The sequence below is a fragment of the Paenibacillus sp. J22P90 genome, from assembly GCF_059692195.1.
The window spans coordinates 57,672-115,342 of record NZ_JCAUAY010000010.1 but is presented as its reverse complement, the minus strand read 5'-3'; the positions used below and the strand labels follow the sequence as shown (position 1 = coordinate 115,342).

Annotated in this window: 42 protein-coding genes and 1 riboswitch (1 of these 43 only partly in view); of the genes, 8 read left to right on the top strand and 34 right to left on the bottom strand. The window is 45.2% G+C overall.

Annotated features, from left to right (window positions below; genetic code table 11):
• A protein-coding gene (locus AC58UX_RS26995; RefSeq protein WP_497258504.1) for an ABC transporter substrate-binding protein crosses the window boundary here: on the bottom strand, window positions 1-989 show its 5' portion. 949 nt of this gene lie to the left of the window's left edge; only the first 989 of its 1,938 coding nucleotides appear in the window; the start codon lies at window positions 987-989; its stop codon lies off the left edge, out of view.
• Between the two features lie 692 nt (window positions 990-1,681).
• On the opposite strand from AC58UX_RS26995, the gene AC58UX_RS26990 reads away from it, so the two are divergent.
• A complete protein-coding gene (locus AC58UX_RS26990; protein WP_497258502.1) occupies window positions 1,682-2,275 on the top strand; it encodes a TetR/AcrR family transcriptional regulator in 594 nt (197 codons plus the stop codon).
• 23 nt (window positions 2,276-2,298) lie between these two features.
• On the opposite strand, the gene AC58UX_RS26985 is transcribed toward AC58UX_RS26990, so the two are convergent.
• From AC58UX_RS26985 to AC58UX_RS26975, 3 genes are all read right to left on the bottom strand, one after another.
• On the bottom strand, window positions 2,299-3,312 hold the full coding sequence (locus AC58UX_RS26985; RefSeq protein WP_497258500.1) for a DJ-1/PfpI family protein: 1,014 nt from the start codon (window positions 3,310-3,312) through the stop codon (window positions 2,299-2,301).
• A 10-nt stretch (window positions 3,313-3,322) separates the two neighbouring features.
• Entirely contained in the window at window positions 3,323-3,973 is a 651-nt protein-coding gene (locus tag AC58UX_RS26980) for a DUF2306 domain-containing protein (protein ID WP_497258498.1), read from the bottom strand.
• Between the two features lie 168 nt (window positions 3,974-4,141).
• The gene (locus tag AC58UX_RS26975; protein ID WP_497258496.1) at window positions 4,142-4,435 is read right to left on the bottom strand and encodes an RNA polymerase alpha subunit C-terminal domain-containing protein; all 294 of its coding nucleotides are present in this window, start codon (window positions 4,433-4,435) and stop codon (window positions 4,142-4,144) included.
• 210 nt (window positions 4,436-4,645) lie between these two features.
• Here AC58UX_RS26975 and AC58UX_RS26970 point away from each other — a divergent pair, with 210 nt between their 5' ends.
• On the top strand, window positions 4,646-4,930 hold the full coding sequence (locus tag AC58UX_RS26970) for a hypothetical protein (RefSeq protein WP_497258494.1): 285 nt from the start codon (window positions 4,646-4,648) through the stop codon (window positions 4,928-4,930).
• 145 nt (window positions 4,931-5,075) lie between these two features.
• Here the strand turns inward: AC58UX_RS26970 and AC58UX_RS26965 are convergent, their stop codons facing one another.
• The 10 genes from AC58UX_RS26965 to AC58UX_RS26920 form a co-directional block, all read right to left on the bottom strand.
• The gene (locus AC58UX_RS26965) at window positions 5,076-5,255 is read right to left on the bottom strand and encodes a Spo0E family sporulation regulatory protein-aspartic acid phosphatase (protein ID WP_497258492.1); all 180 of its coding nucleotides are present in this window, start codon (window positions 5,253-5,255) and stop codon (window positions 5,076-5,078) included.
• 165 nt (window positions 5,256-5,420) lie between these two features.
• Window positions 5,421-8,363, bottom strand: a complete 2,943-nt coding sequence (locus AC58UX_RS26960) for a family 78 glycoside hydrolase catalytic domain (protein ID WP_497258490.1) — start codon at window positions 8,361-8,363, stop codon at window positions 5,421-5,423.
• Window positions 8,364-8,407: 44 nt separating this feature from the next.
• On the bottom strand, window positions 8,408-9,223 hold the full coding sequence (locus AC58UX_RS26955) for a nucleotidyltransferase domain-containing protein (RefSeq protein ID WP_497258488.1): 816 nt from the start codon (window positions 9,221-9,223) through the stop codon (window positions 8,408-8,410).
• 155 nt (window positions 9,224-9,378) lie between these two features.
• A complete protein-coding gene (locus AC58UX_RS26950) occupies window positions 9,379-11,850 on the bottom strand; it encodes a family 43 glycosylhydrolase (RefSeq protein ID WP_497258486.1) in 2,472 nt (823 codons plus the stop codon).
• A 178-nt stretch (window positions 11,851-12,028) separates the two neighbouring features.
• Entirely contained in the window at window positions 12,029-13,570 is a 1,542-nt protein-coding gene (locus AC58UX_RS26945; protein ID WP_497258484.1) for a response regulator transcription factor, read from the bottom strand.
• A 15-nt stretch (window positions 13,571-13,585) separates the two neighbouring features.
• Window positions 13,586-15,319 (bottom strand): sensor histidine kinase, encoded by a 1,734-nt coding sequence (locus AC58UX_RS26940; RefSeq protein ID WP_497258482.1) that lies wholly within the window; start codon window positions 15,317-15,319, stop codon window positions 13,586-13,588.
• Between the two features lie 119 nt (window positions 15,320-15,438).
• A complete protein-coding gene (locus AC58UX_RS26935) occupies window positions 15,439-17,148 on the bottom strand; it encodes an extracellular solute-binding protein (protein ID WP_497258480.1) in 1,710 nt (569 codons plus the stop codon).
• A gap of 84 nt (window positions 17,149-17,232) precedes the next feature.
• Window positions 17,233-18,105, bottom strand: coding sequence for a carbohydrate ABC transporter permease (locus tag AC58UX_RS26930; RefSeq protein ID WP_497258478.1), 873 nt, complete (start codon window positions 18,103-18,105; stop codon window positions 17,233-17,235).
• A gap of 18 nt (window positions 18,106-18,123) precedes the next feature.
• Complete coding sequence (locus tag AC58UX_RS26925; protein ID WP_497258476.1) at window positions 18,124-19,101, bottom strand: ABC transporter permease; 978 nt, start codon at window positions 19,099-19,101, stop codon at window positions 18,124-18,126.
• A 240-nt stretch (window positions 19,102-19,341) separates the two neighbouring features.
• Entirely contained in the window at window positions 19,342-20,109 is a 768-nt protein-coding gene (locus AC58UX_RS26920; protein WP_497258474.1) for a phytanoyl-CoA dioxygenase family protein, read from the bottom strand.
• Between the two features lie 26 nt (window positions 20,110-20,135).
• On the opposite strand from AC58UX_RS26920, the gene AC58UX_RS26915 reads away from it, so the two are divergent.
• Complete coding sequence (locus AC58UX_RS26915; protein ID WP_497258472.1) at window positions 20,136-21,110, top strand: helix-turn-helix domain-containing protein; 975 nt, start codon at window positions 20,136-20,138, stop codon at window positions 21,108-21,110.
• A 76-nt stretch (window positions 21,111-21,186) separates the two neighbouring features.
• On the opposite strand, the gene AC58UX_RS26910 is transcribed toward AC58UX_RS26915, so the two are convergent.
• The 8 genes from AC58UX_RS26910 to AC58UX_RS26875 all read right to left on the bottom strand — a co-directional run bounded on the left by AC58UX_RS26910 (window position 21,187) and on the right by AC58UX_RS26875 (window position 31,732).
• Window positions 21,187-22,155 carry an AraC family transcriptional regulator gene (locus AC58UX_RS26910; protein WP_497258470.1) on the bottom strand — a complete coding sequence of 323 codons (969 nt, stop codon included), beginning with the start codon at window positions 22,153-22,155 and terminating at the stop codon, window positions 21,187-21,189.
• Window positions 22,156-22,188: 33 nt separating this feature from the next.
• On the bottom strand, window positions 22,189-23,352 hold the full coding sequence (locus tag AC58UX_RS26905; protein ID WP_497258468.1) for a glycosyltransferase WbsX family protein: 1,164 nt from the start codon (window positions 23,350-23,352) through the stop codon (window positions 22,189-22,191).
• A 44-nt stretch (window positions 23,353-23,396) separates the two neighbouring features.
• On the bottom strand, window positions 23,397-24,236 hold the full coding sequence (locus tag AC58UX_RS26900) for a carbohydrate ABC transporter permease (RefSeq protein WP_497258466.1): 840 nt from the start codon (window positions 24,234-24,236) through the stop codon (window positions 23,397-23,399).
• A complete protein-coding gene (locus tag AC58UX_RS26895) occupies window positions 24,233-25,111 on the bottom strand; it encodes a carbohydrate ABC transporter permease (protein WP_497258464.1) in 879 nt (292 codons plus the stop codon). The genes AC58UX_RS26900 and AC58UX_RS26895 overlap by 4 nt, the downstream gene beginning before the upstream one ends.
• A gap of 77 nt (window positions 25,112-25,188) precedes the next feature.
• On the bottom strand, window positions 25,189-26,559 hold the full coding sequence (locus AC58UX_RS26890) for an ABC transporter substrate-binding protein (protein WP_497258462.1): 1,371 nt from the start codon (window positions 26,557-26,559) through the stop codon (window positions 25,189-25,191).
• Between the two features lie 257 nt (window positions 26,560-26,816).
• The gene (locus AC58UX_RS26885; RefSeq protein WP_497258460.1) at window positions 26,817-28,946 is read right to left on the bottom strand and encodes a pectate lyase family protein; all 2,130 of its coding nucleotides are present in this window, start codon (window positions 28,944-28,946) and stop codon (window positions 26,817-26,819) included.
• 391 nt (window positions 28,947-29,337) lie between these two features.
• Window positions 29,338-30,819, bottom strand: a complete 1,482-nt coding sequence (locus AC58UX_RS26880) for a glycoside hydrolase family 26 protein (RefSeq protein WP_497258458.1) — start codon at window positions 30,817-30,819, stop codon at window positions 29,338-29,340.
• A gap of 76 nt (window positions 30,820-30,895) precedes the next feature.
• Entirely contained in the window at window positions 30,896-31,732 is an 837-nt protein-coding gene (locus AC58UX_RS26875; RefSeq protein ID WP_497258456.1) for an AraC family transcriptional regulator, read from the bottom strand.
• 149 nt (window positions 31,733-31,881) lie between these two features.
• Between AC58UX_RS26875 and AC58UX_RS26870 the strand changes: the two genes are divergently transcribed.
• Window positions 31,882-33,009, top strand: coding sequence for a glycoside hydrolase family 88/105 protein (locus tag AC58UX_RS26870; protein ID WP_497258454.1), 1,128 nt, complete (start codon window positions 31,882-31,884; stop codon window positions 33,007-33,009).
• A 347-nt stretch (window positions 33,010-33,356) separates the two neighbouring features.
• Here the strand turns inward: AC58UX_RS26870 and AC58UX_RS26865 are convergent, their stop codons facing one another.
• The 3 genes from AC58UX_RS26865 to AC58UX_RS26855 all read right to left on the bottom strand — a co-directional run bounded on the left by AC58UX_RS26865 (window position 33,357) and on the right by AC58UX_RS26855 (window position 36,653).
• Window positions 33,357-34,208 (bottom strand): carbohydrate ABC transporter permease, encoded by an 852-nt coding sequence (locus tag AC58UX_RS26865; RefSeq protein WP_497258452.1) that lies wholly within the window; start codon window positions 34,206-34,208, stop codon window positions 33,357-33,359.
• 4 nt (window positions 34,209-34,212) lie between these two features.
• The gene (locus AC58UX_RS26860; RefSeq protein WP_497258450.1) at window positions 34,213-35,112 is read right to left on the bottom strand and encodes a carbohydrate ABC transporter permease; all 900 of its coding nucleotides are present in this window, start codon (window positions 35,110-35,112) and stop codon (window positions 34,213-34,215) included.
• A gap of 215 nt (window positions 35,113-35,327) precedes the next feature.
• Window positions 35,328-36,653, bottom strand: a complete 1,326-nt coding sequence (locus tag AC58UX_RS26855; RefSeq protein ID WP_497258448.1) for an ABC transporter substrate-binding protein — start codon at window positions 36,651-36,653, stop codon at window positions 35,328-35,330.
• A gap of 308 nt (window positions 36,654-36,961) precedes the next feature.
• Here AC58UX_RS26855 and AC58UX_RS26850 point away from each other — a divergent pair, with 308 nt between their 5' ends.
• A complete protein-coding gene (locus AC58UX_RS26850) occupies window positions 36,962-39,112 on the top strand; it encodes a 5'-nucleotidase C-terminal domain-containing protein (protein WP_497258446.1) in 2,151 nt (716 codons plus the stop codon).
• An 86-nt stretch (window positions 39,113-39,198) separates the two neighbouring features.
• Here AC58UX_RS26850 and AC58UX_RS26845 read toward each other — a convergent pair whose 3' ends face one another.
• From AC58UX_RS26845 to AC58UX_RS26830, 4 genes are all read right to left on the bottom strand, one after another.
• Complete coding sequence (locus AC58UX_RS26845) at window positions 39,199-39,993, bottom strand: DUF2705 family protein (RefSeq protein WP_497258444.1); 795 nt, start codon at window positions 39,991-39,993, stop codon at window positions 39,199-39,201.
• A gap of 26 nt (window positions 39,994-40,019) precedes the next feature.
• Window positions 40,020-40,817, bottom strand: coding sequence for an ABC transporter permease subunit (locus tag AC58UX_RS26840; RefSeq protein WP_497258442.1), 798 nt, complete (start codon window positions 40,815-40,817; stop codon window positions 40,020-40,022).
• Window positions 40,818-40,823: 6 nt separating this feature from the next.
• Window positions 40,824-41,708, bottom strand: coding sequence for an ABC transporter ATP-binding protein (locus tag AC58UX_RS26835; RefSeq protein WP_497258440.1), 885 nt, complete (start codon window positions 41,706-41,708; stop codon window positions 40,824-40,826).
• 117 nt (window positions 41,709-41,825) lie between these two features.
• Window positions 41,826-41,991: riboswitch (cyclic di-AMP (ydaO/yuaA leader) on the bottom strand.
• A 170-nt stretch (window positions 41,992-42,161) separates the two neighbouring features.
• Window positions 42,162-42,992 (bottom strand): AraC family transcriptional regulator, encoded by an 831-nt coding sequence (locus tag AC58UX_RS26830; RefSeq protein WP_497258438.1) that lies wholly within the window; start codon window positions 42,990-42,992, stop codon window positions 42,162-42,164.
• A gap of 142 nt (window positions 42,993-43,134) precedes the next feature.
• Here AC58UX_RS26830 and AC58UX_RS26825 point away from each other — a divergent pair, with 142 nt between their 5' ends.
• Entirely contained in the window at window positions 43,135-45,195 is a 2,061-nt protein-coding gene (locus AC58UX_RS26825) for a beta-galactosidase (protein WP_497258436.1), read from the top strand.
• A gap of 276 nt (window positions 45,196-45,471) precedes the next feature.
• Here the strand turns inward: AC58UX_RS26825 and AC58UX_RS26820 are convergent, their stop codons facing one another.
• From AC58UX_RS26820 to AC58UX_RS26805, 4 genes are all read right to left on the bottom strand, one after another.
• Window positions 45,472-48,225, bottom strand: coding sequence for an alpha-L-rhamnosidase (locus AC58UX_RS26820; protein WP_497258434.1), 2,754 nt, complete (start codon window positions 48,223-48,225; stop codon window positions 45,472-45,474).
• An 11-nt stretch (window positions 48,226-48,236) separates the two neighbouring features.
• On the bottom strand, window positions 48,237-49,058 hold the full coding sequence (locus AC58UX_RS26815) for a carbohydrate ABC transporter permease (protein ID WP_497258432.1): 822 nt from the start codon (window positions 49,056-49,058) through the stop codon (window positions 48,237-48,239).
• A 4-nt stretch (window positions 49,059-49,062) separates the two neighbouring features.
• Complete coding sequence (locus tag AC58UX_RS26810; RefSeq protein WP_497258430.1) at window positions 49,063-49,938, bottom strand: carbohydrate ABC transporter permease; 876 nt, start codon at window positions 49,936-49,938, stop codon at window positions 49,063-49,065.
• Window positions 49,939-50,006: 68 nt separating this feature from the next.
• Window positions 50,007-51,368, bottom strand: coding sequence for an ABC transporter substrate-binding protein (locus AC58UX_RS26805; RefSeq protein ID WP_497258428.1), 1,362 nt, complete (start codon window positions 51,366-51,368; stop codon window positions 50,007-50,009).
• Window positions 51,369-51,551: 183 nt separating this feature from the next.
• Here AC58UX_RS26805 and AC58UX_RS26800 point away from each other — a divergent pair, with 183 nt between their 5' ends.
• Together AC58UX_RS26800 and AC58UX_RS26795 are read left to right on the top strand one after the other, a co-directional pair.
• Window positions 51,552-53,366 (top strand): sensor histidine kinase, encoded by a 1,815-nt coding sequence (locus tag AC58UX_RS26800; RefSeq protein WP_497258426.1) that lies wholly within the window; start codon window positions 51,552-51,554, stop codon window positions 53,364-53,366.
• Window positions 53,367-53,373: 7 nt separating this feature from the next.
• Window positions 53,374-54,876 carry a response regulator gene (locus AC58UX_RS26795; RefSeq protein ID WP_497258424.1) on the top strand — a complete coding sequence of 501 codons (1,503 nt, stop codon included), beginning with the start codon at window positions 53,374-53,376 and terminating at the stop codon, window positions 54,874-54,876.
• A 273-nt stretch (window positions 54,877-55,149) separates the two neighbouring features.
• Here the strand turns inward: AC58UX_RS26795 and AC58UX_RS26790 are convergent, their stop codons facing one another.
• Window positions 55,150-57,588, bottom strand: coding sequence for a discoidin domain-containing protein (locus AC58UX_RS26790; protein WP_497258422.1), 2,439 nt, complete (start codon window positions 57,586-57,588; stop codon window positions 55,150-55,152).
• Window positions 57,589-57,671: the final 83 nt, after the last annotated feature.

The following is a 57,671-nucleotide window of genomic DNA, read 5'->3' as shown; positions in this document are numbered from 1 at the left end:
TCGCCAGCTAGCGCGCCTAGTACTCTTTGTGCCGGATCTTGTACTTTGGTCGCTACCAAGCGGTCCATATAAGGCAATTGATTTCCTGCGCTATCGACTTTCCAGTAGTACGGATTGCGCTCCATAATAAATTGATCACTGTTCGGGTCGTTTTTAGCTACCCAAGGTCTTAATGTAGGGATCTGAGGATTAATCCAATCGTAGTAACCTGTTGCTACCAAGAAAGATTTTACATCTGCAAAGCCCCATTGCTTCGCGATTTCAAGCGCCTTCGCGTCTCCTACAAACTCAGGCAAAATCGTTTTGTGGAAATGGGCTGGTGCGAAGAACCATTTGTTATCGATCGCTACACGCTCCAAGAATTGTACGCTTGGATACTTATGAGTAACTTTGAACGTATAATCATCAACCTTCGTTACTTTCGCTAAAGCTTTTTCTCCAGATACAGGATCAACGGAGTAATAAGCATCGTAAACTTTTTTACCGAAAGTCTCTTTCGTCAGCATGTGCTCCCAGTAGAAGAGAACATCATCCGCTGTGAAAGGCATACCATCCGACCACTTCATGCCTTTTCTCAAAAAGATCGTGAATTCCGTGGAGTCTTTATTCACTTCAAAGCCCTTCGCAACGTTAGGCTCAATCGTACTTCCATCTTTATTAAAACGGAAGAGAGACTCCTCTGTCGGTGCACCTACCGTCCAGCGATCATTCGGACCGCCCCAAGGCATTTTCCAGTCGCCGCCGTACTTTCCGATCTCATCCGTTACCTTTTCAACCATAATGTCGTCTTTCGCTGGTATCCGTTCAGCCACAGGCTTCAATGTTCCAGCTGTTACAAGTTTAGCTAACGCCGGGGCTTCTTTATATCCCTCTATCTTTACAGGTGCTGACGCAACTGGTGCAGTCTCTTTCACTGCTGAACTTGCTTTTGGACTTTCGCTCTCGCTCTCACATGCCACAAAAACAACTGCAAATATCATCATCATCATTGCTAAAAACAATCTGTTTTTTTGCAAGCCAATCCCCTCCATGGTTTTAAAGTAGATACGGGTACTTCAATAGGCCATAGTTCTTATGTGGAAATTGTTCGAGTTCACCTCCATGGTTAGTTAACTTTAAACCGGTTTAATAAACATAATTAAAGTGCCGATATCTATTTGGTTAAACCGTTTTAATAAAATTTAAATGACTTATTCCTTTGGGGGTTAAACCGATTTTATGAGAAAGTAGAACACGTCTTCTGATATTGTTAAACCGATTTAATAAAAGCGATTAAATGACCATGATTCGTTGCTGTTAAACCGTTTTAATAAAAACCTTAAACTCCCCTGCTTCTTTGAAGTTAGATCATAAAAACTCTTAATCCCCTGCTTCTTCGGGGTTAAACCGATTTAACTAACTTTTGTAAGCGCTTAATATATGCTATGAATGGTCCCCTCAGCATATGTATACTTTCGATCACCGTTTTTATTAAAGCGGTTTAATCTCGAAATATGTAAGCGCTTGCTAGGTAATATTTGTATCTTACATCTATTTTTGATGTATTGCAACCGTTTTTTTAGAATAGTGAGAAAATTCCGTTAAGCGCTTTACCTACTAGGGCATGGAGAGTAAGCAGGCGCGTCACGATGTGGTATAATTGAGTTAAAATGATCAGTTTAGCTAGAGAGGAATCAGTATCATGCGTAAAGGTGAACAAACGAAACTTCGCATCATTGAAATATCGGCTGTTCTTTTTAACGAAAAAGGGTACACAGGTACCACCATGCAAGATATTATGGACGCTACCGGCTTAACCAAAGGTGCGATTTACCGCAGCTTTGCCAGTAAAGATGAGATCGCGATTGAAGCTTTTCAATACGCTGGACAAGTGTTATGGCAGCATTTCTCTGCCGCGATCGAATCTCAGGACACTGCGATGGGCAAAATTTTGGCCATGTGCGATGTGTACCGCGACACCGTTCATAACCCTCCTATCTCAGGAGGATGCCCTTTCTTAAATACAGCGGTCGAAAGCGACCACTCCTTCCCCGTTCTGCGTGAACATGCGCTTGGCGCTTATACGCAAATGTTGGGCTTTATTCAAACCTTGCTGGCTCAAGGGGTGAGCGATGGAGAATTTCAATCGGAGATGGCGCTGGAATCTGTCGCCTCCTTTATCTTCTCGTCCATCGAAGGCGGCATTATGGCCAGTCGATTATCTCGAGACAACAGCCATGTCGCGTATGCCATGGAAAATATTAAACGGCTGCTCATGACCTATAAAGCTCATTAGCAGCCGTTTTTCTCCACGCGTTATCAGCTAACGCGTCTACCTGAAACCTTGGAAGCAGGCAGCATCCCCGCTTTGGCAGTTCCGATCATGACGTCACCCTGCACAGCTACCTCGAATTTCAAATTCAATCTCATCGGCTTCTTCACCTTCTGCGTCCACGATAAAGTGCCACCATCCAAAATGGGATTTAAAAATTCGACGACCTCATCACCTTGGGCAGCTGTGCCTTGGATGAGTCCATCCTTTTTGACGATGGTTAGCGTGACGGACATTTTGCCAATCGGGGTTGAGATCGCCGTTTGCCATGTGCCTGCGATAGCATTTTCAGAAGACGCTGCGACACTGGATGTCGGCATTTCTTCAGCAGGCTGCTCCGAGCTGGCTCCAAAGTTGATTGGCACAATGCCTTGCGACCGCCAAACCGTACCTCTTCGTTCATATTCGAATAGTTTCTCAACGGCAGAAGCGATTTGCGGCCCTACTTCACGCTCAACCAGGTACAACGCCACATCAAGTCCGGATGTCACACCTCCCCCGCTTACCAAGCGATGCCCATCTTCAACGACTCTTGCTGCAATCGGAATGGCACCTGTGGCGCCTAGCGCAGCCATCCCCAAATGATTCGTCACCACATAGCGTTCCTCCAACAATCCCCCCATGGCCAGCACCAACGAACCTCCACATACCGTCGCCACCGTGATATTCTCATTCTCAAGCGCTTGTTTCATCAAGGCTGTCAAATCCGACTCCATCGCTAATCTCAAAATGTTCGGAACCGCATCCTCCGAATCTCCCTCTGGTTTTCCTGAACCTCCAGGAACAAGGATGATACCTGATCGGCTTGGATCTAGGGCAGCGTGCGCTTCAATAGCAGGTCCGTTCATACCACTCGGGACCGATCGTTTCCCCTCCGCGGATACGAGCTCCACGGTTATGGCCCCACCCGCATACATGGACGCCGCAGCGAATACTTCATAAGGGGCTATGGCGTCCAAAAGATCAAAACCATCAAATAATACGACTTGAATATGCATCAAAATGCCTCCTTTAGATGATCGTACTAGGCTTTCTAAACACCGTTCGAATAACAAGCTCTGCAGCCAGCATGAGAACTAAGATCGATCCGTACACCGAAATCGTATAGCTGGTTATGTAGACAAGTCCGACCCCTTTATGGAGCAGCAAAGTTAAGGCATGAATCGTCAGATTCGTAAAAACAAAAGCATAGCTTCTCGTCATCCACTTGCGATGTTGATTCACTTGTTTCTTTCTGATCTTAACAATCGCGATGATCGTCATGACCACCCACACGATATTCATCAAGTTGAACCCCATGCTGCTAGCCTTCCCGCCGGTCGCATACGGGGCCATATAACCGGAAGTGATGTCAACGATGAGCACCGAAATCAAGTAAAAATAGCCATTCAGACGGTGGAACTTGCGGTGTTTCTTTATGATCGAAGATGAGAAATTAACAGCCCCCGAAATCATAGCGATACATGCGAAAATGATATGCACATTCATCACCTTCAGCCAGACTGCCGTATTTAACGCTCGTTTGAGTGCCGTTTTATGGCTCAGAAAATTGGATGCATCTGGATCATGAACAAAGTTGGCGTACAAAACGTACACAATGAATAATGCTGACACTGTCACCATTAGAAAATAAGCCTTTTTACCTGATTTACTTAGGTTCATCTTTTCACCCTTCCACATTAAAATAAAAAACCGAACCGTACGGTCTTTTTTATTATATATTAAAATCACTCATATCTTCTATTTAATTTGTTACAAAAATAAGGAATCCGACAACCTTTATAAATTAAACACAGCCCCCTGATGTTGGGGGCCGTGAGCAATACGAACTTAAATTTTGAATGACAACCCGTTCTCCTGCAAAGCAGCCCGAAGCTTGGGGAGTGAACCTGGTCCCATGCCGTGATATTGTAAAATCTCAGCTTCGCTGCAGTTCGATAGCTGTGATAACGTGACGATGCCGTGATGCTCCAAAGCGCGTCTGGCTGGCGCCGAGAGTGTTGATAGAAACCCGGATTCCGGCTTCAGCTCTTGTTCACACGTCGGACAGGTCGGGCAGTCGCTGCTTTTGTAGTACTTGTGTCCTTTGTTGCAAATTCTTAATGTTTTCTTGGTAATTGCCAATCGTCTACACTCCTTCCTCTATGTACACAATGATGGATTCATATTCCCTATTTTACCATAAAAAGACCTCTATCATCCTCTCTGAGCTAAGGGTAGTTTCTACTAATTTCTCTTGTAGTCATACGTGGAAAAGTATACACTTTTCTAAGGATAATCGTTTTCCTTAGTGCTGAAAACAACGCATTAAGAACATGGGGAGGCAACATAAGAATGGCATATACAGCCGAAATTGAAAGAGTAAAAAACTTGCTTCGCCATGCGAAACAAGTATCGGGCGACAGCAACCAAGCGAATGAAAGAATCAAGAGTCTGAGCAGCAGACTTGAGGCGCTTCAACAGCTTGCTGGGGAGAGTACCGTTCCAGCTAACGAGGCGGAAAACGAGAGCGCTTCTGAGGAAGTCAATGAGGAAGCCGCCACGGAAGCGAATGAAGAGGTCGCTGCAGCTGAGGAACAAGTTGAAGAACAACCTGCTTCGGAACAGCCCGAAGAGTAGCTAATAGGCTGGCCACTAGTAGATTCTTCTACTTCGGGTCAGCCTATTCGCATTGAACACATACCCCAAAAAAGCAAAAAAGCACGCTCACAATCTAAGCGCACCCCCTAATTCCTATTTTGTTGTAATGCGGCCAATCCTAAACTTAGCTAATCAGTTTCAGCCTCGCTTTTTTAATAATGAGCTTTTGGTACAGTAAAATATAACGATCTAACAATTGACTGACGGATACGACTTTATCATGTGTAAGACTACCATTAAGCAAAGCTTGATTAATCATCTCAAAGCGTAATGACTCAATTTTCTCTTGAAGAATTGATTCCATCGTATCCTTCTCCATTCACATGATTTTAGGTAAATTCTTTACCTTTAGTTATATTTTAACTGCAGTCTATTAGGAAATTATTAAAAATTTATTTGTAATAAAATTAATAGTTTTGCTGCACAAACAGCCAGCAAACCCAAAGGTTTGCTGGCTCATTCATGTACGCTACGAACTCGGAAGTTCTCTCACTCGACTGACCCTGATCGTGCAATCCGCTGGAACGCGAATATCAAGCTCGGTATGTTCAGGCGCTGTAACAACGAGCGAAGCAATCTGCCCATTCTCCGCTTTCCAAGCAACATCGATGCATCCGCCCTGCGGCAGCGGTACCGTTCCACTCGCCCAGCTTAAATCGCCGGTCATCGGTTCGATGATCACTTTTGCCCACCCTGGTGCAGCTGGGCGCACGCCTAGCACATAGGCCCCAAGGAAATATCCCGGAGCTGCGGACCAGGCATGACAATGACTACGAGTCAAATCATTCTCGTTTGCACGATTCATCGTCGTATGCCCGTACATTTCCCAGCACGTTGTCGCATCGTTATCGAGCATAAAGCCGAAATTATCACGCATGTCATCGAGCATCCATTGCACGTTGCCAGATTTCATTAATGTCTCGTAATAGAAGAAGGACATGAACGGACTGCCAATCGGTACGAACCCCTCCGGCGTAGCGGTCAAGTATTCACTCAGTCTTGCAGCTCGCTCTCCTGCTGCAACACCGACGAGCAGCGCCATCACTTGCGTCTGCATGCTAAAGATGTTCGAGCGTCGACCTCCCGGATGGATACAATCAAGATAGGCACCACGCTCCTCACTCCAGAGATGGCGGTTGATCGCTGTTTTCATTCGGGCAGCAACCTCCCTGCACGACGCACCTCGCTCTGACAAACCAGCGAACTCCGCCATGGACGCCGTTTCCTCCAGCGCTTTCACCAACATCACATTTTGATGTGTCACAATCCCATCATTCGGTTGATCCATCGGCGCCCAATCGAGCAGGTTCCAGCCTTTCATGTCCAATAAACCGTCAGCGTTAACGCGCTCCAGATAGGCTTCTAACGTCAGTAACATCTTCGGTAGCATATCGGCTGCGAAAGCTCGATTACCCGTATGCTCCGCATACTCCCGACAAGCCACAATCCAGAAGAACGTCCAGTTCGGAATGACACTCGTCCATGCGCTAGGAACCTGGTCGCCATATAATGGCGTCTGAAACTCAGATCCCGGGACTAAACGCAGGCATCTCTCTACAATCTCCGTCCCGCCAAACGTATAATAATTGACGAGCGCTTCGTTGCGGCTGTCCCCTACCCAGAAGGCCTGCTCATAAGACGGACAGTCGACAAACGTATCCTCCATACAGAGCTTCGTCGTATGCTTGGAAATATCCCAAATTTGATTCAGCTTATAGTCGGAGCTTCGGAAAGCACCGATCTCGGGAGCCGGATAGTTGCTTTGCACGACTCGAACATCACGGATCAGCACCGGCTTCTTCGCATCGCGGACGGTGACAATTAGATATCGGAACCCTCTGCGAATTGGGGATGCGTATCGTTGATTGCCTTCGCGCGTCACATAACGAAGCGTATTATCCAAACCGAACGTATGCTGAACATACGCGTCCTTCCGATATTCGATGCCATACCAATCGACGGTAATTCCCGCTTCGGCTTCCAGTTCAAATTCGAGGAACCCGCTCCACTCCTTGCCGAAGTCGAGCATGAACTCGGTGTCTCCATCCTCGAACACGGGTACAGCGCCTGGGTCTGTTGATGCGACAGCGATGCGTTGCAGACTAGCGGGCACGGAGAAAGCCTCCGATTCGCGCTTAGCGAACTGCGGCATGAAGGCATCATCCCCATTAGCCACGCTGTGAGGAACTGCCGTGACCGGGTAACCTGTGGCTCGCAGCTCTTCGATGCTCGCCAGCGGAGCGATGCGATCAGCGAAGCTGACTTTCTCAGCTTCCCACGAGGCGAATAAAGCATCCTGGTCGATATAATCGATACAGGAGTAGGTAAAGGAAGGGCCGATGCGAACGAACGGTGACATCGGCTCACCAGCCGCTGGCAACTCCGCCTCAAGCGGAGAGATCCATGCGATCTCTTGATCCGCATCAACGCCAATTCGGTTACTAATGCCGTGCTCAGGACCGTATACCGTGTACAGCAAGAGATGATCACCTGCCGGCAATAGAGCACGAATATGCCTTAGCGGCGGCTCCGCTTCTAGCTCCTCTTTTGTATACAGCCGCTCTCCAAGCCGGACATCACCTAGCCCACCAACGTGAAGCGTGACGCGGACTTCCGCTTCCTCTCGCAAGCGAAGGATCGTCGCAAAAGCGCCACAGAAACGAATATGGTTGGCATTCTCTTCTCCAGGAGCCTTCATCAGATGGTACGCGTCGATAAAAGCAGTTAGTTGATAGGGGACCACCTTATTCAAAGAGAGCACACGCGTAGGCAGCACTGGCTCCTCCGTCAAGTACGGAATATCCCTCGGCACTAACCGTACCCATGGCGCCACACCTACGGGTCCGATAACCTTTGACTGCTCCCACTCAGCATCTGAATATGAGATTGACGTCCAGTCTTCCGCAAGCTTCCTGCCATCAATGCGCTCTGCGAAGGCTAATTGGCAGGACATACGGGAGACTGCTGGGTCTTGTCCGGCATGCACTAACGTCCGCCAGTCGGCCCCCGTCTGAACCAGCGTCCTCTCAATACCACCTGCGAACACATCTAATTGCGCAAGCAGCCCGCCTCGTTCCCTTAAATATTGAAAGTTCGAAGCGCCAAAATGCATCACTTGCACGGCAATTGTATTAATCTCGCCACGTCGCAGTAGGTGTCCCACCTCATGCGCGTCATAGAAAATATCCGTCGGAAAATAACGAACAGGACCTCTTCCCACTCTTTTCCCATTGACGTAAGCTTCATAGCGGGAATCCGCTGTAATCCATAAGATAGCCTTCTCCAATAGTCCCAAATCCTGCGGACAGACGAATGAGGTTCTAAACCAGCGCCATTCATTGCGCGGACTTTCCTCGGAACCTCCCCAGATCCAGTTGGCCTTCCATGGCGTGTTTTTTTCAAAAGTGGACATATTTGTATACCTCCTAGACGTAGTTAACTTTGTTTTGTTAATCCCTAACGATCACTGATGGGAGGCTCCCCATCCAACCAGTTCCATTCGTTGTTCACGATAAAACGGCTGACCGATTCATTCGGTGTGATTCCCCAATTATGAAAGGAACGAATGCACGCGATGAATGCGCTTATCGTTTCCGTACTTGGCTTAGTAAGCATCGCATCCTGTAATTCCAAATACGATGCTGGTTTTTCAATGGCTCTTTCCAACGCACTCAGCATGGATTTATGGCAGGGAAAAAGTATGCGGTTGTAAGCTAGAATGAGTCTCCCCGCAAATAACACAACTTGACTGACAGCATGCGATAATAAGTACGTGTTGTCCAACGCCAACGCTCGCTTGGCAAAATATCCGCCATACAACTCCACTTGCGCATAAAAGTCTGTGAAGTTCCGCTCACGGTTAGCTTCCGGATAAACGGGTATACGCTGGACTAGCTCACTTAAATCAGGAATTCGGGAAAACGCCACGATCGCTCCTTCAAAAGAAGCACGTGTCGGCTCGCTCCCTCTTGCTGCCGCTGCCTTCAGGAAATCATAGTTGATGATTTTCCCATCATAATAACCACCCTTGTACTCACAGCCTTCTTCTGCATAATAAAACAATGCATCCCGCTGTTTTCTCTCTTCAAAAATTTCATCTCTTACAACTAAGTAGCAATCAATATCTGAATCCTCTCGTGCTACACCTTTGGCCACAGAGCCAGCGATAATGACAGCCAAGTAATCGGCATCCTGCCCAATCCGATTCACTAAATGTGTAATCGCTTTCTTGTGATGGTCTCTGATTTCATTTTTCTTTACTTCCTCGCTCATTGAACACATCCCCCAGAGATTGGTCATTCTCATCATAGCTCATTTCGATTGATAAATTGGGTGGCATTCGCGACATTTACATAGGGCAAATGTGACAATCAGAAAATGTCCCTAATCAGTACACAAGCGGCCGATTAGGGACAACTCTTAATAAATTAATGAGTCACACTAAAGTTATCAAAGTGAGTATGCGCATAATGCGCCCTGAGTCCAACCTTTCCACTGATAAACGGATTATTGTTGTCCGTATAGTTAATTTTCGGATTGGTCATATCCCCCACATACACTTTGATGTTGCTTCCACTGACAACCACTTTCATATGATACCAAGTGTTGGTATTATACGTTACGGATGCGGAAGCCAATGTGGTCCAGTTGTAATTCTGTTTGCCCAGTGCAACGCCACCCGTTGAAATAAAAGCAAAATAGCCCTGATAGAAGTCGGTGCCAAGACCGGGATCATTACCGGCGCCACCTTGCGCAGGATTTTGCACCCGCACCATAATCCCGCTGTTGAGCCCGCTAATCCCTTTGATATCGGTCTCAACCGTGTAATCAGACCACCCCGTGCTTCCCAGTGTTCTTTTGCCAATATTATCAATGCTTGCTTCACCGCTTTCTATCGCCCAGTTGCCACCGCTCCAGTTCCAATCACCGTTAAAGGAAGTAGCGAAGTTGTCTGTTTTCGTAAAAGAGGAATTATCCGCTTCTTCAAACTGTAACGTATAGAAATCAAATTCACCTGTGACAGTTTCAACTTTGATCGTATGGTTGCCTGCTGTTAGGTTTAAGCCTTTTATGGTATATGTCTGCCAATTATCCCAGCCTCCCGTACTCGGGAGTGTAACCACACCTGTCACATCCGTTGCATCTAACCATACCCTTACCTGTGTGCCGGTATAGGTCGTTGCATAGCGTAAACCCAAATTATACGAACCATTAGCCTTTACGCTAACATTGTACTTATACCAATCTCCTGTGCCGTTCCAGCCAATATTTACGCCACCCTCCGGATTATCTCGGATATCGACATTGTCATTTCGAATATATTTGCCGCCTGCGTTCCCGCTTGTCGTATCGTGATAACCTACACCTTCACCACCGGAATTATAATGTACGGCTTGTATCGTCCCTGGAATTGGTTTGTATACATCAAAAATACCGCTTCCGTTTACTTTGTTGCTCGCTGCTATATAGCCGAATCTACCTTCGTCATCACAGGTCAAATAGCCAACCTTGCCAGCGCCCAATCTATTGCTGATCTTCGTTTCCAATAACATATTATCCACAAAATATTTATACGTAGTGCCATACTTCTCAACACGAATCGTATGCAGTTTCGAAATATCAAAGCCAGCAGGTAAAGGCGTGTTGACTTGCGTATCCCAGGAACCATTGACTAGCAGAGTTGTCTCCAGTCGATTGGCATTCCCATTTAAAATGGCAACCCCATAGTTGCTGGCATCCACATAGCCATACACGGCTCCAAGTTTCGGTTCTATGGTTCCCTTGGAAACTTCCTGAACGTTATATTCAGCCGTATAGTCACTTGCAGTTGTGAAGGTATTTTCATAATTGATATAAAATGCTGTGCTTCCCTTCGCACTCTGGGTCATAAAATTATTCGAAATTCCCCAAGTGCCTCCGTTCAGATTGCCATAGCCACCCCCTACACTTGCTCTTTGAAATCTGTCCTCAAAGTTCGGTAAAGCTGGATTAGGCATCGACCAATTGGTTGGTCCGTACATCGCCATCTTATCGCCATTCCATCCGATTGCATCCAGATTGAGATGACGTTTAAAGGAGCTTCCCGTAAAGTCTGTTAAATTGTGATAAACCGTGTAATAGGTATCCAAATCCGGTCCAATAAAGATACCGTTGTGTCCAAGTCCTACATGGGAACCTTCCGTGTTCAATAGTATTGGATTCATATTGTTCGAGGTAAACGGTTGTCGAGGGCCTGTCGTATTCGAGTAAGCATTTACCCTATATCCGTTGCTAACGACGTGATTTCCAGTAGCCGTTAGATGATATACGCCATTTCTTTTGAGAACCGTCGGCCCTTCCGTCCATTGTCCGCTCATTTGGGTGCCGCCAAGCACCACATCGCTTCCGATCGAAGTAGGACTGCTCATAGGAGCTGCATGAATACCGTCGCCGCCTGCGCTGTAAAAGGTCCAGCTGCCGCTATCGTCAATAAAGACATGCCCGTCAATGCTGTGCCCCAAATTACCAGTCGCTAGGGTAAATGGTCCCGTTGGGCTGGTGCTCGTCAACACATAATGACCGCCACCGCCCGGAGACGTATACATGTAGAAGGTACCATTCCAATACACCACTTCAGGCGCATAACCGTCCGCAGTGATAGATTCCGTGGAACATAACCCCGCATAGCTCCAATTAACGGCATCGGTTGAACTCCAGCATTTGAAGCCTGGTTGACCCGTGCTGCTGTACAAATAGTACATGCCATTGTGTTTCAGTACAAAAGGGTCTCCTATCCCTTCCGTTGTCGTTTCATTGGGCAGCGTCATATGATTCGTATACGCAAATACACCTGAACTAGGTAGAAATAGAGCAAATAGCATACACACAATCGCTACCATTTTTTGTGTTACTCTCAACATCATTCAGCCTCCTCATAATAGGGAATTGCTCCACAAAATGATAGCCCTCTCATTCTGTGTGTCTTCATTTTATCATGCTACTTTCCCTCCGATGTGCACGGAGAAACTGAGAATGTACACAGACTAACTTTTCTAATTAAAAAGAAAAACGCCCTCCTAGGAGGACGCGTTAAAGTGATTATATTGTTGTCGACATCCCGCCATTTTTGCGGAATTCGAGCGGCGATATCCCGAAATGCTCCGTAAATAAGCGCGAATAGTATCGTGCATTAGGTATGCCAATTTCTAAGGCAATTTCATATACCTTAAGGTCGGTTGTAAGCAAATATCGCTTGGACATCTCAAGGCGATATAATTGAAGATAGTCCTGAAAGCTTTGACCTACCTCACTGCGAAATAAGGAAGTAAACCAACTTGGACTTAATTTTACAAAGTCTGCTGCATCCGCCAGTCGAACCTCTTGATAATGCGCGTGAATATACGTGATAGCATCGGTAATCTCTTTGCGCCTGCTGCTGGAGTATAGACTTTGTGCTTTTTGCAACGCTTCTTTCAGCTTAGCGATAATATCGACGATATCCGTAAAATGAAGCACATGATCAATGGTTGTGGACAAATTGGGCAACATCTCAGCTATATATTCATTCATCGCAGCATGCGAGGAATTCGTGCAAAGCGCCGTAATGGTTTTGGTCATTTGCTTGAGCTGATTCGGGTGCATCCTAGGGCTTAAGCTGACCGCTTCCATCCACTCGCTGATTACCTTAGAGGCTTCTCTAAGATCAGCCCCCTGCAAGGCTTTCACAATCCGATCCATGAAGTCATGTAATTTTACTGGTGAAAAGACTTCAAAATCTAGTTTATTCTCCTTCGTCTTCAGCATTTCTCCCTTCTTGGCATAGAAACACATTTCACTCTGTTCCATAACAGATCGATAAGCGTGTGAAATCTCATTCTCATACGAACGAACATTTCCCAAGACTGCTACAAAATGGCGCGTCTCTTGATCACCTTGTAATTGATTTAGTAGATGACAAGATTGCTCCGAGGACCAACGTTCAAAAGCATTCATCCCCTGATTGTCATATGACATGCCTACCCAACACCATACTTGTGGCGACATCCTGCAAATCAGGGAGCGATACACCCCATTCGTGCATTCCAAGGAACGTTGCAAGGCTACCAACTTTTCCTGTGCAACATCGCCTACCTTTATCACAGCTAAACGGTAATGACTATGCTTAACACGGAGTTCTCTCAGCTCACTTGCAGGGTTGTTGTTCTCCGACTGGTGCAGAAGCTGCTCTTGCCAGTACAGACGAAGATTCCGTTCTTCTTCGATCCGTTCTTTACTTAAACTGCTCGCTGCTTTCTCAAGGATACGAATAAGGTCATCTTTTTTGAGTAACAGCTTCGTCACGTAATCTTGCACACCGTATCGAAGCGCTGTTTGCACCTTTGCAAAATCTTCATAACACGTCAGCATAATAATCTTAGGACTATCCGGCAGTTGAACCAATTCATTGGCCAGCTGTAAGCCATCCATCACCGGCATACCAATGTCCGTCACGACAATATCGGGTTTCTCACGCTTCACGAAATCAAGCGCCTGCTGACCATTTTCCACTTCGCCAATAATGTCAAATCCATATTCGGCTAGCTGAAAGCTGCGAATTTTCATAAGAGCAAGAGGTTCATCATCCACAATAAGCACTTTCATGCTATACAGTCCCCTTTACTCATGATTTATTTTTAATCTTATCATTACGATGGTTCCCGAATTCAATTTACTTTCAATGGATAAACCATAGGAATTTCCATAATAAAGCTGGATACGTTTATGTACATTTCGAATGCCAATATGGTTGCCCGTCAGATCATGGTTCGATGAAAATGAGGCACGTATTTGCTCTAATCGCTCTTCACTCATCCCCACACCATTATCAGCGACTTCCAAGCACAAATCCTGATCATCTACACGAATAGATACCGTCAATGTGCCTTTACGGCCGTTCAGCGGATGTAGTCCATGAAATACGGCATTCTCGACAATCGGTTGCAGGATGAGCTTGAGCACCGGTACTTCTGACAAAACTTCAGGTGCATCAGCAATCGCAAAGTTAAATCGATCGGCATAGCGAACGGATTGAATATATAAGTAATCTCTACAATTCACAAGTTCATCTCGCAGCGGTTTAACGTCTGTCGAGCTATCAAGTCCATATTGCAGTAAGCGAGACAGCACTTGGATCACTTGATGCAGCTGCTCTTTATCACTAAAATCAACCATAATATCAATCGTGTTCAAGGTGTTATATAAAAAGTGGGGATTAATCTGCGATAGCAGCACTTGAAAATCAGCCTGCCGCTTATGCTCCTCCGTAATTTTCAAGGATTCGATTAGCTGTTTAATTCGATTCATCATCCGATTGAATTCAGTGGAAAGCTCGCCAAATTCATCCTGCCGTTTTATGTTGAAATGATAATCCAAATTGCCTTTGGACACTTGCCTTACCCCTTTGGTTAGTGCCGTAATAGGGCCTGTAAACCACCATGAAACCACAATATAAATAAAAATAAGGCCAGCAATCCCGATTAAAAATACCGTCCAAACCATTCGTAGAAAAGGGCGATACTTCTTCTCCAAGGTTTTCACATCACCCGCAACGGCTACTTTCCAATAGGGCGCTTGATCCATAGAAGAAACGACCATATACTTTCCAATATTTTTGAAGTAACTCTCAGCTCGCTCCAAGGTTTCTGTATTCTTATCCGTATAATTAATTGGCGCTAATGGGTTCTGAGTCGTGATCGTAATCGAATAAATCAGCTTATTCTGCGCATCGTAGAGCAAGCTCTGCGTGTCTGTGGCTCCGGCAAACGCAGCACTTCGCTGTAAGAAATTATTCACATCAATCACAAATGAAAGCGCCCCCAAATAAGTGCCGTCTGCGTCCAAAATTCCTTTGGTGACGATACTCACTTGATTGACAATGCCCCCGCTTCTGCTTAAATACGAACCAAAGGGCTCTGACCAGACGACATTGGTAGATGAGTTATGTTCCTGTTTATTAATGATGGATACCTCATTAGATGAAAAGCTTCCCCAGAAATATTCCGGGTAACCGATTAAATCGCCTTTCGCGCTTTTAAATACGATTCCTCGAATCTGCTCGGAGCGGATATGAACGGCTGTGTCCATGGATTGCTGCAACTGAAGCTCGCTCCTAGTGCCACTCTTAATTTCTTCCTCCATGCCAATCATATTCAAGACGACATCGTTCATTTGGGTTTCAATCAACCGAACGACTTGCTGGACTGTTCCATTCAAGACGGTATTCTGTGTCTGGCGAATAAATAGCGTCGTTTGATCATAGGCGATGGCTATGATCGCGATGACCAGGGCAATACTTGGAATAATTAGCCATACAATTAGCTTGCTGCGAGAACTGATTCGCCCTTTCTTCATCGCAATCCTACTTTCCTCTTCCATTCGACTATGAAGTTAAACTCATAGGACCTCCATTTTCGTGGAGGCCCCTCTGATTAAGTATACATCAAGCATGCGATCTTTTGAATCCTACGAGCCTATTTGACAGAAACCTTCAATTGGTCTGCACCTTGCTCCATGAGTTTTTGTCCGCCTGCTTTTTTCCATTCATCCACATATTTGTCCCACTCATCAAAGCTGCGTTTACCTAGCACGAAGGCAATTTCATTCTTACGGACGAAATCCGTCAGAATCTTCGAAGTAGGTCCATCTAAATTAAGCAGCATCTCAAAGTTTTGATGACGAGGGAAATTTTTAACCACTTGTGTATATTTATCGCCCACTTCATTGTAAGGCTCTTCAGCAGTATGTTTGTGTACTTCCCAAATCAAAGTATACGCGACCATCTGCCAATCCATCATACCTTTCAACTCAGGCTTCATATCTGCCTGCAGCTTCGACATGACGGAATCATAATAATAAGTGCCATCCGCATTCTTGACAACCTTCGTGTAATCCGGGAATATTTCAGGTCCGCCGCCTTGATTGGCAACCCAGTAATACTTGTTTGGATATTGAACAGCATCTAGAAAGTGAGCGATCCGCTTTAATTTACCTTCGTCCTCGCCGGCTTTCTTCGAAATCATATATATGCCGCCTGGATTGCCACCTGGATCCAACTTACCGCCTTTGCCACTAGCGGAATTCATTGGTGTAATCGGAGCCCAACTATCCAAAGATTTAATATCGTTATTCGCAGCTAGATATTGCTCTGTCACTAAATTGGCTCCTGGATAATTAACGAAGCCGACCTTATTTTGCAAGGAGAACGCTTTAAATTGTTCCCATTGGATGGTATACCAATCTGGTGCTAGGAGCTTGTTGTCATTCAGCTTTTTCAGAAACATCAGGAAGTTTTTGGATGTGCCGTCTAGCATCGGGTTATTAATTTTACCATCTTGTACGTTCCAAGTCGTGTGACCGAACATGGAGCGAAGCGATTCCAACATACCGAAGTCCTGACCGCCATTCGCTGCGCCAGCAAACCATGTATCTGCTTTTCCGTTTCCGTCCGGATCTTTCTCCGTTACAGCTTTCGCATAATTGAACAAGTCCTCATCCGTTTTTGGCATCGACAATCCAAGCTTCTTAAGCCAGTCCTGACGAATAAATGGCGACCATACATCTGGGAATAGCGGGAGCCTTGGGATGCCGACCATGTTGCCATTATCCGTTGCCCAGTTCTTATATTCTTTGGTCACATACGTCATCATTTGAGGCATGTAAGGCAATACTTTCGTTGCATCAGTAAGCAGCCCTTGCTTAAATAACGCTTGTGCAACGGTACGATCTTTCGGATCAAGGAATGCGACGACATCTGGGGCAGCCCCGGAAGCGAACTGTACATTCACTTTATTAATCAAATCATCGTGAGATAAATGCGTGAAGTTCAGCGTAACATTAAAGGTTTTCTCGAAATAGTCTTTAATTAAATCTTGTGTTGCAGGCTGATTAATAAATCCTTGGTTCATAATACTAATGGTGTAGTGTTTGCTCATATCATCATAGGCGTAGCTTGCATCGTAGTCTACGGCTTTAGGCACTTTTGGAAATGCATCCGGATAATTTAATTCTTTCGAAACTTCCTTTACATTCGCCTTCGCTGTCTCACTTGCTTTGCTGGTAGCCTTGCTATCTGTTGAAGCACTCGGACTCGTAGTTGCCTTGTCACTGCTAGTGCAAGCGCTTAAAAAAACGCTAGTCGTTAGAATAACTGTCAACGCCGTAAACATTTTTTTGTTAGCCATGGATGAACCCCTCTCGATATTTGAGATTTAATATGTGAAGAAGCCCGCGGTGCTTCCTGACAACACTGTTGAAACTTCTGATGGCTAGCCTTTTACAGCACCCACATAAACACCTTTCACAAAATGCTTTTGTAAAAATGGAAAGATACAAAGCACCGGCAGTATACCGATAATTACTGTGGCCATTTTCATGGATTCAGGTGTCGAACCATTCCCGTTTTGGAATATGTTCAACATGATATCGCCTGAACCGGAAGCTAGCATATTCTTTAACACCAGTTGAAGTGGAAACAGCTTCGCATTATTCAAATAAATCATCGCATCAAACCAACTGTTCCAATGAAAAACCAGATTAAACAGTCCAATTGCCGCCAGTGCTGGAGCAGCTAGGGGAATAACAACGCGAACTAGCATGCTAATGTCGCCTGCGCCATCGATTTTGGCAGCTTCGATCAACCCATCAGGCAAGTTTTCTATGAAAATTTTGATCACTAATAGACCAAAACTATCGACCAAATAAAGAAGAATAAGCGCGCCGAGAGAATCAACCAAACCCATTTGTTTCACGACTAAGTAGGTAGGGACAAGTCCCGCATTAAATAAAATCGTCGAGAGAACCATAAACAGCAATATATTTCTGCCAGGCAGACTTCTGTAGGAAAGCACATAAGCACCCACGACGGTAAACAACAGCATGAGCAGTGTCCCTACTATACTCCGAAATACCGAAACGATGAAGGAATACCAGATTAATGGCGAAACCAGAATATGCTGGTAGGATACAATCGTTGGTTTATGCGGAATAATCACGAAATAATGTCGCTGCATCATTTCTATTTTCCCCGTTAATGACATTCCGATGACATAGACAAGTGGAAAAACAGCTGTAATCACAATCGCGATGAGAATGAGATGAATCACAAATTGATAAAATTTATCCGCTTTGGTTGTATACATGTGTTCGTTCACTTCCCTCTAAAAGATTCCTCTGCCGGATATTTTTTTCGCCAGATAATTACTGCCTAATATAAGAACCATACCAATGACGGATTGAATCAAACCAATCGCAGCCGCTAAGCTGAACTGTAGTCTTGCAAGTCCTTGGCGATACACCCAGGTATCGATCACATCTGCTGTGTTCATAACCGCATCGTTGTAGAACAACAAGATCTGCTCCCCACCTGCATTTAATAAAAATCCAAGATTAATACAGAGCACAAAGGTAACGACAGGTAAAATAGCGGGAATCGTGATATGAAGCATCCGTTTGATCGGACCTGCACCATCGATGACAGCGGCTTCATACAACTGCATATCGACGGTAGCTAGAGCAGCCAAATAAATAATCATGCTCCATCCGACTTCTTTCCATAAGGCAGAGCCAATAAGTATGGGGCGAAACCAGCTGCTGTCTAATAGAAATTCATGACGTGCAAAGCCGAACATATCTAATACATTATTAACAAATCCAGCTCCAACGGAGAAAAATCCGAATACGACACCAAAAACGATAACCCATGAGAAAAAATGCGGAATATACACAAGGGTTTGAAGCCACTTTTTCAACCTAATTGAAGATAAATCATGAAAGAGAATGGCTAGTATGATTGGCGGAAAGAAACCAATGACAATTCGCATGGAACTGATTTGAATCGTGTTTTTAATGACCATCGGGATATCAGGAGAATTAGCTATCTCATGAAAGTTTTTCCAGCCAACCCACTCGCTTTGGAAGACGCCCGATCCTATCTGGAAATCCTTAAAAGCAACCACGACAGCCAATAGCATAGGCCAATACTTAAAAATGACAAAGTAAATGAATACGGGTATAAAGAGTAAATATAAGTTGCGATGCTTCACGATCGCCTTCCATAAGGAATAGGGCTTCTGCTTGGGCTTATCGCGAATAATCGATGGCATCAAGTGCGCTTCCTTCGCTTGTTTTACATCCATTATCTTCTAGTTCCTTCCTTGATTGTGATTTCATCTCTCTTTGTTTACGCTTTCATTGTAACATGCCTATTTTCCTAAGATGTGCACGGAGAAACTGAGAATGTACACAGATTAACTTTTCTAGGTACTTTTTTAATCAAAAATAACAGCAAAAACATGCAACTCTGTCTAAGTGCCCGACAGATCTGCATGTTATGTGGTACTAATGAGTTTACACCGTAGATATCCGATATGTTCCAATTAGGCTAACTTCGGAAACGTTCCGCCACGAAGCACATCGCCTTTTTGAAACCCCAAACCATTCGTACATAGATGCGGCTCGCCGCTGAATGTCGTTCCGTCCGCCATATATATGATCGCTAGTGCTCGGCGTGGTTGATCGGTCTGATTCGCATGCGCGTAGTGGAAGGTAAGGCCGTTATGGAAGGTGCAGCTGCCCGCCTTCATGCGCACGATCGCTGCGGTATTGCGGTCCAACTCACTAGCACCTTCCTGTTCAAAAATATCTTCCGGCTCGACAAGATCGACATGTTTGAGATTTTTGACCTTTTGCGATTGTGGTACGAACATCATACAGCCATTATTTTCATCCACATCATCTAGAGCAATCCAGATGGATAGCGCGCCGGTTTCGTTCATTGGCCAATACGGCCAGTCCTGATGCCAAGGCGTCGGTTTCGAATCCTGGGGCATCTTGAACAAGGCGTGGTCATGGAACAGACGGATACCGTCAAAACCTGCGAGTTGACGAGCGGCATCCGCGAACTTGTGGGACATGACGTATCTAGCCATGCCGCCGTGGTCGCGCCATGTGTTGACGCGCTGATTGAGCACCTTGAAGTAGGCATTTCCTTCATGCGCAGTTTGCACCGAGCGTCCGCCTTCCGTGTCCATCGCCTCTGCCAAATAGCCACGCAGTTCCTGCAGCTCTGATTCATTTAACATGTTATCCATTTGTACAAAACCGTTCTCCCGATAATAGCGAATTTTCTCTTCCGTAATGACCATGGTAACCACTCACTTTCGCATATTGTGTGTTTCCTAACTACACTGTAAGATATTTGAAAGAGAGATTCTTGGAGGATCAACGAAGAAATACGGGTGATCCGCCGAAAGGTGAGGGCATGATGACTGTCTATGCAGGCGAACATTTTTTCCGCGATCCAACGTTTCCATTTCATATCGACCGTTATGTGATTGGTCGCAATCAACATATTCCCTCGCATACCCATGATTTCGTCGAGTTTGTCTTCGTTGTCAGCGGCTGTGCGGATCATGAGATGTCTGGGCACCACTATACATTGAAGCTGGGAGACGTCTTTGTCATCGAACCCGATATTTACCATAGTTACACCGGCTCCGCCGAAGAGGATACAATTGTCTACAACGTTCTGTTCGATCCACGTTTGTTGCGTGTCGAGTTGGAATCACTGTTGCAGTTGCCTGCTTTTGTCCAGTTTTTTTATCTAAGGCCGTTTCTGCGCCGAAATGCCTCGTTTGTTCCTTATCAATCGCTTAAAACCGAAGAAAAACAAACCATCGAATCGCATCTTCATGTCATGCATGACGAGTACAAAGCTATGCGCGATGGCTTTCAACTGCTCATCCGTACGCGCTGGATCGAAACACTGATTTGGCTTAGCCGTTATCTGAAAGATCCGCCGCAGATGGAGAAGCTGCCGATTGGCGAGCGCAAATGGATCGACTCGATCCTCCATGTCATCGAATCGCACTATAACCAGCCGCTGACGTTGGAGCAGCTCAGCCGGAGCAGCGGTATGAGCGTCTCGTCTTTTACAGCTAAATTTCGCGAAGCAACCGGCCATAGCCCCCTGGATTACAAGCAAGGCGTCATGATCCGCCATGCTTGCGCACTCTTGGCAGGCACCGGCCGCAAAGTGCTGGATATCGCGCACGAGACAGGCTTTAACGATATCAGCTTTTTTAATAAGATTTTCCGTAAACATACCGGCATGACACCTAAGCAGTATCGGCAAGAGCGGGTATGAGATTTGGCTGCATCGGGCTCCAAAAGACAAACATCCCTAATCGGCAAATTGCTGTGCCGAATAGGGATGTTTGCTATCACCTCCACGTCGTATTCGTTAAATTCCGCGTAGTTGACACACCTTTTCGTCCCGTCAAGGACTCCAAATAATGCTTTGGTGAAATGCCCTCGATCTTTTTAAATAACTTGCTAAAATGATGGATATTGTCATACCCCACCATGACACTGATTTCTCCTACCGAATAGTTGGTCGTTGTTAACAGTTCTTTCGCTTTATCCATGCGGATTTGAATCAAATATTCCAACGGGGCTTTCCCCGTCGCCTCCTTGAAAAGTGTTCGGAAATAATTCAGCGATAAACCGAAATCACTGGCCATTTGCCGATAATCCGGCTGATCCTTGTATTGATTTTTCATAATCTGAATAGCCCCTGCTATTGTCTCGCGATATTTATGCCGTTTACCGACCCCATCATTGGTCGCAATATCCTTCACGACAGCCTCCAGCAATTGCAGCAGCAGGATGCGCAGCCTTAAATGATAACCATACTCCTTAGATACGAAGGCGGCATGCAGATCTTTTAACGTATTTGCTATGAAAATGGGGTCGCTGGGCTGCATGTGATCAGGAAAGGAAATTTCATTGAGCACAACATGCGGCCGATGGGTAAGTTCTTCTTCCCATGGAATACTATCCATATTCTGGTAGTCTAAATTCACATAGACATCCTCTGGCGAGAAGTCATAATTGTGCCCCATATAGACGAGATCAAAGTGCACAGCGATGTAATTGCAGTATTGTCCTTGCGGTACAAAGAAGGAATTTTGCACGAAAGGGGGGATGATGCATAGATCCCCCGCATTCAGCACAAAGGAGCGGTCGTTAATGCGGTAGTTCCCCGAGCCTCCAATCATGAAAATCATTTCGTAATCATAAATAATGCGTGGAGGCACCTTAGCGGCATAAAGCTCCTTATGCTCAAATTCATGCACATACCTGACATAAGGCGCCAAATTCAGGAAATCAACTTGCCGTATGTTACTCATAGGTTCTCCCTCCTAGCGAGGAATAAGATAAACTTACCCAACCTCCGCTTGCGTTTCCTGCTTGCGTTTAACACCAAACACATCGCGAATCGCTTCTAAATATTTCATGCCGTAACGGGTGTCGGGCTCTAAATAGCTTCCTTCTGTCCATTCGTTCCATGAGTTAATCGTTAGAATGCTAGGCTTGGTAACGCCTTTATCAAGGAAGGTTTTCGCTTCCCAAAGCGCCTTTTCGAATTGTTCCGGTGTATTACCCACCAAGATAGGCGTATAAGGATATCCGACACAATCAAACACATCTGTCTGAACTGTACGCGGGCTGGAATCCCACCCCATCGATACGTTTGGAAAATAGGGAAGATCATATTCATTCGTAAACCGTTCGAAATCCTTTACGGATAATTCCCGATACAACGCGTAGTCTGACATCGGAAAGTGTGGAATGGGGTTGTGATGAATCCATACATAAGAGGTAATGCTATCAAAGCCAAGATCCTCAAGAGCTTGGTTCACATCTTCAATGGCTTTCTCACCAGGCAGATTCTGTACCCCCCAGACGATAGCATTCAAATGCAATTCACCAAGCCCGGCCTTACGTACGCGATCACGAAAATCCATTAAAATACGCTTCGTCTCCTCGTAACTACCGCCTAATCCTTCTATTAAGTTCATTAATTCATAGATGGAAAAGTACAACCCGCCTTCCACCCGCCAATAATTCGGTTGATGAAAATAATGCGCAATCATGTAATCTGTTGCTGCTATGAACTGCTCTTCCGTTACTTTCCCGCTCGCCGCCAAATTATTGCGGAAATTGCGCGGTGCAGGCTGAATATCATACCAGTCATGGTTGGCCCACATGAGCGAGAATTTCAGCTCCTGGCTATTCACCGCATTCAGGAACCCTCGCTCCAAGGCACCGTGTAGAAATGGTCCATTCTCATACCAATACCAGTCAAATATAAACGAAGAGATGCCATGATCGGCAGCTGCTTGGATTTTTTTAGCCATAATCGCCGGATCTGACTCGTCCTCATACCCCCACATTGGGATCTTCGGTTGATCATGCCCTTGGAATCGGGGTCTTGCAGCTTTAACCAATTCCCACTCCGTCCATCCTTGACCATGCCATTGCTCGTTTAGTGGATCGGGGTGATAATTGGGAAAATAATAAACAGCTACCTCGGTTTGTTTCATGAAAATTCTCCTTCTCCGATATGAATGTAGGAGGCTTATTCAGGTTACCCTTTCACGGCACCTGCAACAAAGCCTTTAATTAAGTACTTTTGGGTAAACAAGAACAACACGATTAAAGGTAACGTCGCCAAAACACAAATGGAGAAGATTGGGCCCCAATCGACACCACGCTCGACTCTAAATTTAAAGATCAGTGTAATTAAAGTTGGTGTTTGGTTAATATCCAAGTATAACAATGGACTAATGAAATCATTCCAATACCAAAATACAGTCGTGACGAGAATCGTGCCAGTTGCTGGCAGCAGCAGTGGAAAAATAATCGACCAAAAGGTTCGGAATCGTCCTGCCCCGTCGATCGAAGCCGACTCTTCCAGTTCCCTCGGAACCGATTTGATAAATCCTGTATAAACCATCGTCCCGTAAGGGATTCCGCCCGCGACATAAAGCAGGCACAAGTAGGTGAGCGAGCTTTGCATATGAAGAATTTGCTGTAATTTGAATAAAGCAACCATACTCGTCTGAATGGGAATAATCATACCGGACAGAAATACATAGAATAACAATTGAAAATAACGATGTTGGTTTCTACCAATGATATAACCAGCCATCGAAGAGACGAGAATATTAATAGCGAGCGTCACCAAGCAAATATAGAGCGTGTTGCCCAATGCCTGAAACAGATGGGTCTGCTCGAACACCTTAGCGTAATTGCCGAAATACCAATGTGGGAGTTTAAGCGGTTCGTAGAACTCCGCGCTCTTTTTCATACTCGCTGCGAATAAGTAGATGACCGGAAAAAGATAAAGCAGAGCCATGACTAGCAGAATCGCTTCTAGCACAATAAATCCAGGCTTGCGTTTGGCTGTAAGGGAGGATTGCGTCATAATTCCACCTCCATTTTGCGGGTAATTCTTAATTGTACCGTTGTCACGATCAGGCAAATGATCATGAAGACAATACCTGCTGCCGTCGAATAGCCATAGGTCTGATTGACGAAAGCAAAATTATAAATGGCTTGGGCGATCGTCAGTGTCGCATCCCCTGGCCCCCCGTTTGTGAGAACAAACGGTAAATCAAACATTTTCAAGGAGCCAACAAGACCGAAAAACGTACAAATCGTAATCACCGGCATGATCAGCGGGATAATGATATAGATCACCTTCCGCCAGCCGCTGGCACCATCGATCTGCGATGCTTCCAAGATCTCCTTGGGAATCGACTGTAGCCCAGCCAAGTAAATAACGGCTCCAAAGCCGGTACCCTGCCAGACGGAAATCATAATGATCATCGCGAGCGCATAATGAATACTCCCCAGCCAATCTTGCGTGTACGCACCCAATCCAAGCCCCGTTTGCACCGCGTTCATGACACCGTCGTATTTCAATAAGAAGTTCCACACAATAGACACGACGACCAAGCTAATAATAACGGGCAAATAAAAGGCGGTTCGCAGGATCGCTTTCGACCGAAACGGTTTGTCTAACAGCAAAGCCAGAAGCAAAGAAAGCGGATTAGAGATGATGATCCCGAAGATTACGATGTACAGCGTATGAAGCCCACCGTGGAGCATCGCCTGATCATGAAATAAGTCTCTATAATTTTTCAGACCTATGAAAATGGGTTTGTTAATCCCGTCCCATTGCGTGAAGGAGTAATACAAAGAGCTAACAAACGGATAATAATTAAAAAGTAAAAAGATGACGGTCGCTGGCAGCGTTAACAACAACCCAAAGCGAAACAGCTTGCGTTCATTATTCATACGATTCTCCCCTGATTAGACAGCCAGCTGGAGCCGAGGCCACAACTGGCTATCCTTAGAGTTTTAACTTAGCGTTCTTATTGCTTAGGAATAACGATTGTACCTTTGTCTTTATCGTAATTCTGTTGCGCAACTGCGAGTGTATCGCCGAAATCGCCACCGCCGATAACTTTCAGCACCCCATTTTGAATCCCCGTCCAAGCCGAGCTAGCTAAGAAATTGCTGCTGTTCACGCCGACTACGGAGCTACTAGAGGCCATCGCATTCATCACGTCCGTCATGGCTGGATTGCCGAACTCGCCTTTAATATTCTTAATACCAGGGAAAGCAACGTCTTTAATGTGCACGGATAGAACATCCTGACTTAAAACCATAGCAACGAAATCTTTCGCCGCTTGCATATGCTGCGTCTTGGCATTGACCGATATGCTGTGGTCAGGTCCTGCAGAAAGCGCCGATTTCCCCTCTTTATTCGGGATTGCGAAGAAACCAACTTCCTGCTTCGGCATTCCTTTGTCCTTCACGTCCCCATCCATCATCCCCGGTACCCAGTTGCCTTGAATAATCATGGCTGCTTTTCCTTGCTCAAAGGCTGCCAAGCTGCCCGGCCAATCCAAGGAAAGGGCATCCTTATTGAAGTAACCACCCTTGGCCAATTGCAGGAACGCATCTGTTGTAGCTGTCATTTCTGGGCCGGTTAACTTAGCCTTGCCATTATAGATATCGAATAAATAGTTCGGGTTAGCCACTTCTATCATGGAATCGGCGATAACGCCAAGTGTCAATCCAACCGTCCACGCGTCTTTAAATCCGGCGATAATTGGCGTAACTTTCTTAGCTTTCAGCTTCTCGTTAATGGCGATGAAATCATCCCATGTTTTAGGTGGCTGCACACCGGCATCGCTAAACATTTTTTTGTTATAAAATACACCATTCACCGAAACCGTCGCTGCTGCGCCGTATAGCTTACCGTCAAAGGATTCTAAAGGCCTAGTTGCGTCCAGAATATTAGCAGCCCAAGGTTCAGTAGACAAATCAGCCAAATATCCGGCTTTCCCAAACTGCGCGACGTTCTGACTCCAGATGACATCGGCTGCGCTCCCTGCAGTAAGATCTGCCTTCAATTTGTCCATATATTTTTCTCCAAGCAGCGTATCCCATTGAATCTTCACATTCGGGTATTTTTCACGAAACTTCTTTTCTGCCACTTGTTTAAAAGCACTGTTTTGAGGCGTATCATCCAAGAACCAGCTGGATACTTTCAAGGTGTAGGCGTCGTTATTGCCATTCTTTGGAGCCTCACTGCTCGCAGCCGTTGGGGCTGCGGACTGTTTCTCACCCGTAGAAGCTGTGCTCGGCGAAGGACTGGAAGTGCTGTTTCCGCAAGCCGCCAACGTCAAGGACACCGCCATTAGTGCAGACATGCTGACTACTAAATTCTTTTTCATATCTAATACCCCCGCTCATAAATTTGTTTTACAAGCTTATTGTAAACGTTTTCTTATTGCGCTGTCTTTGCTCGATGCTCTTCAGTTTTTGTTCTTTTTTCAGATGCCAAAATGAAGAGACGCTATGCGTCAGAGCCTCTTCATTTTTGATATGTACACATAATTCTCGCTTGTTTACGAATTCCCTGTTTCACGTTTATTTAAGCTAATGAAAAAAAGCCAGCAAACCTAATGGTTTGCTAGCTTCTGCAGAGCTACTATTCCAATTTCATGTAATAAAGATTGGTAACATCAGCCTTCGTAATCGTATGTGCCCCAGGTGCAAGGGATACCGTGACAATCCCATTCGTCATGGAATAGTCCGTTCCATCGACCTTGATTTTTGTACCGTTTGCTGTATTTAACACTAATGTTAATGTTTTAGCGGCAGTTGTGGTGAACCCGATATTGGTGGAGCTCTCGATTTTTAGACATTGCGTAAGTGTTAAACCATTATAAACCACAGTTCCTTTTGTTGTTGAGAGGCTGCCTGTAATCGCAAAGAAGCTGCTTGTTTTGCCATCAGTTGTAAAGTTATGAACAATCGCTGATCCAGCCGGCGGTGTTGGTGTAGGCGTTGAGGTCGGTGGTGTCGGCGTTGGCGTTGATGTTGGAGGCGTTGGTGTCGGTGTTGATGTTGGAGGCGTTGTTCCTGTTGAATTACCGCCTACAGATACAAGTTGCGTTGTGTAATTTTGTATTTTCGTCATCAGTGGTGAATTAATGTCAGAAGATGTGTCATCAACTGCATCATTAAATGCCCATGTAAAGTCTCCATTACCTAGACGTCCAGCTTCTGCTGTAACAACTTGTTCAACAGTGCTAACGTCATCAATGTCAGCTACAAGTACTCCAGTGTCGATCGTAGTATCAAAGTTATTATAAGTTGATCCACCTGATTTTGCTTTGTATGAACTTGAAACTGTTTCGTTTCTTGTCGAAGCTAAGTATGCATCAAATTCTGTTGCATGAGCTGGACCCGTTCCTGCATTGGAGTTTGCATAAATAAGACCTCCAACAATATCTACAATGCTATTATTGTATGCTTTAATCATACCGCCAGGTTCACCGGAGAATGTACCCGCTGACCCACCTGCAATATCAGTACCTTGTAAGGAAATCAACATTGGATTTTTAGAATGTCTGTAATAATTTGATTCTACAAAGGCTGAACCTGCTGTTGTCATACCAGTACCATATTTGGAGACTCCATCAAAGAAGTTATTATAGATATGAATAGTTCCTTTTCTGATACGTGGATGACGAGAGTCTGAATGGTCAAACCAGTTATGGTGGAATGTTACAAAGAATTCTGTTGATTCACTCAAACCAATTAGAGCAGCTTTTCCGGAATCAAAATAGTGATTGTAAGAGATTGTCGTATACGTTGATGCACCTTTAAGGTCAGTTGAACCATCACCTTTTACTTGGTCAGCATCTGATCCCGCTTGTCCATAAGTAATATCATTATTATGCACCCAAATATTAACATTACCTGTATCCATTGAAATGGCATCGTCTTGGAATAACAAAACACCAAGGTTTCTTACTTCTACATTACCTACATTTCTAATTAGGAATCCCCATCCATAAACAGTAGCATCTTTTCCGATACCTTCTAGTGTAGTATTCATTTCCGTATAAACTGAATTACCTTTTACTTGAAGAAATCCACTGCTGTTAATGGAGGAACCCATGTCAGCAGCTGTAACTTTTCCAATAAATCGAATTGCAAGTGGAGTTTTATCGTAGCCTTTTTGTCTGAGTGCCATAATTGCACCTAAACCAACACCTGTTTGTTTCGTGCCTGAACTGCTTGTGATGACATCTAGCGTTACTGTCTGTGCAGTCGCAGATGTTACATAAATAACTTGAGCACCATTCCTAAGTGTACCATCTTCATTATACGCGCCTGAACCTGTGCCAAATGGTGATTGATTTGCAAAAGCAAATCCAGATCTGTCATGTGCCTTTACGATTAGCGTAGATGAAACAGTACTTTCTGTTGTACCACCTGACAGTACGGCTTCAACTTTCATTACATAACTTCCAGCTGCAAGCCCTACAGCATCAGCTCTCCAATATGTAGGGTATTGTCGGATCAATTGCGTATCAATTTGTTTATATTGCGAATCTGCTGCACTTGCAGGTTTAACATAAACATTATACCCCTGAGCATTGCTTGCAGGTGACCATTCTACAAAAGCCGTCTCATTCCAGCCTCCACTGCCTGTGATTGCAACACCGGAAGCTTGCACGACCTTAGCGGCCAATCCGCTTGCGATTATTGAGATGATAAGCGTGAACAATAAAACGTAATTCGATCCCTTTGCAACACTTTTTTTCAATTGAATTCCTCCTACGCATAATTGATTATGACGCCATCGAAACCGCTTACAAATACACGAATTTACTTTATCCCCCCTCGCATCATCAAACCTCATAGCTGGCTTAATTATTTCGAAGATCCACATCAGCGTAGCAGGTCGGAATACGGTTCCGAAACAATCATTTGCTCATATTTACCATTTTTCTGAGCAAATGATTATCGCCAGGGAATATGATACTCCACGGTAAATCTTCAAAAAACTGGGTTTATACGGCAAGTAAACGTGAAAAAGGCAGCCATTTGGCTGCCTCTTGATCTTCGTCAAAACTACTTACCGAAAAAGGAATCGACATGCAGGCACTCCGATGAGTGCTTCGTGTCCAATGGTGAGTAGTAGGGAAGCTCCTTCACTATCGTTCAGCGTATGATTTTAATCCGCTTCGAAAAGAATTTATAACTGGCTGGTCATCATCCATCTCATAAATCCGAGCAGGTTGATCGCCATCCCAATCTATGGCATTCCACCAGATCGCGACTTTGATTTTCGGATATCTGTACATCACACGAAACATGTCTTCAATCCATGCCGCCTTGTCGCCTCCGATTGAACTTGAGGCAAATTCCGTGATCATCAGCGGCTTATCAAACCAGTGCACATACCGTTTGTATAGCGGGTCATATAGCTCTTGAAACGTGCTCCACTTTTCGCCCGCCGCTGTGTAATAATTACCTGTGTTATAGGCGGTTAAACCGATCACTTCCACATACTCATCCCCAGGATAATACATGAGCTCGTGATTCCAAGCAAAAGCCGGCTTCGATTCATGATTCGGATTCCACACCCAGATTACATTGTCGACCCCGTTTTCCTTAAATACGTTATACACGTACTTCCAGACCGCTTTATATAAATCTGTGTCTTTCGATGAGAAATAAGCGGAATAGCCCACCCAGTCCCCATTCATCTCATTGTTTAGTCGGAACAAGACTGGATGTCCAAAAGCTTTTAAATCTTTTGCGTATTGCCCAAAATAGGCATCGTACTTGCCATTCAAGATGTCATATGTAAAACTGGCTTTGTGATCGCTGCCGATGGTTTGTAAAGTCAACTCCACCAAACGTTTATTGTTCCATGCCTGAATTAAGGCTTGTTTCGGCATTTCCTGGGTAATAGATTGATAACGCAAAAGGACATCGAAGGTGTAATGCAAATCATCTTCTTTTTTCTGGAGATTCGTGAATTTATCAGGCGCGTCAGGCTGAAAAATCCCCCAGCGGAGAAGATTGCTTTTAAAATAGTGATTGTACGCCTTCAATGTTTCTTTGTTTCGTTGTAATGGCAGCTCTTTAAGATGCGCTTCCAGTGTAGCAGTCTCCGTTTTATCGATGATCTTAAAACCATTGATCCAATCTAACTCATTTTGAATGGGTAATCTAGATTTGATCAATAATGTGTATACCTCTACGTTATTTTTGGCAATCTCAATGGATACATAATGATTTTTGTCATCCGACATTTTCGTCAGTTTATCGCGATGCCACTTGAGGACATGGGTATTCATCCCATTGAGCATCCTCGTTTCGTCTTTTTCCACCGTATTGTAGGTATCTTCAATCACTTTTTGATTGGCGTAGCTCATGTAAATAGCTGAATCTGTTATCGTCCCTTGAAAATTATCATAATAAACTTCTACCTTGGTGTCAGGGTCAGACAATACAGTTCGAACGGGCTGCAATGTACCGTCTACTCGCATAGATTCAGGATAGGTTAAACTGTAGCCATTAACATGATCATTCAAAGTTTCCCACTCATCATGATCGTCCGCGTTGATTGTTAGGCTGATGCACCAAACCAAAGAAACTACGATTACCAAAACCAATATCTTCTTCATTTACATTTCCTCAAGCTACCGTATTTTCCATATATTCTCCCCTAAAATGGACGAATTAACCATCATTAGTGTTCCCCTACTTCTCCTTCCTGTAAAACAACGGCGCATGTCCCGTCACTAATTTAAATACGCGGCCAAAATGCGTAACACTCCCAAAACCGACCCTTTTCGCAATCAGGCTAACTTTCATGTTGGTTTGCTCCAGAAGCTTTTTCGCTTCCTTGATCCTAACGCTGTTCAAATATTCCACGAACGTAAAGCCCGTTGCTTCTTTAAAAAAACGGCTTAAGTAATAGGGGCTCACGTAAAATGTATCCGCCAACAGTTGCAGCGGCAAATCCTGTGCATAGTGATTGTTCATATAGCGAACAACCTCGTAAATTCTTTCATGCATCGGGCTTGGCGATTCCAGCGACTCGATGCTGTTCTGTTTCATATGTCGACAGCAAATAATAAGCAGTTGCAGCACCAGCGTCTGCGCGTACATCTCGAAGCCAGGCTTCTTCTCCTGCAGCTCATGCAAGATGCCCTGCCCAAGCGACTCGATGGAAAGCCTGTCATGCAGGGAACATTTGATGATCATGTACTCGTTCTCAAACAGTGGCTGCAAAATGTCCCGATAGGAGCCGTTAACCGAGGCCATATAGCTCTCATGAATGTTAACGATGAGCCGCTCATGCTTCGGCATTTCTGTATTCGTTGTCCGATGCAAAATATTCGGAGAGATGATAATGACATCTCCCTCGTTCATGATCATCGTTCTATCCTTTATAAAAAAAGTCCGTTTGCCCGACATTAAATAGAAAATTTCGTATGTACTATGAAAATGACTCGTCGGCATATGGTGACTCAATGCCTTCCGATGGGATACGGAGAAGGTTCCCTCACCGTTATCGAAATGAAAATCCCCCATGGTGATCTCCGCCTCTCTTTTGACTTGCCATTTATTATACGCCTATCCTAACTTCCTGCAAGATATAAGAAGAAATAATGTATTTTAGCAAAAAATGTACATTTTCCTCTGCTAAAATAGACTCATAACAAGAAGGAGGAGTTAATCAGATGAATTCTTCAGAATCTAATACAAAGGTACAAGTACAAGAGGCATTAACCCCCATTCAATGGGCTGAGAAGGCTTGCGAGGCGTTAATGTTCAAATTTGAGCCGGAATTACTTCCGCCGAACCGTTTTCACTATCATCAAGGCGTCTTTCTGTCAGGTATGGAGAAATGCTGGCAGGAGACAAACAACGATAAATACTATACGTATCTGAAAAGATGGGTGGATAGCCAGATCCTCGCTGACGGCAGCATCAAGGAGTACAACTCGTTTGAGCTCGATGATCTTCAACCAGGCGTGCTTCTCTTTAACCTATACGAGCAAACAGGCGACGAAAGATACAAGAAAGCCTTACACACGTTGGTTCCTCTTTTAAAAACATGGAAAACGAACCCATCCGGCGGCTTCTGGCATAAGGATAAATATCCGAATCAAATGTGGCTGGACGGGTTATATATGGCTGGGCCGATTGCCACGATGTTTGCTAAGACATTCGACGCACCTGAATATTTTGACATGCTGACTTACCAAGCGATCTTGATGGAAAAGCATACGAAAGATCCTAAGACGGGCCTTCTCTACCACGGGTGGGATGAAACGAAAGCTGTAGCTTGGGCTGACCCTGTTACAGGCATGGCGCCTGAGTTCTGGGGGCGTGCCATCGGCTGGTACCCTGTCGCGTTGCTGGAAATGTTCGAGTACCTGCCAGAGGACCACAAGGATAAAGATAAGCTTGTAACTATCCTCCAAGATTTGCTCATCTCACTGACGAAGTTTCAAGATGAGGAAACTGGCCTATGGTATCAGGTTGTCGACAAAGCGGACCAGCCCGACAACTGGCTGGAAAATTCCTGCACAGCCTTATACGTGCACGCCATCGCCAAAGCAGTGCGCTTCGGCTATCTCGATGCCAAGTATTTGTCCTATGCTTGGAAGGGGTATCAAGGCGTCATTGATACACTGAAGTTTGATGAGAACGGCAACGTCATCATCGGACAGATCTGCATCGGAACAGGGATCGGCGACTATGCCCACTATATCGCCCGCCCTACCAGCGAGAATGATTTGCACGGCGCCGGAGCTTTTATTCTTATGTGCGTTGAAATGAGCTTGGCGCAAAAGGAAAATTAATATGAAAGAAGCCAGCAAACTCAACGTTTGCTGGCTTTTTTGACATAATAGGAAGTGCTCCGTACATAGGAGGCAAAAATGCAAAAGAGCATTCTTTTTAGGGGAATTCACTTCACCGTATAAAATAAATGCAAAAAGGCATCTTTTTTGGTCGAAAATGTCTAAATAGAGCTGAAAATGCAGAAATTGATGCCTTTTTGCATCAATTTTGACTGAAATGGTGTATTTGATATAGAAAAGTTGTACTTTTGCACTTCTCAGATATTGGAAAGTATAAATGTTGAGAAAACCGCCAACCAAGTAGTCGCAACTACTTGGCTGACAGCCATTTTTACGATATCCCCAACCTAACCTTTCAAACCACTCGTACTAATCCCCTCAACGATATAACGTTGAAAAATGAAAAACACGACAACGATCGGAACGAGTGACGCCGAAGCCATCGCAAACATGCCACCCCAGTTATTCAGCGAGTCACCGTCCAAGAATAACTTCAAGGCCAGTGAGACTGGATATAATGACGGCTTGTTCAGGTACAGCAGCGGGTTGATGAAATCTTCCCATCTCCAGTAGAAGGAGAAAATCGTCGCAGTGATCAACGATGGGACAATCAATGGCACAAGAATACGGAAGAAAATACTGTATTTACTGCAGCCGTCCATTTTAGCAGCTTCATCCAGCTCGACGGGAATCGTCCGAATAAATTGCATGATTAGGAAAATAAAAAACGGAATCGCGAAAAATTGCGGCACGATAATCGGTTTAAACGACGACAGCCAACCTAGCTTGGCAAACATCACGTATTGCGGAATGATCGTAACGTCATGCGGCAGCATCATGGTCATCATCATGCAGGTGAACCAAATATTTTTACCGACAAAAGGAATACGGGCAAACGCATAGGCTACCAGCGCAGAGCTTACGACAGCTCCGATCGTGGACAATATAACGATATAAAAAGAGTTAAGGAAGAACGTCGTAAAGGTGTTTCCTGCGAAGCCTTTCCACCCTGTCACGTAATTTTTCCAAGCGATACTGCTCGGAATTAGACTATAAGCATTTGAAAATATTTCGTCGTTCGGTTTAAGCGAGCTGGCAATCAGCCAAAGAATCGGATAAATCATAACCAGTGCCAAGGCGCCAACCACGATATGATAGCCATACGGCTTTAAGCTCTTTTTTAAGCTGATAGTCGTCATGTTCTCAATCTCCTTTTGATTCGTAATGGACCCAATACTTGGAGGTTTGGAATAGCAATAGCGCGATGAGGCCGACTAGCAGCAGCATGACCCATGCCATCGCAGAGGCGTAACCCATTTCGTAGAACTGGAAGGCTCTGCGGTATAAGTACAAGGAATAGAGCAGTGTATTATCGAGCGGCCCGCCTTCTCCACGGGAAATAATGTAGGCAGGTGTGAATGTCATAAAGGCAGAGATCGTTTGCATGATGAGGTTAAAAAGAATGATCGGGCTAAGCAGCGGCAGCGTGATGTTGAAAAACTGGCGAGTTTTATTCGCGCCATCCACGCCAGCTGCTTCGTAGTAGGATTGCGGAATATTTTTGAGTCCGGCAAGAAAGATCAACATCGAGGATCCAAACTGCCATACGGATAGTGCAATTAGTGTCCAAAGCGCCGTGCCGGGATTACCGATCCATGAGGTATCTGAATGTATGCCAATTACTGCAAGCAAGGAATTTACCAAGCCCTTGTCGCCAAAAATTTGCGTCCACATGATCGAAACGGCAACGCTGCCCCCGATGAGGGAAGGCAGGTAAAAGGAAGAACGGTATACGCTGATACCTCTAACGGCTTTGTTCAACAACATCGCGACGGCGAGAGCGAACATCAATCTGAAAGGAACGCTAGCAAGTACATAGGTTAATGTGACGCCAACTGATTTCCAATATTTATCGTCAGCCGTAAACATCTTCTGATAGTTATCGAAACCGATGAAATTAGGAGCTTCGAATAAATTGTAATCCGTAAATGAATAATAGAAGGAAGTGCAGATTGGAAATAATGTGAAAATAAGAAAGCCTAGTATGAACGGTGAGGCAAACACATAACCGACCATGTTGTCGTTATAGCGCAGCTTATTCATGGTTATTCAACCCCTATACGTATGATCTAAGGTGTGGCTAGGCAACTCCCAGCGTCCCTTCTCTATCTTTATTATAGGGTTGTTCCAGGCCAGCCAGAAGGCAAAAAACCGTTCATTTTGTTTAATTAACCGAGTTATAAAATCGGACTTTCAGCACTTAATTACATGTTAAAAAAGCTCCTACTTGACGATTGTCGAGTAGGAGCTTTTCTCTATTATTTTTTGTTTTTCGCTAAGATAGCTGTAGCTTCCTTACGGAATTTAGCTGCGCCTTCCTCAACGGTTAGCTTCTTATACAAAATTTGTTCTGCTGTATCTTTGAGCAATTTATCAACTTCAACGGCACCTACTGGGTTCGGGGGATCCATTTGAGAGCTGTTTTTCTCTGCCCAAGCTACATATTCAAATACTTTCTTTTGTTCAGGCGTCAAGTCAGGCATCAATGCTTCCTTCACTTTGGAGGAAACTGGTACACCGCGCTCGCCTTTAATGATTTTATTTGCATCGATATCATTAATGAGGAAGTCAACGAAGCGAACTGCTTCTTCCTTCACTTTAGAGGACTTCGCAACTGTCCAGTACATACTTGGCTTCAGGAACAAAGCTTTGTTCTGGCTCCAACCTGGAACAGGAAGGATATCCAGCGAACGCTTCGCAGCCGTATTCAAAAGTATGAATTGGTTGGACCAGCCATTGGACGATACGGCATTGTTAAGTACCATTTCATCGTCTTCCGGTGTTCCTTTCTTCTGAGCCACTTTATCCAAAGGAAGCAGGTAGCCGGAATCGTACCATTTTTTGTACATCGTATAGAATTCGACGAATGGCTTATCATCCGTGTAGCCTAGGGATGCACCGTCGGCACTGTACATTTTTTGACCTTTACCTCTGAGGAAGAACGGGAAGTAAACATCATGACGAAGTTCAGATGCAAGCAATTTGCCTTTCGCCTTCAACTGAGCGCCAATTCCATCCCAATCCGCTAATGTCCAATCTTGTTTCACAGTAATACCGGCATCTTTCAGCATTTGCGGGTCAACCGTCGATTGAAGGGCATTAGAGCCTGCGTTAATCGCTACAAGCTTGCCGTCTACTTTACCACCAGACAGATTGTTCTCACTGATGTCTTTTACATTAAGTACGCCATTCTTCGTGTAGGAGTCGAAGTCTTCCAACTGACCTCTGCCACCATATTGTGTTAAATACGAAATATCCATTTGGAATACGTCCGGCAAACCGTTTGCAGCTGCCTGTGGTGCAAGCTTCTTCCAGTAATCATCGAAAGCTGCATATTCGGATTCGATTTTCACGTGTGGATTTTTTTGCTGGTAAAGCTCAATTACTTTCAGTGTATAGTCGTGGCGAGCTTGTCCGCCCCACCAAGCAACGCGAAGTGTAACCGGATCTTTCTTCGCTTGAGCCGTTGGCGCTGCACTAGCCGCTGGGCTCGCACTGCTATCCGTGCTGCTCTTCGTGCCTGTGCTTCCGCATGCTGTTAGAAAGAGTGCAGCTGATAGAACAGTGATCATAACCTTTTTCATCTGTATATCCTCCCCAATTTGCAATCGTTTTCTTTACACTGCTATTATCTCTCCTGAAGAAGGAAAGGTTAATCAAAAATACCGTTAATTTTGTTTAAAATGCAGAGGGTCCTATAATGAATAATTATTGAAGCAAAATGTCAATATTGTCAAACACATAGAGTAGATGGAAGTTAAAGGGACTTCATTTGTAATTTACTAAAACAATTAATAATTTCTTTACTTCTCAAAATCTAGCATTCCCTTTATACTAATAGATGGGTTTATTAACCAACGTTCTATTCATATATAGGAGGAATTGTTAACACATGAAAAAAACATTCACTACTCGCCTCACTGCGCTCGCGCTTGTAACCGTTCTCACTAGCTCTTTCGCTAGCAGTCTAGCATTTGCCGAAACAGCCGCACCTTCTTCTCCCGTTTCAATGAAATCAGATATGCGTCTTGCCATCGATAACGGCGTTGTAGAGGGCTACGGGGATACAGACTATCGTGGTGCTAATGCTGCTACTCGCGCTGAAGTGGTCACTATGATTAACCGAGCTGCGAAGCTGCAAAGTGCAGATGCTGGTTCTGTTGCGTTCACGGACCTTGCGACTTGGCAAAAACAAGCGGTTGCGAATGCCGTTGCAGCGAAACTCATTAGCGGCTTTGCTGATGGTACGTTTGATCCGAATGCTGCCGTGACTCGTCAAGAGCTTGCAGAATTAATCGTTAAAGTCGTAACTGGCGGCCAACTGCCACAAGTGAATGAGAATGTGTTGAACTACTTCAAAGACTCTTCGTCCATCGCGAAAGAATCCCGCCCATATGTTGCCTATGCTGTCATTAGCGGAATTTTCACACCTACCCTCGACGGTAACTTCAACCCTACTGCTGAAGTAACGCGTGATGAAGTAGCTAAGGCGCTTAAGCCTATTTTATTTAAAGTGGTTGATATTTTAACAACCAATGATATTCACGGTAAAATTGAAGTCGGCTTCGACAAAAAACGTAATCAAGGTCAAGGCGGTATCGAGACACTTGGCGGTATCGTGTCCGATTTCCGTGCTGTCAATCCCAAAGGAACAGTCGTTGTTGACGGCGGTGACGCTTGGCAAGGTACGCTGATTTCCAATACAACGAATGGCCAATCCGTAATGGATACGATGGCGCAAGTGCAATACGATGCTGCGGCAATCGGAAATCATGAGTTTGACTTCGGCCGTGACGTTCTGATCGACAATATTAAGAAAGCTAAATTCCCTATTCTCGGGGCTAATATTATCGATGATCAAACAGGTAAACGCGTTGACTGGACACAGCCCTATGTCATTGTTGAAAAAGATGGCCTAAAAATCGGCATCATCGGCTTCGCAACGCCACAAACGACGACAACGACGAAATCAACAAACATTAAAGGTCTTTCCTTCGTAAATCCAGTTCCTTTGGCGAAAGAATTGTCAGATGAGCTTCGCGCGAAAGGCGTCGATATCATCATGGTTACTTCCCACCTACCTGGAGAGCAAAACCAAAAGTCTGCTGAAATCATTAGTGAGCTTGCTGATCTGGCAAAAGGTACTGGCAATGGCACCCTAGATGCCATTGTTGGCGGTCATTCCCACATGCGTGTTGCCGGTATTGTGAATGGCATTCCTGTTGTTGAAGCTCAAAGCTGGCTATATGCGGTTGGACACATTCAACTGTTTGTAGACAAAACTACAAAGCAAGTCGTTTCCTCCAATGCAAGCTTGTTAGAAACATATACAAACCTAACGACAGCTGACGCGAAAATTCAGCAAGCCGTTGAAGAATATAAAGCCAAGATTTCGGCGAAATCGGGCGAAGTAGAAGTCGTAGTTGCTGAGCCGCTAAATCGTAAATCTTTCCGTTTTGCTACGAATGGCGGGGCTGACCGCGATGGCGCAACACAGTTAGGAAACAGTATCACGGATGCTATGCGCGCTTCTGAGAAATCCGATATAGCGTTCACGAATATTGGCGGTATTCGCACGGATATCGACAAAGGCGAGCTAACCTATGGTGAAATGTTCGAAGTACTTCCTTTTGGCAATTACAACGTAACAGGGACAATGACTGCTGCACAAATTAAAAAAGCACTCGAAGTTACGGACAAGTACACAAGTCTCCCAGCTATTCAATTCTCAGGTTTGAAAGTTGAATGGGATAACACAAAGCCACTTGGTGAGAAATATTCCAAAATCACTTTAGTAGATGGCACTCCGATCTATGTCGATGGCAAGTTTAATACAGACCGTACATTCAAAGTGACAACCAATGATTTCATGGCTACTGGCAGTGGCGATGGTTTTACGGTTTTTGGTGAAGTAAAGGATTGGAAAGATGGCGCCATCATGCTAGATGCATGGGTGAATCACGTTAATTCCCTGAAAGCCGCTGGTAAAGAGTTATCTGTCCAAGACGATGGTCGCGATGTGCGTTTGGATTTGAAGAAATAAGCTATCATAATCATTATTCATCTCATTAATGAAGAAAGACCTTTACCGCATCCAACTATGGATAGGGTGAAAGGTCTTTTTTAACTCTATACGTGCAAATCCCGCTTCTTAAAAGAAACATAAGTAACAACCGTTAGCACAGCAATGACGACTGCCGAAATAATCACATACACGGCATCAAATCCACCGCCATACATGATATTTTTTGCCTCATAATATTTAAACGGGGTTACATATTTCAAAAATGCCAGCTTCTCATTAAAATCAATGGCAATTGATAAAATGAACGTGATGAGCATGATGCCTGTTGCAAGCGAGGCCGCCTTTTTGGAATTTTTATTAACGGCTGCAATAGCGGTACCAATGACCAGAAAAAGCAGCTGCAAAATAAACATACCCAGCATGACGATCGAGATGTCACCATTGACAGCCTCGCCTTTACTGTAAGCCCCAACAATCAACATACTCGAAATCCATGACACGAGATTAAAAATAAGGATGTTCACAAAAGCGCTCAGCAGCTTCCAACTGATGATTTGATTCCTGGACAATGGCTTCACGAATAAAAACTCAGCCGTCTTATCCCGCTCTTCCTTCGCGATAATGTTGGCCCCAAGCATTGCCGCATGGATCGTAGCCATCAACAAGAAATATAGAACCAGGATGCCGAAATAGCCGCTAGCTTTTGATAAATCTAACGCACCACCACCCATGATGACTTGGAGGGACTTTGGCATTTCTGCCATTAGATCATTAATCTGTCCGTTGGCTGCCGTTGCTTGATACTTATTCATACCACTGGCCACTAGAAAAATAAGCCCTAAGCTCCAGAAAATCATCGATTTCCGATACGTTTTCAGTTCTCTCCAAAAAATATTCACTAGCTGTTCCCCCCTCTCACCCGCAGTTATACGGCATGAACATCCTTTTTCGTATAGATGAAGTAGCTGGCTGCAATCGAAACGATGATAATCGCGATGGCCGCAATGACATAAGAGGCTTCATAACTGGCATGCGCGAGCATGTATTTCCCACTAAAATATTTAAATGGCGAGAAATATCGTTTGGCTCCCTCCCCATCTACGGCAACGATCATTCCGATTACGAAAAAGGCAAACACCGTACCAAGACTGACGGATAAGACGGCTTTTATTTTAGAAAACACGACTGAAACAATGAATCCAATAGCTAGAAACATCAGCTGGATAAACAGTAATGTGAATGAAATCAATAGAAATACGTTCACATCAAAATCAACCGTTTTGACTTGAAGCGCCATTAGATAGGCTGCAATGATATAGATCACACAGGTTATTATTAATGAAACAACTGCCGCTAATAGCTTGGAAGTCAATATTTTCGTCCGTGTGACGGGCTTCGTAAGAAGAAAGTCTGCGGTTTTCTCACGAACCTCTTTGGAGAGTATTGACGTTCCCAAAACCATGGCTTGAATGGCTCCGCAAAGCGTAATGTACATAAAGATATACATATAGAACCCAAGTAAGGTACCAAACGTTTCAATTTGAATACCTAGCGCTTTCCTGACACCTTCTGGATACCCCTCTAATATCTTGGAGAATTCAGCAAAATCCTTAGAGACCGAAGGAAAAAGGGATAAGAATAAGACGATGACAGCAATTAAGGAGCACGTCCACGTGATCGTAGATTTCCGGTAAGCTCGCAATTCATGAAGGAATATATTCATTCCGTGTTAAGCCTCCTTCTCGTAGTAGTGCATAAAGATCTCCTCTAGATCAGGCTCTTCGATCCACAGATTTTCGATTTCTATCTCCGCAATTTTTCGCATCACTTGATTAATGTTGCCTTTAAATAAGAAGCTGGTTGTCTGTCCTTGGACATCAATGTTATTGACCCCGGTCATTTTGAAAAAATGAGGGTCGAGCGCTTGCGCCGTGTCAATTTTGAACCGCTTGAAATTGTTTTCTTTTAACGTGCTGATTTTCTCAACCGTCACAATCCTGCCTTCCTTAATAATCGCGACACGATCGCATAATCTCTGTACTTCACTCAAAATGTGAGAGGAAAAAAGAATCGTTGCTCCCCTTTTATTCTGTTGTTCGAGCAATTCGAAAAACTTTTGCTGCATGAGCGGATCCAGTCCGCTTGTCGGCTCATCCAGGATGATGAGCTTCGGATCGTGCAGCAGCCCTTGGACAATGCCCACCTTCTTTTTGTTGCCCAAAGATAGATCATCGATTTTTTTCGTAACATCCAAATTCATAATTTCGGCTAACTCATGGATTCGTTTCGTGCAATCTTTCTTGTAAAAGCTAGCCGAATACTTGAGCAGGTCGATCACTTTCATGTTGTCATAGTAAAAAACTTCCGACGGCAAGTAGCCGATTTCCTTCTTAATTTCAGGCGCAAACTGGATGCAGTCTTTTCCGAAAATTTTGGCACTGCCGCTCGTTGGAAAAATCAGAGACAGCAGCGTTCGAATCGTGGTTGATTTCCCTGCCCCATTCGGTCCAATAAACCCAAAAATCTCCCCTTCTTCGATTGTAAAACTAACATCCGTAATACCTCTTGCATTCCCATAGGTTTTGGTCAAATTATTGATTTCAATAGCATGCATAGTATAGCCTCCTTGTAGCATTTATGTAACTTTTTGGGTTGATGGCATGCAAAAAGAAGCCCTAAGAGCAGAGAATCTCTACTCTCGGACTTCTTGATCATAACGAAGGCGAGGGTGCGGTTCTCTCTCAATGCACTTACGAGGTTAGCTGTCGGATTCGGACTTGAGAGCGTCCTACCTAATGCTTGTGAGCATCAGGATTCACCCCATGAAACCATGTGTTGCTTGAATGGCTTCGGTTGGTTCCCCCGTTTCCCAATTGGGAATTAAGTGGTTTCTTTTTACAAAAAATCAACTTGTCGTAATGAATCTTACGCCGATCTTTATCGAATGTAAAACGTGTATTCGCCTTTAATTATTGCAGATTTGACTTTGGCAGTCGATGAAAGCGCATTCATAGTAGAGTGACGTTGATTATCCCCTACTTTTCTGCTTATTAGTGCTTCTTAGGAATTAAGCATTATACAGCCGCCGATACTCCTGTGGCGTCAGTCCGGTATGCTCACGGAAACGCGCAATAAAGTAGCTGCTCTGGGAAAAACCAATATGCTCGGCCACTTGTTTAATTGTCCATTCGGTAGACATGAGCAGCTGCTTAGCTACAACAAGACGAGATTCAAATAGCCACACCATCGGGGTCCGCCCCATTACTTCGTGAAACATCCGGCTAAAATAATAAGTACTGAAGCCTGCCTGCTCGGCCATCTGCAAAAGCGTTAGTGGCATCGTGCAGTGCATACGAATGTATTCCGCAACCTCTCTCATTCGAGCACGCTTATCCAGTATTGTCACTGTTCCATGCGTCTCCGCACGTAAGGCAAGCTCAGCAAGCAGTTCATAGAGTTTTACGGCCAATTGCACCTCGTTCCCATCATGAGGCGATGCCAGCTCCAATAATCCCTCAGTCAGTTGTGTGAGCTTAGCTAAATCACTATACGTAAACAACCACACAGCTGAAGTGCCTTGATCGTTCAACAGCCTGTCGAGTCCCTCACCTGCAAGATGTACCCAGAATACTTGCCAGGGATCGTTCGGATCTGCCCGATACTCCTGCTCAAGACCCGCCCCGTAATAGAAGCCTTGTCCTGCTTCTAGACAAAATTCCTTCCCGTTTGCTTTAATATAGCCTTTACCGCTTAACACGATATGCAAATTGGCTTGTTGCAACTGCCCCTTAAACCGCCGCTCCTGATGTTCGGGGAATTTCGCATATTGGCCAATCATATCCGGATACACCGTGTAGTGTTTGTACATTGGCTCCGGTAATACATAGTGAATTTTCATGTGTCCTCCAAAACGCAAGAATCTGATACATGGGGCAAAATGTTAATATATACATAATATTATAAAGAAATATAATGAGTACATAAAGGATTTTAAATAACAATAAATTACTATGTCAATAGAAATGAGGATGTTGTTACTTATGGAAAAGACCATTCCAGGCGACAAATTTGATCTAGGCGTGTGCTACTACCCTGAGCATTGGGCGGAGCAACTATGGGCAGATGACTATAGGAGAATGCGGGAAATCGGCTTCACCATCGTGCGAATGGGTGAGTTTGCATGGAATATTTTTGAACCTGAAGAAGGGGTTTATGCCTTTGATCTATTCGACCGCGCGATTGACCTTGCTCACGAACATGGGCTGAAGGTCATTCTCGGCACTCCGACGGCAACTCCTCCCGCTTGGATGAGCTATAAATACCCAGAAATTCTGAATGCTACCTATGAAGGTGTGCAGTTTCAGCATGGGGTGAGACGTCACTACAATTACAGCAGCTCTGTTTATCGCGACTATTGCGCGAAGATTACCGAAGCTATGGCAACTCATTATGCGAACCACCCTGGCGTCGTAGGCTGGCAAATCGACAACGAGCTTAACTGCGAGGTAAATGTCTTCTATGCGGAGGCAGATCATGCCGCGTTTCGGAAGTGGGTACAGGAGAAGTATGGTACCTTGGACGCTTTGAACCAGGCATGGGGTGCCGTCTTCTGGAATCAGAGCTATTCGGATTGGGAGCAAGTGCACTTAACTCGCCCTGCGCCTAGTAAATCCGCTAACCCTCATCAAGCACTGGACGAAAAGCGATTTATCTCGGATAACACCATATCCTTCGCTCGTTTGCAGGCAGACATCTTGCGTGAGCTAGCACCAACTCAGTGGATCACAACTAACGGCATGTTTGGTCATCTAGATAGCCATGCCATGACGGATGAACTGCTGGATTTCTTCTCTTTCGACTCGTATCCGAACTTCTCAACCATTTGGAGCGATGCCGATCGGGAGAATCCACTCATGGACCGCAGCAATTCCAACCAGCTCACCAAGGTACGTTCGATCTCCCCCACTTTCTGCATTATGGAACAGCAATCAGGCCCTGGCGGTTGGGTGAACCGGATGGGACAACCTGCACCTAAACCAGGCCAAATGCGATTGTGGACTTATCAGTCTGTTGCTCATGGGGCGGATATGGTTCTGTTCTTCAGATGGCGAACGGCAACTTTTGGCACGGAGATTTATTGGCATGGCATCAACGATTACCATAACCGTTCCAACCGAAGGGTTGCCGAAGCCGCAACAATTGGCCGAGAATTAGGGAAAATCGGGGAGGTTATTGCTGGATCTCGTTTCACAGCGGAAGTGGCCATTTTACACGATTATGATAATGAATGGGATGGCGAACTTGACCTCTATCATGGTCCTCTAACAGGCGAGAGTGAATACAGCTGGGGGAAAGCTCTACAGTTCAGCCATATTCCTTACGATTATTTATATGTACAGAACAAGACTATCCTAGATGACCTTACTCGTTATAAAGTACTCATCTACCCGCATCCAGCCATTATGTCAGAGGAAACGGCTGAGCTGCTGAAGCAGTATGTAGCAGGTGGAGGCAAGCTTATTTTCGGAGCACGCTCCGGATATAAGGATCAACGCGGACATTGCCGCATGACGCCATTCCCTGGTGTCGTCGCGGAGCTTTGTGGCGTGACGGTCGAAGACTTTACGCTCATCGTGAAGGAAGCAGCGACACCGAACATCCGCTGGATCGATGGCGGAGCCGAAGCGAGTACACCTGCGCGTCTGTTCAACGACATTCTGCTGCCAGAGAGTGACAACGTACAGACACTAGCCGTGTTTGACAGCGACTATTATGCCGGCAAACCGGCGCTTACCCGCAACCCTTATGGCAGCGGTGAAGCCTATTATTTCGGGGCGGCGTTCAGCCGAGACGTAGCGGATGCCTTGATCCGCCGCCTTGGGCTGCAGCCTGCTACGGCAGGCTGGGCGGAGCTGCCGCCTGAGGTTGAGGTAGCAATCCGCGTGAAGCATGATCGGCGGTTTGCCTTTGTCTTGAACTACACCGACAAACCGGTCAAAGCCAAGCTTCTGCAGGAGCTGGAGGACTTGTTGGAAGGTGCATCGGTTAGTCCAGGGGAGCTGGAAATTGCTCCGTATGGGGTAAAGGTTTTTGCACTATAATTGCAACTATGAATAAAAAAAGAGGGTGCCTCACAAGCCGAATATGCGGCAGGGGGACCCTCTTTCTGTCGTGAATACATCCGTCAAAAGTGCAAATAGGCAACCTTTTCTAGTGGCAGGACCTCTCGATCTAAAATGCGTGCAAATGAGCAACTATTTCCGCCGCTACGCCTTATCTGGGCACCTTTTCGGTGCTAGAGGTTGCTCTTTTGCAATTATTTCCCTCTATTTCGTTGTTTTCCTCGAAAATAAGTGCCTTTTAGCATCTTTGACCATTTACGCGACGGTCACTTCAAACCTGTACTTCCCAGATTGCACTTGCACGACTGTCCAATTTCGTTCTTCACCAACAATGGCTACACTACCGGCATCATGTATCAAAATGCCAGACTCCATCACTCGCGAACCTTGTAGCTTAGGTAGGTACACCAGAGCCGTCAAATTTGCCGGAAGCTCAACATCAAGCTGCAAATTCCCCTCTGTATGGTGCCAGTTCACTTTTACATCCCCTTGAGGCATCTGATGACTGGCTTTTACCCAGGCAATCCCTTCCGCCAAATAGGGCTTAATCACAAGCTTCCCATGGTCGCTTGATCGTCCGTCATAATCCCTAGCGATGCCCGCGAGATGACGATAGAACCACTCCTCAACGTGCCCCAGCATAAAATGGTTCTGCGATTTCCCCATCGTGGGACCGTCCCAATGCTCGGTCAGCGCTGTTGCGCCATGAAGAATCTGATACCCGTAGCTCGGGTCATCAGTTTGATTCAGCATCTGCGCAATGATGTCCGACCGACCGCCATCGCCCAACGCCATCAAGACGAAGCGGTGCCCAACGTCTCCGCTCGTCGTATGGTAACCCCGCGAAGCGATATCTTGGCAAATATGATTGAGGACAATTCCTTTCCTCTCGTCATCGACGAGTCCCATGGCCAGCGGTGCTGCATTGGAGGTTTGGCTGCCCGACCCATATTGACCTCTCGCTGCGTCATAGAATTGGTCGTGAAAAGCAGCTTTTACGCGCTCCGCTCGTTCCGCTAAATCCGCCGCTTCCACCGACATGCCCAGTATCTCGGCGATTTGGCTCAGCACGTAGAGGTTGTAATAATAAAACGTTGTCGCCGTAATTGGAACTGGTGTATTCTGTGCAAAAGGCGGATTCGGCCCCACGTCCGCCCAGTCTCCCAAACCATGCGTCAACACATCCTGCTCCGCTTTGCTCTCAAGATAATCCACATAACGAATCATCATATCGTAATGTTCTTCCAGAATGCGCTCATCCCCGTACCAGTGGTACATGTACCATGGTACTAAGATCGCTGCGCTTCCCCACTCCGGCGAATCGCGGAAGCCCGCTTCAAACACCGCATATTCCGGAGCAATGTCGGGAATCAAGCCGTTTAACAATTGTGCGTCCTCCATGTCTCGGACCACTTTGCGAAACAAATGAGGCAGCTCATAATTGTACATCATGGATGGACCCATGAGATGTACTTCTTCCAGCCAGCCTAACTTTTCGCGATGCGGACAATCGGTGAATACACTCTTGATGTTGCTGAGCATCGCCCAGCCAATAATCTCATGAATTTTGTTCCACATGGGATTGGAGCACTCAAAGGAGCCGATGGTTGGGATATCCGGATAAATAAATTGCCCAGTCAATGCCTCCAGAATGGGCATTCCAGATATCCCCTCCTGGGAGACAAACTCTCTCGGAACAGCGCCTTCGATTTGGATATACCGGTAGCCCGTATAGGTAAATTGGGGATGCCACGTTTCTCTTTCATTTCCTTTTTTCGTATATAAAAAATAATTGCTTTCATCCTCAATCTGCTGCAGCTCCTGCTTCACACAGCCGTGTTCATCCACCAACTCAGCGGGTCTAACCACAACGCGGCTTCCAGCCTGTCCTCCAGATAAGGTGAGCGTGAACCACCCAGAAAAGTTTTGGCCTAAGTCAGCGACATAAATGCCTTGATCAAACTGACTCCATGTGACGGTGTTAAACTCTCTCATCACCTTCAATGGCTGGTTCAGCTCTGCTGCCAATTTCCCCTGCGGAGCTTCCACCTGTGAGGCCTGCGACCACGAATCATTCATGACAAAAGCTGGCATGTCCCATCCAGTCTGCTCACGTCTAGCATCGTAATCCTCCCCACCGTACAGGCAGGAATACACAATCGGTCCGGGCGCAATCGACCACTGCTCATCCGTCACGATCCACTCGATTTTCCCGTCCGTATACTGAATGGACAGCTGCATGATCAGCTTCGGATCGCCTTGCTCCACATCCTTCGCCCCAAAGTCTCGCTGTACGCCATCTTTCATATAGCGTCCCGGCTCATTGTGCACATTGTAAAAGCCATTGCCCAGCATGACACCAACAGCGTTGGCACCTTGTCTCAACAGCGACGTAACATCGTGAACCACATACTGGCACGTCTTCCTCGGGTTCGTCCAGCCAGGCTCCATGACAGAGTCGCCTACTTTTTCCCCGTTCATCCTTAGCTCGAGTTGTCCCAAACCGCAGATGTAAGCTCTTGCCCGTAGAACAGGGCGATCCACTGTAAACTCTTTGCGCAGTAATGGCAGCGGAACAGATCGAGCGTAGCCCTGCGCAGGACGCCATGCCTCACGAAGACGATCTTCGGAGCCAAGTCCAATCCACTTCGCCAGCCAATCACTTTGCTTAAGCAGTCCCATTTCCCAACTAGCGAGACCACTTTTGGTTACAACGTTCTCAGAGTCCCAAACCGTAACCTGCCAGAAATATTGCTCTCCAGACAGCAGCTCAGGACCTGCGTAAGTAATTAAAGCATTTTGCCCAGAGCTCACTTTTCCGCTATCCCACAGATCAGCCGCACTCTCCATAAGTTTCTCCGCTGTCGAAGCCACTCGGATCTGATACGCAGTCTGCCTAACACCCCGCTGCTCCGTCGGCCTGAAACGCCAACTAAACCTTGGCTCCGTAACATCAATACCTATTGGGTTCACTCTGTCCTCTACCAGAAGACTCGCAATTTCCAGCATTTTAGCCACTCCTATCCCTTAATCGCTCCTGCTGTCATCCCCGCAACAATATGCTTCTGCATGAGTACATAAGCCAGAACAACAGGCAGCGAAATCATCATAATGTCCGCAAACACCAAGTTCCAATCCGACGCATGCTGACCAAAAAAGAAAAAGACCGTCAAACTCAGCGTAAATCGACTTGGACTATTTAAAAAATAAAGTGATAAATTAAAATCGTTCCAGATCGTCATAAAAGTTAAAATAAATGCCGTCGCATTAATCGGTTTCAGCAGCGGAAAGATGACCTTCAAGAACAATTGAAATCCTTCCGCCCCGTCAATACTTGCTGCTTCATCAATTTCACGGGGAACACCTGTAAAAAATCCAATGTACAGATAGGTCGTAAATGCAAAATTCGTTGCGATATATAAGAAGATGATCCCCACGTAATTTCCCGTCAAATGAAGTTCCTTCAGGAACATATACGTCGTAATAATGGAAATGGGGAGTACCATGCCCGTCAATAGAAGAGAGCGTAGAAACCGGCAAAAAGCATCATTTCGGCGTTGAATAATATAAGCAGAAAGTGAACACAACAGGATGACCCCGATTACACTGGCACCTGTGACTAAAATCGTGTTACCGAACGCTTTTCCAATATGCGCCTCACGAAATACTGTGGAATAGTTCTCCCATATTCGCCAAACCTTCGGTAAAGCAAGGCTCAAATCGGCCGCTTCTTGTTGGTTCTTAAATGAATTCAGTAAGATGAGCACGGACGGAATGGCTACAAACATACTGAGTAGGACTGCGATCAATTCAAGAGAATAACGTTTAATCGGCTGGGGCATCGCTTTACACCTCTTCTTCTCTGTTTCCTAGTAATTTGTTCAGTACGAGTACGATAGCAAGAATCATAAGGAAGAGGATCACATTGGCAGCTGTCGCTTCGCCGAACCGCCCCTGAGCAAAGCTTTTGAATATAACGATATTGAGGACGTTGGAAGCATTGCCTGGCCCTCCACCCGTTAGACCGTACACGATGTCAAATACCTTCAGACCGCCGATGATACTGAACATAATATTCGCATTGGTCACCGAGCGCAGTAAGGGCAGTGTTATATATCGAAACTGTTTCCATTTGTTGGCACCATCAATGGTTGAAGATTCATACATATCGCGAGAAATACTTTGTAATCCAGCTAAAAATAAAACCATGTGAAATCCAGTCCACTTCCAAATTTCTACGAACGATACCGCATACATGACAATCTGACGGTCAGTAATCCAATCTTTTGCCCAACTCTCCAGATGAAGTAATCTTAGCGTTTGATTCAATATCCCCTGCTCGGGATGATAAATAGCTGTAAAAGCTAAGGCAACCGCAACGCTGCTTAAGATCGCCGGGAAGAAAAGCATGGAGCGCAGATACACTGCTGACTTGAGCTTCTGGTTTACGTATAGAGCTAACGCCAAACCAAGGGTTATTTTTATAATCGTAGTTAGGATCGTAAACAAAAACGTATTGCGAAAGGAAATGGTCGCATCCTCGTTATCCAGCAGGCTTCTGAAGTTATCCCATCCGATCCAATGAAACTTGCCAATGCCACTCCAGTTCGTAAACGCATAATAAAAACTAACAACAGAAGGAAGAACGAAAAAGACGACAAACACCAATAGGCCGGGAAGAAGCATGCTATAGGAGTAATTTCTCTTATTCAGCGTTTGCATAGAACACCTCTCTCTGAATGAAGAAAGAGAGCTGCACGCAGCGGCTCCCTTCCTTTTCAAGCTCCATGTTACTTAAATTTCGGATCGTCTTTCGCTTTTGCATTCTTTTCAAACTCTTTCTGCATCGCATCCATGACTTGGTCTGGATTTTTGCCGCCAGCCATCAAGTCTTGAATGTACACTTCAGGTGTTCCATAGCCATATTTGAAGCCAGAGCCAAAGTTAACGACACCTTTGCCTTCATCCACAAACTTCTTCGCATCTAGCTCCGGAGGTGTCAGCTTTGTTTTCGACACACCTTTGATCGCTGGAATACCGCCTTCGTTGGCGAAGAAAATATTTTGTGTCTCAACAGATTCAAAATAGTTCATGAACTTTTGCGCTGCCTCTTGATTTTTGCCTTTTACAACATACATCGCATTCGGGCTAAACAAAGGCAACCGCGGTTTGCCATCATCCACAGGCATCATGAACGCGCCAATATCGTTCAACTGATCAGGGAACTTCTTCGTCATATCCGTCATGACCCAAGTCGCCATGTAGTACATGCCCGCTTCTCCCGTTGCAAGCGCCTTTTGCGCGTTATCATACGTATCAGAGAGGAAGCTTTTGTTGATATAGCCTTTAGTTTTGAGATCTAGCATCACTTTTAAACCTTTTTTGAAGTTCTCCATTTGTCCAAACTTCATCGTATTCTCATTGATCCCTTTGACCAAACTCACATAATCTGGCGTCGCTGCCGCCTCAAACGGAGCTAACTGCAGCGTCCAAGCGTCTTTTCCTGAGAAGTACACGGGTGTTTTGCCCGCTTTTTGAATGGCATCGCTTACCTTTAAGAAATCATCATAGGTCGTAGGTACTTGTAAATTTAAGCTTTGGAATAACTTTTTGTTATAAAGAACGACCCCCACATTCGCGCCTTGATAAGGACCGGCGTAGAATTTCCCATCCACATCCATGGCACCTGTCCACGCTTTGGAATCAAAATTTTTCATCCATTCTTGCCCATCCTGCAGCACGAAGTTCTCGGCCGGATTACCAAGTTGGGTAATATGGGCTTGATCTGAGTAATACAAGAGAATGTCTGGTTTATCTTGAGTGGCAAACCGGGTTTTCACTAAGTTATCCCCTTGGTCGCCATCGGCAATTTTTTCAAGCTGTAAATCGAAGCCTTTCGTCGCAGCATCCTTCACGACCGCCTGCATCCCCGCTTGATCCCAGGAAGCATGCATTAATACTTTTAATGATACATTTTTCGCTGGTGCTGGCGTCGCCGTTGCTGCTGTAGTAGCGCTAGCTGCAACCGTTGCCGCTGCCGATGGTGAAGGTGATGCGCTGCCCCCGCTCCCACACGCTGTTGTTAAGATCATGGTAGATGCCAAAACTGCTGATATTGTTCCTGCCGATTTTACCGTTAATAAACCCCTCATCTGTATTCCTCCTCTTGTAAATGCTTACAAACCTAGTGTATAGGAATTACGTTTGTCGATAAATGGAGATATGTTCATGGGGAAGTGGACTTTTATTCAATCTTCAGTTCCCCCGGATAACTGTATTGATTCCTCTCTTTTTTTCAAGTAAGCTTGTCTTACAATTTAGGAAGGAGTCGTCGTATGTTCGCTTATAAGACCTTCCAGTTCCGATTATTTATCACCTATTTGATTGCTATGTTAGTTTTCGCCACGGTCATCGGGGTTCCTATGTACTTGTATTTAAAAGGAAATATTGAGTCGAACATCGCTGGCAATGTTGAACAAAAGGTGGAAACTTCCTCTGCGCAAGTAGATCAGTGGTTTCAAGAATTCGCTAATATTACGACCCAGCTTTATTTAGATAATACCGATAATGCTGTCGTACGGCGATTAGATACACTCTCCTCATCTGGCGTTGACATTGATAAGCTGAGTGTAAGTAAAACTATTTATAACAACCTCTCGCTTCTTACTGAAATTCATAAACAACTGAATCGCATGAGTATTGTTACGGCTAGCGGGGATCTTTATTCAAATAAAGACTATTCTAAATCGTCCTCACAGTTGTTAAATGAGATGAATGTACAGCCGGTTCGCGAGGCAAAAGGAGCTGTTGTCGTCCGCTTCTATGAGCATGATCCTTGGATTTCTCCTGGTGCTGAAGGGAATCAGCCTGTTCTTTCTTTTTCAAGGCAATTACGGGTGGCAGATCGGGAAATTGGTTTCCTAGAGGTTCAATTCACAGCCAAAGAACTCATGCAAACGCCTTATCAAGGAAAGAATCCACTCTCAAATGTCAATTTCGTTGTATTCTCTGAAGATACCATCCTTTATCCTACGCCCAAAGAGCACGCAATGATCGCAGATAACGTTCAAACTGTACGTTCTTTGATGAGTAGCGCTACCCATTTTAGCTCTTATCTGACCAATAATCGTGGTGAAAGCGCTTATATCGTCGCGATCCGTTCTAATCATACGCCATTTACGGTCATGTATGTAATTCCGAAGAAAGAGCTTTTAGCGCCTCTTCAACTATTTCGGAATGTCACCTTGCTGGCCGTCGTACTCTTAATTCTGATGTCAACCGCCGTCTTTTACATTTTATCTCGAACATTGACTTCGCCCTTATTCAAGCTTAGAAAAGCCATCGACTCCATCTCACTGGAGGATCGCAGTCCTGATATTGATAATAAATTCAATGAAGATGCCATTGAAATGCTGAATCGCTCTTTCCGCAGAATGAGTGAAAGGCTGCAGCAATCCTTGGAAGAGACGGTCCAATTTCGGACGATGCAGCTGCGTTCTCAATTCGAGGTGCTGCAAGCACAGATCAATCCACATTTTTTATTTAATATGCTGGGTGTGATTAAAGCGCTGGCTGATCGAGAACGGAATGAGCAGATATCGGACATTTCAGGGAAGTTAGCTCAGTTCTTGCAATACCCCATTACAACCAAGAAAACAGTTGCCCATATGGGCGAAGAGATTCAATTCGTAGAAGACTATCTCCAACTGCTTAAAGTGAGATATATGCACCGTCTTTCGTATACGATCGATGCGCCAGAGCATGTACACAGAGTTCAAATTCCGAAATTGACCATACAGCCACTCGTTGAAAATTGTATCCAGCACGGTTTTATTAGTAATCCGATCCTGATGATCCATGTCCACGTCAACATTTTCGATGACCGCTGGGAGCTATTAATTAAAGATAATGGACCGGGCTTTCAAGCGGAAAAACTATCCGACATCCAGCAACAGATGAGTGAAAATAATGAAAAAATACGTACACATCAAGCCCTTGATCCGCTAACGATCGGAGGGATGGGATTAATTAGCACGTATATCCGACTGAAGCTTCTGTACAAAGAAGATCTTTCCTTTGTTATTGGCAACGGGAAGGAAAACGGTTCGTATATCCTCATATCCGGGAAGCTTGATCACAAGGAAAGGTGAGACAACCATGCATATTTTAATTGTCGACGATGAGCCTTTTTTTATCGAGGAATTAAAGCGGATTATTAACAAATTTAGACTGGAGAATGGGTTATCCATTGAGGACATTCACGAAGCTTACAGTGGGCAACAGGCTTTACAAATCATTGAATCTGCTCGTCCTGATGTAGTGTTCTCGGACATTCGGATGGCGTCTATAGACGGCTTAGAGCTTGCCCAGACGATTCAGAAAAAATGGCCAGACCTCCCGGTTATTATCGTTAGCGGCTACCCTTCCTTTGACTATGCACGCGAAGCCCTCCGCGCTCAGGTGATGGAGTATTTGCTTAAGCCCATCGATGAAAAAGCCATGCATCAGCTGCTTACTCAATTATATGCGAACCACGATCAGCGGAACAAAGAGGAGATTTCCCTGTGGTTACAACAGTTAGTTGAATTGAGCAAGCCGGAGGATTTAGAAATCTGGCGAGATGCCGCTCCGAAGCAATATGAGCAGTTTATGATCGGTTTGATTCGAACGCAAGAAGCGATACATCCTGTGCAATCTAGTAGTTCTGAACAGGAATACGTATGGATCAATGTCTGTACAAACAAGTGGGATTACCTTGTCTTTATCGGCTTCACGAAGGAGCAGTCTGAATCCAGATATGGAGATCCAAATGACATTCTGGCTACGTTCATCAAGAAGCCTGAGCACATGTCCTTCATCTACACACCAGAGCCAGTTAAGATTGATCTCATGGCGCGAACGATTGAAAGTTTATATCAGCAGTTGGACTTGACCAAAGTTATTGGTGAGCAGCTCAATACACCTTTGCTCCCAACAGCCTCCCTTCACTCTTTGAATCAAAAAGAAGATAAACTTGACTATCTCGTTAATAAATTAACGGCATTCGTCACGAGCCAAGATGAGCCCTCTTTTCGAAAAGAGATGGAAAAGCTCTTTAAGGAATGGAAGCATGCGCAGTGCAATAACCATGTTATTGAGCAAGGCCTCAAACAAATTCTACGCGCTGTAGCCAAGCACGAACCGGAGTGGACAACGTTTACGTTGAATCGGTTAAACAAACAGATCGAGGAAATCATCGTATTCGCCAATAGCTTTGAAGAAGTTAGCGAAGCCTTTTGCCAGATGATCTCTCCGCTGTTTCAGGAAAACAATGAGGCTACGAAGCCTGAGGATGACTCCTCATCCTTATATCTGAGAGTAACGGCCTATATCACGACACACCTATCAGAACCGCTTACCATGAACGATATTATCGATACATTCGAGTTATCCAGAACGTCTATTTGGTCACTGTTTCGTCAGCATGGCAAAACAACATTCATCGAGTACCTGACCAATAAACGACTGGAAAAAGCCAAAAAGTTGATGAAGCATTATGATTCGATGAAACTAAAAGACATCGCTGAACAGGTCGGCTATATGGACCATCATTATTTTAGCCGTATTTTCAAGTCTGTAACCGGGCAGACGCCTACGGAATATAGGAGTCAGCTGGGCTAAGAGCTGCGGGGCAATGGGCAGTCCCACCGGGCAAAGATGCGAAAAGGCACTTATTTTCGAGAGAAATAAGCCAAAATAGATAAGTTTAGTGCGAAAGTGCAACCTTTGGGAGTGAATTAGTGCTCAAATGAGTCGCGTTGGCAGAAATAGTTGCACTTTCGCAAGCATTTTTAATCAGAGTAGCATTCTGATAAAAAATGCTGCTTTTTTGCAATTCTACAAATGCAAAAAGGGTGCCCCGCCACATACATGGCTTCGGGGCACCCTTACTTTTTAATTGTTGACCTCTACCTCAGCCAACTGCAGCATATAACCGTCCGTACCAACTTGTCTGAGATTCGTCGCATAAATGCGGATTCTGTCTGTGTTGTCCGCAAAGCCCCATGAGAAGGATTGCCCCGCGTTTCCTGGCTTCGCGTAGCCCGTCTTCACAACTCTGTCCAGCCACGTGGACCCGTTCCACACCTGAATCTTAAAATCTACCGGGAAACCGTCTCCGACATAGCCGGCATCGTTTCTAGGGTAGAGCGTGACGCTCGAGAACGTTTTGATCGATGGCATGTTGATTTCAATCCACTCGGTATGGTTCGTCGTGATGCTTACTTGGCTGGAATAGCCATTCGCCCCGCTGACCGTATTCCGCTGTCCGTCCACAAGTTTACCTTTAAACCAGCCGAAATTCTCTACCGAGCTTGATGCCGCGATTGGAGAATTAAGCGCCAAATTCACCTTAGCGTTCGTATTATAGGCTTGCAACTCAGCTAGCTGCATAAGGTAATTGCCGGATGTTCCGTTTAATTTCGTTCCCTCAAATCGGATATAGCGATAGTTAACCGTGGAGAAATTAAACGTTTGCGGGCCGACAACAGGCGCGCCGCCGTTATAGTTCGTTCGACTCGTTCCTGAAATCGTCGTAAAGTTAACGCCATCATTGGAGCCTTTGATCGAGAAATCTACGGGGAAATGGTTGCCTTCGTAGCCCTGGTCATCTCTTCCGTAAGCGACAATGCGATTGATGTCCGTTGGAGTGCCCAAATCAACGGTAACCGACTGCGTTTGCGTTGCGACGCTGGATGCCGGCCAACTGGTCCAGCCCATCGCGCCATTACCGATATTACTAAGCAGACTATGCGTCACTTCATCGGTCAAAGCGGCTTTGAACCAGCCGAAATCTTCCGCGCTAGAGCTTGAGGACACTGGCTTGCCCGCTGCTAAATTCGGATTTGGAATGAAGGTATTCGGAATGATCGGTCCTGGATTCACTGCATTTGATGTCGGTGCAAGCAGATATTGGACCACACTGTATGGCGCTAAGGTAATCGTTCTAGTAAACGTATTGCTCGAAGCAACAATGGAGCTTTCGATCGGATCCATGCTCTCGCTAGGCCCAATGCTGTAGCCTCTCAAACCGCGCGCGTAATCCTGATAGTAGTTCCCATGAACCGCATCAACTAAATAACCCGTCACCGAAATGTTTTTCCCAGCAGCAGCATAGGGCAAGTTATTTTCCGTAATGGTAAACGTATTCGTTACATTGGAATTGTTCCACGCGATTAACGATGTCCCCGTACTCGCTGTATCTTTGGTCGCGAAGCCGAATGTATTGTTATCGGCATGACCAGTTACCGTCGTCGTCAACTTCGTCCCGTACATGTTGTTGTACATTTTAGTCACATTAAATACAGCTTTGCGATGATTATCCACGGTTAAGAGCCCTAGATCACCGTTAAACTTCTGCGTAACACTCCAAGCCTCTGTCGGCGAAAAATAAAAGATTTTGCTCAGATTGGCCTTATTGGAAGCTAAGTACATTTTTCTTGCGGCATATGCGCCTAAGAAATTCGTATCCAATGAGGAGCCTGGCCCGGTTGCCATGTTATACGTGTAGTTCCATTCATTGGCTAAGATCGGCTTGCTGCCCAATCCACGGCTATTCAACATCGTTTGAATGGCATCGACACTATTCCAGTCCGTATCTGTTTCGCCATAAGCGTGATAGGATACAAAATCAAAAGGCACAGTCGGATGGCTTTGCAAATAGTCGAGCAAGGACGTTAAATACACAGACACATGGCTTGCTTCACCATTTCCGCCAACAAGAGCCGTAGGATCAATAGCTTTCACGGCTGCCGCCGTATTGGCATATAACGTATTGAAGTCAACGGTTGTGCCTGAGAAGAAATTAATCGGCTCGTTCCACACTTCCCAGTACCAGCCGGTATGCCCGAGATTTTTGTAATGCTGAACCGTCGCCTTCACGATATTATTCCAATCCGTCATGCTGCTCGGCATCGCATTCCAAGCGCCTAACTGGCTCGGCGTATAGCTGAGCGTCATGAATGGCGTCATCCCTTTGGCCAGCAGCGGTAATACGACTTTATCTAACTGATCAAAAATGTAAGTAAAATTCGGGCTTGTGCCCTGAACGATATTGTAATAGCCAGGGTCAAACAAATGATCCAAGCGAATCAACTGCAGACCGGCCTCCGCATATTTGTCATACTGTTCAGGTAAGAAATTCAGATTTTTTGTTGCTGCATAGCCGCCTTGGGAACCGTTTAACAATTTGGACTTGTCATAGGTCCCCGTGCTGGAGTTGTAATCTGCTGTAATGGTAATGTTAGCCGCATGTGCTGAGTTAGGAAACAGGTAGGCACAAGACATGAAAACTAGCACACAAATGAGTGAAGCTAAAGACATTTGACGTTTCATATTAATCAACTCTCCTTTTTAAATTCTCTATCGATCTAGCTTGCGTTGTTGGATGGATCCCCCTTCCCTGGTGAAAGCCCTTT

What these genes read in the sequence shown, in the direction of transcription:
- AC58UX_RS26990 (WP_497258502.1), top strand. Translation starts at nt 1,682, where the DNA reads ATGCGTAAAGGTGAACAAACGAAACTTCGCATCATTGAAATATCGGCT.
- AC58UX_RS26980 (WP_497258498.1), bottom strand. Translation starts at nt 3,973, where the DNA reads ATGAACCTAAGTAAATCAGGTAAAAAGGCTTATTTTCTAATGGTGACA.
- AC58UX_RS26970 (WP_497258494.1), top strand. Translation starts at nt 4,646, where the DNA reads ATGGCATATACAGCCGAAATTGAAAGAGTAAAAAACTTGCTTCGCCAT.
- AC58UX_RS26965 (WP_497258492.1), bottom strand. Translation starts at nt 5,255, where the DNA reads ATGGAATCAATTCTTCAAGAGAAAATTGAGTCATTACGCTTTGAGATG.
- AC58UX_RS26960 (WP_497258490.1), bottom strand. Translation starts at nt 8,363, where the DNA reads ATGTCCACTTTTGAAAAAAACACGCCATGGAAGGCCAACTGGATCTGG.
- AC58UX_RS26955 (WP_497258488.1), bottom strand. Translation starts at nt 9,223, where the DNA reads ATGAGCGAGGAAGTAAAGAAAAATGAAATCAGAGACCATCACAAGAAA.
- AC58UX_RS26950 (WP_497258486.1), bottom strand. Translation starts at nt 11,850, where the DNA reads ATGTTGAGAGTAACACAAAAAATGGTAGCGATTGTGTGTATGCTATTT.
- AC58UX_RS26945 (WP_497258484.1), bottom strand. Translation starts at nt 13,570, where the DNA reads ATGAAAGTGCTTATTGTGGATGATGAACCTCTTGCTCTTATGAAAATT.
- AC58UX_RS26940 (WP_497258482.1), bottom strand. Translation starts at nt 15,319, where the DNA reads ATGAAGAAAGGGCGAATCAGTTCTCGCAGCAAGCTAATTGTATGGCTA.
- AC58UX_RS26935 (WP_497258480.1), bottom strand. Translation starts at nt 17,148, where the DNA reads ATGGCTAACAAAAAAATGTTTACGGCGTTGACAGTTATTCTAACGACT.
- AC58UX_RS26930 (WP_497258478.1), bottom strand. Translation starts at nt 18,105, where the DNA reads ATGTATACAACCAAAGCGGATAAATTTTATCAATTTGTGATTCATCTC.
- AC58UX_RS26925 (WP_497258476.1), bottom strand. Translation starts at nt 19,101, where the DNA reads ATGGATGTAAAACAAGCGAAGGAAGCGCACTTGATGCCATCGATTATT.
- AC58UX_RS26920 (WP_497258474.1), bottom strand. Translation starts at nt 20,109, where the DNA reads ATGGTCATTACGGAAGAGAAAATTCGCTATTATCGGGAGAACGGTTTT.
- AC58UX_RS26910 (WP_497258470.1), bottom strand. Translation starts at nt 22,155, where the DNA reads ATGAGTAACATACGGCAAGTTGATTTCCTGAATTTGGCGCCTTATGTC.
- AC58UX_RS26905 (WP_497258468.1), bottom strand. Translation starts at nt 23,352, where the DNA reads ATGAAACAAACCGAGGTAGCTGTTTATTATTTTCCCAATTATCACCCC.
- AC58UX_RS26900 (WP_497258466.1), bottom strand. Translation starts at nt 24,236, where the DNA reads ATGACGCAATCCTCCCTTACAGCCAAACGCAAGCCTGGATTTATTGTG.
- AC58UX_RS26895 (WP_497258464.1), bottom strand. Translation starts at nt 25,111, where the DNA reads ATGAATAATGAACGCAAGCTGTTTCGCTTTGGGTTGTTGTTAACGCTG.
- AC58UX_RS26890 (WP_497258462.1), bottom strand. Translation starts at nt 26,559, where the DNA reads ATGAAAAAGAATTTAGTAGTCAGCATGTCTGCACTAATGGCGGTGTCC.
- AC58UX_RS26880 (WP_497258458.1), bottom strand. Translation starts at nt 30,819, where the DNA reads ATGAAGAAGATATTGGTTTTGGTAATCGTAGTTTCTTTGGTTTGGTGC.
- AC58UX_RS26875 (WP_497258456.1), bottom strand. Translation starts at nt 31,732, where the DNA reads ATGGGGGATTTTCATTTCGATAACGGTGAGGGAACCTTCTCCGTATCC.
- AC58UX_RS26870 (WP_497258454.1), top strand. Translation starts at nt 31,882, where the DNA reads ATGAATTCTTCAGAATCTAATACAAAGGTACAAGTACAAGAGGCATTA.
- AC58UX_RS26865 (WP_497258452.1), bottom strand. Translation starts at nt 34,208, where the DNA reads ATGACGACTATCAGCTTAAAAAAGAGCTTAAAGCCGTATGGCTATCAT.
- AC58UX_RS26860 (WP_497258450.1), bottom strand. Translation starts at nt 35,112, where the DNA reads ATGAATAAGCTGCGCTATAACGACAACATGGTCGGTTATGTGTTTGCC.
- AC58UX_RS26855 (WP_497258448.1), bottom strand. Translation starts at nt 36,653, where the DNA reads ATGAAAAAGGTTATGATCACTGTTCTATCAGCTGCACTCTTTCTAACA.
- AC58UX_RS26850 (WP_497258446.1), top strand. Translation starts at nt 36,962, where the DNA reads ATGAAAAAAACATTCACTACTCGCCTCACTGCGCTCGCGCTTGTAACC.
- AC58UX_RS26840 (WP_497258442.1), bottom strand. Translation starts at nt 40,817, where the DNA reads ATGAATATATTCCTTCATGAATTGCGAGCTTACCGGAAATCTACGATC.
- AC58UX_RS26835 (WP_497258440.1), bottom strand. Translation starts at nt 41,708, where the DNA reads ATGCATGCTATTGAAATCAATAATTTGACCAAAACCTATGGGAATGCA.
- AC58UX_RS26830 (WP_497258438.1), bottom strand. Translation starts at nt 42,992, where the DNA reads ATGAAAATTCACTATGTATTACCGGAGCCAATGTACAAACACTACACG.
- AC58UX_RS26825 (WP_497258436.1), top strand. Translation starts at nt 43,135, where the DNA reads ATGGAAAAGACCATTCCAGGCGACAAATTTGATCTAGGCGTGTGCTAC.
- AC58UX_RS26820 (WP_497258434.1), bottom strand. Translation starts at nt 48,225, where the DNA reads ATGCTGGAAATTGCGAGTCTTCTGGTAGAGGACAGAGTGAACCCAATA.
- AC58UX_RS26815 (WP_497258432.1), bottom strand. Translation starts at nt 49,058, where the DNA reads ATGCCCCAGCCGATTAAACGTTATTCTCTTGAATTGATCGCAGTCCTA.
- AC58UX_RS26810 (WP_497258430.1), bottom strand. Translation starts at nt 49,938, where the DNA reads ATGCAAACGCTGAATAAGAGAAATTACTCCTATAGCATGCTTCTTCCC.
- AC58UX_RS26805 (WP_497258428.1), bottom strand. Translation starts at nt 51,368, where the DNA reads ATGAGGGGTTTATTAACGGTAAAATCGGCAGGAACAATATCAGCAGTT.
- AC58UX_RS26800 (WP_497258426.1), top strand. Translation starts at nt 51,552, where the DNA reads ATGTTCGCTTATAAGACCTTCCAGTTCCGATTATTTATCACCTATTTG.
- AC58UX_RS26795 (WP_497258424.1), top strand. Translation starts at nt 53,374, where the DNA reads ATGCATATTTTAATTGTCGACGATGAGCCTTTTTTTATCGAGGAATTA.
- AC58UX_RS26790 (WP_497258422.1), bottom strand. Translation starts at nt 57,588, where the DNA reads ATGAAACGTCAAATGTCTTTAGCTTCACTCATTTGTGTGCTAGTTTTC.